Raw genomic sequence first — 57,671 nt, forward strand, 5'->3', positions numbered from 1 at the left:
TTCTCGCTCATCTTTGTCAGAAGTTCAAGCTTCTTCTGACTATCTTGATAGTTTCTTGCTCATCTTTGTCAGAAGTTCAAGCTTCTTCTGACTATCTTGATGGTTTCTCGCTCATCTTTGTCAGAAGTTCAAGCTTCTTCTGACTATCTTGATAGTTTCTTGCTCATCTTTGTCAGAAGTTCGGACTTCTTCTGACTATCTTGATGGTTTCTTACCCATCTTCGTCAGAAGTTCAGACTTCTTCTGACTATCTTGATAGTTTCACACTCTTCTTTGTCCGAATCCGTAACCCACTCAAATCTTCTTGTTTGTATGAGTAACCTTAATGTCCTTCACTACCTTAAATGCAACCGTTGGAACATCCTTCTCGCTCTCATTTTCTAGTTCAGCAGTCGGATATAATACGGTGGTTTCTTGATCTTCCGCTAATAACTCAGTCCCATAATCCAGAACCTCGGTCTCAGTTGTTAACACATCCGTTCGGGGCATTTGATCCTCTCTTTTTTCCGATAGCACTTCCGTTCGAGGTCTCAGCACCTCTCTCTCATCCGTCGAGACAGGCATTGCTTCTTTTGAATCCTTTTCAGCGCTATTCGAGACAACCCCTGTATTTTTTGACAAAATTTCCGTCAGCGATAAAAGTACCTCTTTCGGCACCTCAACGGATGCGGATGGTTTTTCTTGATTTGTAGTCAGAATTTCAGTCAATGATAAAAGAACCTCGCGTTCTTTTGATTTGGCTTCCATCGTCGCTTCTTTTTCATTAGAAAGCACTTCGGTTAAGGATAAAAGCAACTCTTTTCCTGCATCAACGGTAGGAGGCTCACCTTCTTTATAGTTACCTAGGATTTCAGTCAGAGATAACGGGACCACTCGATCAGAGGATGATCGCTTTCCCGTTGCCGCTATCCGTCCCTCAGAAGAAATTGCCTTTTTCTCATCGTTCAGTATGTCCGTTAACGCATAAAGCACCTCTTTTTCAAGCGGCTGCCCCTCCCGATAAGCGTTCAGTACATCTGTTAGCGCATATCGGTCCTTTTTTGAAAAAGGTTTTTCCTTCCGATCTTCATCCAGCACATCCGTTAACGAAAACCTCTCCTCTTTTGAAACAGGCAGCCTCTTCCCCTCATCAGACAGTACATCCGTTAGCGAGTACCGCTCTTCTTTTTCAAGCAATCTCTCTTCAAAACCATCGCTTAGTACATCCGTTAACGAATACTGCTCTTCTTTTTCAAGCGACCTCTCTTCACTACCATCGCTCAGTACGTCCGTTAACGAATACCTCTCCTCTTTTTCAACAAACTGACCGCCCTCAGCGTTCAGCACATCAGTAAATGCGTACCGCTCTTCTTTCTCACTAGCCTGCCCTTTCCAAACGTCCCTATCTTCAACCAGCACCTCGGTCCCCTCAGAACCCTCTTCTGAAAAAGCCTCCGGATACAAGTAGCGCTCTTGCTGGTCCGGATCTAAAACCTCGGTAGGCAAGCTACCCAGTACAGTTGGTCCGGAGTGATCCTCCGTCTCTCCCTTTGCCTCGAGCACGGTGCGATTAACCGGCTCCAACTCGTCAGAAACCACAGGCTCCCTTATTATCTCCGGGTCTACATCAAAGACATTCGGCTGATGGCGCTTATTGCCACGATGCTCACGGATTTCTTGAATCTGCCTGGCTGCCGTCCGGCCCGTGAACTCGCCGATAATCGCCGGAACCTTCATCTTAAAAAACAACACGATGGCCGTGATCAGGAGCGCGCCTGCCAGGGAATATCCGACAATGGAAATGATTTGCCACGTGGTTGCATCCATTCGAATCCCCCCTTATTCCTTTCGATACGCATGATCAATCGCTTGTTCGGCTGTAGCAAAACGACTAATCACCTCATTTTTGATTATTTCCGTTTTTTCTGTGGTGACAGCTACCTGATTCGCGCTCTGCTTAACCGCTTCGGCTACCGATCGGATGTCGCTTTCCCTCACTCCATCAAGCTTAAACTTCCTTGCATACGTTTCAATGGAATACATCGTTAATTTGTAGAGCTCGAGCTTCACAATCTCACTTTCGTCGGGATTCTGGTCGATCATCTGAATCAGATGCTTCATGTCCTCCCAATAGGGCTTGTACTTCCCTTTATCGGATGCCTCTTCAATGTTGAGCGTGATGTCCCGATTGAACCGGCCGATATCCCGGTAAATGGTAGCCATCTCGTAATAGTCGCGATTCTTTGAGCCATACCGAACTGCATCCTCAAACCACTGAATTGAGCTTTTCATTCTCGTCACTTGATTGTCATTCGTCTCAGTTTTTCCATAATTGTAGTAGTACCAATAGGTTTTGCCGATATCAAACGCCAAATCACCGTACTTAGGATTACTACGAATCTCACTGAGATGCGCGTTCACCTTTTTCTTCAGCTGCTCTTCTTCCCCTACCGTAAAAGCGGCATCCCCTTTAAAAGCGTCGAGTAAACCGACATAGGCTGGCTTCTCCGTTGGCTTAATCTCAATCGCCTTCAAATAATAGTCCACCTTCAGATCATCGGTGGCCGCTTTTTCTGCCATTTGGATGTTATTATCGTAGTCCGCATTATTGGTCTTCGTTTGCATTACTTGACCCAATACGCCCAAACCCAAACACAACACCGCGGCCCCAGCCACCAGGCCAAAATTGCGCAGCTTCCGTTTTTGCTTCGCCCGGTACAAGTCATCTACCTGCTCATAATGATTGAGCGCATATAACAGCTCGGCACAGGACTGATACCGGTCATCCGGATTAAGCTGGGTACATTTTTGAATAATTTTTTCCAAACCGCCCGATAAGTGCGGATTCCATTCGCGGATTGGATATAATTCGTAAGGGGGCTCACAAGGGTTCTGCCCCGTTACCAAATGATAAAGGGTCACACCCAAACAATAGACATCCGTTCTGGCATCGGTTTGTCCTTTGCCTCCGAACTGTTCCGGGGCGGCATACCCTTTCGTTCCAAGGCTGACCGTATCCGCTAGATTTTGTTCCTTAAACTCCCGCGCGATTCCGAAATCAATGAGCTTCAAATGCCCGTCCGGCTTCAGCATGACATTGGCCGGCTTCATATCGCGATAAATGATGGCAGGATCACAAGTATGTAAATAATCGAGCACCTCGCAAAGCTGCTTCGCCCAATCGATGACCAGTTCCTGAGGCTGCGCGCCATACTCATCTAAAATCTTGCTCAACGGCTCCCCTTCGATATAGTCCATGATGACAAAAATCACCTGGCCGTTATCGATGATGTCGACAATCCGCGGCAATGCCGGATGGTCCAGCCTCTTAATCATGTTGGCTTCAGCAATCGCACTCTGGATGATGACTTCGTTGTTCTTGTCTCTTCCTCTTTTTTCAATTTCTTTTACTGCCCACTGTTTATTGAGCCGTTTGTCCATGGCGAGGTATACCTTTGACATACCACCTTGTCCAATCAGCTTGAGTATTTCGTATTTACCGTCTATTACAGACCCAATAGCTGCCAAAGTTTTTCCCCATCCTTACTGAATTTTCACAAGCAAAACAGTGATATTATCTGTTTCATTCCGCTGTTTATTGAGCTCCACCAATTCTCTTGCCTTTTGTGTCATGACCCTTTCGTCCACGAGAACACGTGGCGATAAAGCACGATAGATTTCACCTTCAGTAATCACATGGCGAAATCCATCCGAACAAAGCATATAAACTTCCCCCCGAGTTGGCTTGCCATGGATGAATTCAGGTTCCACCAGTTTGGATGCCCCGATGCACTGCAGGAGGACATTTCTGCGCGGATCTCTCTTCGCTTGTTCCGGCGTGATTCGGCCTCGTTTCAGCTCTCTCCCTACGACCGTCTGATCGTCCGTCAGCACCTCGACATCCTGGTCGATTCGATAGACTCTCGAGTCGCCGACATGACCAATCAGCAGGTGGAAGGAATCAATGAGCAGTAAAGCGGTCAACGTGGTTCCCAGCTGAATCTTGATTTCACGTCCGTATTCGGCAATCCGCTGATTCTGCTCTTGAATAATTCGGCCCCATCGATACTGAATCTCGTTCCAATCCTGCAAGGCAAGCTGAACAGGCAACTCTTTGTCGAACCAATCGGAAAAAGCATGGATGACACTCGCGCTGGCGACTTCTCCCTGGGAAAGCCCGCCCATCCCATCACAGATGACGGCCAAGACGACCTTTCCCAGAGAGGTTTCTGCCATCTTTAGCAGGTAGCTGTCTTGATTGGTTTCTTTTTTCAATCCAATATCGGTGCATGCTGCAGTTAATACTTCCATCTCCAAACTCCTTGTTGGTTAGCTTTTTGTGCCATCTAGGTCAATCTGAACAGAAGCTCAAATATAAAAAATAAAGTCCTCGTTGGCAAGTCGTAATTTAGTTCTTGAGAAGATCTCCATCTCTTTTTCCACTGGAATCACTCGCCCATCGACGAAAGTCTTATTAGTAGAGCCGTTGTCGACAATATAATAGCGGCCATTCCTCGTGAGGATGTCTGCATGATTGCGGCTCACCGCGTTATTATCGGAAACCACATAGTCACATTGCTGACGTTCTTTTCCAATTCGAAAAGAGGTCCGGTTAATCGTGATTTTTTCCTGCGTTTTTTCTCTTACCACATACGGATAGCACGGTTCCTCGAACAGGTCCGCACCCAGCACCGTGGTCCCGCCGTCCACATCCAACAAGCCTAACACAGACGTCTCACTCACTTGTGGGAGCTCCTCCTTCTGGGTTCCCTCATGGCTCGCGAACGGATTATAGGCCACATTCCCACCGGTATTCCCTTTTTTCTCCTCCACTTTAGCGTCCTGCGGCTCCGGTCCCGTAGAACCAGACGGAATATGAGACTTGTTCTCTACAATTTTCCCCATCAGGCCAAAGATAAATTTTTCAAATTGATTAATAGAAAAAGGAACCTGGCTCTTGAAAAATTCAATATAGCTGGCTACATACCTAGCGTCTTCATGTTTGGAAAAAACAACGCAGAACGGCAGCTCCCGGAAAAATTCAGCTAGGACGACAGTCTGTTGATTATTCACAATTGGCCAGAACAGGCATTTCACCTTTTTCGTCCGCGGGTCTAGAAAAATATAGTCCCAGTCGAGCATCAAATTGTTCACATTCATCAAATTCTTTTCGCATGCCTTCACAATCGCCGCCAATTGAATCAGCGTATCCAGAAACATCTTCTTACTGACCACACTGCTAAAATAGGACTTCAAGGAGATCATATCCTCGACCGTACTTTGAATGAGAACACCCTTCTTGGTTTTCTCCGTCGTTACAGGAATGAGTCCATCGACTACGCCTCCAGCAATGGCGCGTAATTCCCGTTCATTGATGGCTTCAGGATACGCTAGCCGATTGACCACGGTATAATCATTTTTATTTTGTTCAACTGTTGTTCTTCCCATAAAAAATCACCCGAATATCAAAATCTACTCTTAAAGGCCGTTCGCGCGATTGACCGCTTTCGATTGCGCGTCCTTATATTGGCCCGCCGCATATCGTAAAAAGTCCGCATAATTTGTTAACGCCTTTGTCATGTTTCGTGAGGTTGAATCCGCCTCCGTCAACTGATTCCACTGATTTTGAAATTGCGAGCTGTCAGTACCCTGCCAAGTGGCAGAAAGGGTTTTTACCTCTTGCCCTGCCGCGTCCATGTTTTTATTATGGCTGGTTACATAGGTGTCAATGGCATCGGCAGCCGCTTCAAATTCTCGGTGGTTTACCTTTATAAAGTTACTCAATTCCGTCCCCCCTTAGGCTATGAAACTATCATTTAAACCGATCCGCTAACGAGACATTCGTATTCTCTGTTTGGGTATAGCCCGGATCCACCTGCTGGTGTAAAAAGGTCACATAGTTATTCATCACTTCATAGCGCGGTTCGTCATAGGCATGCTTCAAGTCATGAAATGCACTCAGTGCCTGACTAGAGGCCGTGCCGTCCCATACGTTATTTAATGCTCTCATCGCTGCTTCCACTGCAGAAAAATCCTCTCTGATTTTCCGGTTATACTGCGCGATTTGTTTTGCGGCAGCAGACACACGCTCTGTATCAACTTTAATCCTATCAGCCATCGTTACCCCTTCTTTCTGTCCTTATTTGGAAGTGGCAGCTCCACCATGACTTTTGGCGAACTCTTCGGTAACCTTGGAGGTATCGATATTGTTGAGTTTCCCCTTTATAAATCTGTATTGCTCTGCAATTCGGTTCACTTTTGAAGCGCATTTTTCATTACCGATTCCTTCAAAATCACTTTGGATACTCGCTGCAATACTCTCTAACTCGTTGATAATATTTTGAAGCTCTTGTTTGATTAAATAGAGCTCCTGCTGTCCACTTTCATTCATGCCCCCAGCCCCCCATTACAACTGTTGGATAATCTTCCGTTCCACCGTTTCAAAATCGTCGGCCGTTTCGTTTAGATAATAGATACACTTCTTGATATTCCAACTTTCTTCCGTAAATAAATCCGCCTGCAGCAGATTCCATAAATCTGAGAAGCCCGCTTTTAAATAGAGAGAATCCATCCTGCGGTCAATTTGGCTAATTCTTCTGTTTATGCTCTCTAATTGATCGGCATAGTTTCGTAGTTTATAGGTATCTACTTTTATCAAAGGATTGGCCGTTGCATATCGGTATCCTGCATTGAAGGCCAGTTTGAACAAGAGAGAAACGCCTTTGACAAGACTGCCGACGAACTGGATTAAGGCCGTTCTGGCTGCATTGGAAATCACTCGGAATCTATCAATTTCCTCTTTGAGGTAGTTCACAAACTTGTGGACCATGTCTGGCAGGTCATTGATCATGAAATTGCCGACGCGAACCACCGTATTAATGGCGAAGGAATACACCCTTAGATGGCTTTGAATATCACCCATAACGGCGGTCGCAATGGTGGAGGCTAGACCTTGCCAGGCATAGCCTGAAAAAGGATCCTTCTCAATTACGGCATAGCCCCGATTATCTAGTTTCATAGAATCAATCGAATGTGGACCAAAAAAGCCTGGCTGTGTGCCATTGTTTTCAACATATCGAACGGGATAAGGAGTTCGCCCTAACCAGGATACAAGGTCTCCGTTTACGACTACCGCATCAAACTTTTTCGACTGAAGGGCCGCTAATTGATCGGGACCGAGCTTATAGGGATTGATTGGCTGTGGGTTAATGATGTGAACCCCAAGAACATTGGTATAATTCGTTGCATACACCTCGGCCGCTAGTTCGCCGCCTTTCGAGTGACCAAATAGATAGTTTTTTCCGCTCTTCTCTTCATTTTTTTCAAAAAAAGCAATCGCCTCTAATGACTGTGGAGAGACCCCAATGGATGCAGTTAATGTATTATCCGCCATATCCTTTGGGTCGTGGAGCAGGTCATCCATGCCTTCCGTTCCCCTGAAGGACATGCCGACTTCCCCGGTCTTCGGGTCTTCGAACGCAATCGCGCAAAATCCAGAGTGGGCGTTCTTATTCACATAATCCTTGATGACCAGATGTTGTAGTCCGGCCGCTTTCAGTTCTACTGCCAAGTCGGTATCTACCTGGGCCACCAGTTTATATAAGGATTGTCCAGGCTTCCATTCATCAATGACGTTGGCATAGGCAAGTTTATTTAACACGGCATTTTGCTGATCCCTCAGCTCACTAAGTGGAACTTGTTCGGTTCCATCTTTTTGATTAGGCATCCATCCACCCCCCTACTTCAGTTGATTCTTAAATTCGTCAAAGGATAATCCGTTTTCGTTTACCTTCAATACGTGTTTCACCGATTTATCGTACTCTTCCCACTTTTGATTTCCATAAAGGAAGAAATTATTGACGTACGATTCTGCTTTGTCTTTGTCAGGCGAGAAGGCAACGATAAGGGCGGTGTCTGGATAGCCTAAGGATTGAAGTTGCTGATAAACATCGTATAATGCCTTGAGCGTTTTTTCATCGGCGTCGCTAGAAACGGACACGATACTAAACACCATAATGACATCGTCTTTTGCTAAGCTAGATACCCCATTTTTTACATCTTCGGGTTCAACTTCGGGAGTAAGAGTGATATAGGTTTTTGCTAGATGCAGGTTTTCAATGGACCCATAATTGATTTTGTCCTTAATGGATTTAGAAGCAAGGGCATTGCGATAATCATCAAAAAACTGACCTGGCTTAGACAATCTTTCACGAACATTGACTAGAATGCCGTCTTCTGATTTCGCCACTAAAATGTTCAGGTTCATGCTGTCATTGAAACCCCGCTTGGCCGGGATATAGTTGATCGCCGAAAAGTTCTGGTCGTACTTCTTATCCAAGTAAGAAAGCATCGCTGATTCACTCGTCTTCTTTTCCTCTTTCGTTGGTTGTTGGCTCATACATCCACTCACTCCTGCCACTAAAAGTACTAAAAAAATACTAACTATGAATTTTTTCATCAGCTACTTCTCCAATGTTTTTTTAATCTATATTTATATTATCCAAACGGTATTGTTTTCAAAGTTTAGGTGTGAGGGACAGTCCCCCAGGGTGGTAACGCATTACCATGACGGGGGACTGTCCCTCAGGTTAGTAACGCGTTACCATAGCAGGGGACTGTCCCCTATTTGAACGCGTCAGCTAAGTTGGTGTTGACGCTTTCTGTTTCGAAGTATCCTTGGTCGACGTTGATTCGTAGGAATTTCACGTAGTTATCAAGGATATCGTAGTAATTCTGGAAGAACTTCGCCGCGAACTCTTCATAGGAAGCAATCGTTGCTTGGGCTGCTTCACCATCCCAAGTGTTCGAAAGATTTTTAATCGTATTCTGACTAGTTTTCAATTCTTCTGCTAGTTGTCTATTTAAACGCTCAATTGTTGATGCAATGTCGGCCACTTGAGCCGTATTGACTTTAATATGTCCAGCCATTCCCTTCACTCCTTTGCGTGTATGTTAATTTATTAGTTTGTTAACTTTCTTACTTGAACCATATTATTTTCTTGTGTAGCCACATAATTGGCTCTTTGGGCTTCTAGCGCCTGACCAGCCGTTGCTAGTTTATCCGCCATATTCTTTAAATCTTCGTTGAAGCCATTGATTTGATCAACGAAGGCAAGATTATCCTCACCCTCCCAGGCTTCACCCATGGTTCCTGCAGCCTGCATTAACTGAGTGTAAATCCCTGTGTACGTTTCAGATAGCTCTGTTAGTTTCTTCGAAGCTGTTTCAAGTTCTTGTGGAGTGACTTTGATTCGTTTCCCCATTTTCTATACCCCTTTCTTCTTTTGAAAAATTTAGCTTTGGTAATGTGACTTGTTGATTTCCGCTCCAGTCGCTTCGCTTCAATCAACAAGTACTTTTACCTTGCTTAAAAAATTTATATCAGCATGAGCTTGGAACCGTTTTGAATGCCCAGTTCCGATACAGCCATGTTAATATTGAAAATAATTCCCGATGACGCGTCACACAAGACAGGATTGCCCATCGCTTTGTATTTGCCATCGGACAGGTCGCTTAAGAGCGTAGACACTAAGACCAAGACCTCACTCATTTTGCTTTCGAGCGGAAGGTATACATCAAAACTCTTATTGGCAGCAGGAAGAAAAATTTCAACAAGGACTTTATTCATTGGTGTCCTCCTCCTTTTCAGAGTTGACTAGTTTGACTTTGACACTCTTTCCTTTTTGTAAGGAGAAACCAAAGTCAGCGGTCATTTCCTCACGCAATTCAGACGTCGTCTTCGACGGCTTCAGCTGATATTGCTCGGTAATCCCGCTGCCAACCCAAATGCCATCCCCCTGATTCATATGGTGTTTATACCACTTATCATAGGAGACCCCTGACAGATTCTTCGCCTGCTCGGCAAAAATAATCGTGAGGTTATACTTCGCTTCACCCTTTTCCAGAATCAAAGCTAGCTTTTCAGCACTTTGACCAGATAGACCATTTTTCAAGGCTGCGATGCTATTGATGACAATAATTTTTTGGTCAAAGGACGGAATCTCCCTTCCCTGCTCTAACGCCTCTTTAAAGGTGTTATTTCGGTAGACTACTAGCTCAAACAGTTCATCCATCACCTGCTCAAACTCTTTAACCGTAGAATAGTAGGTAACGGCCTTGTTATTTTTATCAGCAAAGCTCTGCTGCGCATCAAGCATCGTTACATCCAATCCACATTTCTCTGCCATAAACACCGATACGTCATGCGTTAAGGACTGATGCTCGGTACCAGCAGATAGAATCATCGAGACATAGAACTGTCCGAATGGATAGTAGTGAACATTCAAGGAGTTCTTTTCAACCCCAATCGGGATGGTGAGACTCTTCTGTGGCCCCACGTAGTCTGCCAAGAATTCAAAATCCACATACTCTGGTAAAATAGGAATCTTTTTCGCAGCATGACCTTTCCAAACGACCTGCAGCTTTTGACATACCTGTTGAATAAACGTAAATAGAACCGGTGCATCGGTGACGCTTGCGATTTGGAATTCGTACACTGCGTCTTTTTTCACCAAGCCTCTGCCTTTGAACTTCGATGGGAACAACCCATCCGTTTTGCCCACGACTGTGGAATAGTCGGATTCATCATTTAACTGCAACGTAATCAATTGTTTGAAGTTTTGCAGCAACCTGAACCGGACCGCATTGGTGCCAAGCGCCGTTAAGACGAAATAGATGCCATACTTGGTCCCTTCGCGTGAAAGGAAGCTGACCGCTGTTTCTTTTTCCTCGTATATTTCTGTAAAAGCAGCAAAGTTATTAATCGCCACCACGATGGATGGCAGCTTCTCGCCAGTTGCCTTCACATAGGACGCATGATCGCCGCCATAATCAGCGAATAGCTTCTTCCGTTTTTCCACTTCGCTTTGCAGAAGCTTAAATAGGTTGCTAACTTTCTCACTTTCATAAGAGAGAATCACATCGCCCACATGCGGTGCTTTGGCAAAAGCCCGTAACGTTTCTGACGCAAAATCTAGTAAATAGATGTTGACTTCATCTGGCGTATGTTCTTGGATGAGCGAATACACCATCGTCGTGATGAAGGTGGTTTTTCCACTACCGGCCACCCCGTAGACAATCGTATTCCCTTCTTCCGAAAGCGGCAGACGCAGCAAGCATTGCTGCTGTCTAACCGGGTCATCATACTCACCAATGACGGGATTCAGCACGAATGACTGGTTGTTTCTAGCGTTGTATTTTCGCTTCACATCGTCTAGTAAAATCATAGAAGGAATCGGATCCAGCCACAGTGGGCGAATACGAATCCGTTCTTCCTCCGCAATCGTGTGCAGGTAGTCGGTAATGACATCGAGCTGCTTTTTCGGATTAGCAAACAGGCTTCTCTTTTTATCGATTTTTGCCTGTTTAATCGGGCGGCCATTTCGGTCAATGACCACGACACTGTTGTCCTTTTCGACCACCACTTTATCGGATGGATAATAAGGAGCACCTGCCCAGGCCGACTGACCCATCTCAAACAATTCGTTATAGCCCACTTGAAGATAGAATCGTCCGGTATCTGTCAGTTCCGCCGCATCCGGCCGCTTCAGCATATCCATACTGTCTGCCCGTTCTTGAACCTTTAAGCTGACCCTAAATTTACTGTTACTCCAAATTTGGTCGTCGACGACACCGCTTGGCTTTTGCGTTGCGAGGATCAAATGCACGCCCAAGCTTCGTCCAATCCGGGCGGCACTGACTAGCTGCGCCATAAACTCCGGCTGCTGTGTTTTTAATTCAGCAAACTCATCCGAGATGATGAATAAATGCTGTAGTGGTTCGGTCACGACGCCTTCACGAACCAGCTTTTGATAGCTGTAAATATCGATATTGCTCTCGCCAATCAGCTTACTTGCCTCTGCAAAAAGGGCCTGCCTACGCTTCAATTCGCTTTCAATCGAAACCAGCGAGCGTTTGATCATGGCACCGTCTAAGTTGGTGATGATGCCAGCCGTGTGTGGCAATTTTTCAAAGGATTTCGCCATGCCGCCGCCTTTATAATCGATTAAGATAAACGCCACTTCATTCGGATGATAGTTCACGGCCAGGGATAAGATGTAGGTCATGATAAACTCACTCTTACCGGAACCCGTCATCCCCGCAACCAATCCATGCGGTCCATGGAATTTCTCATGTAAATCAAGCTTGAATAGTTCCCCTAAAGTGTCCACACCGACAGGCGCTTCCAGTGACTTCGTGGGATCATTGTCCTGCCATCTGGTCAACGCATTGAGATGCTCCACTTTCCCTACCCCAAATAGCTCTAAAAAGGTAACCATTTGCGGGAGGTGGAACGAATGGCCGAGTGTATCCAGCGGAATGTTCGCGAGCTTCACACTCAGCTCATTTGGGTCTGATGTAACGTAAATGTCAGGAACAAAGGACGTCGATTGGCCCGTGAGATCATCTTTATCGAAGAGCTTCCCGCTGTGTTCTTCCACCTCCACCACCATCGTGCATTCTTTCGGGAGATTTTTCAGTTCATCATAAAAGGTAACAACACTGATATGGAGATTTTTTTTCTTGGCATAGACCTGCTTCAGCATCTCAGCCCGGATAGCCAGATTCTTACTCATCGCAAACACAATGTAATAAGGCGTCACATCGTCTAGCTCACTCTCATTGATTTGCGAGCGGAGGTCGATTTCTTTTTCAAGGAACGCGGAAACTTCCTTCACCTCATTGTGATTCGTGGCAATGAAACGGAACTTATTATCCTGGCTCCACACATGCGGTAGCCATTTGGTAAAACCAAACTCGGCTTCTTCCTCCTGCTCATAAATGAAGACCATCTTTACTTCGTCATAGCTATACAGTGCCGCCAATTGGAAAATCAACCCTTTGGCGAATTCCGTCGCTTGTTTGCGGTAGCCAATGATTCCAGTGATATATTCTTCAAATAACGATAGGGTGATGGGGATGTTTTTCAAAACCTTTGGCGATTCGCACAAGGTGTATAGCTCTTCCTGCAGGTTGTCGTCATCGATCGAGAATTTTTTCTCAGAGTAGTTGATGTCCGCGGATAACAGACCGTCTCCGATTCCTACTCTTAGCTTCAAGAAATCATTTTGTCCGGGTCCTCGTTCCCAAAGGTTGCGGTCAACCTGTTCAATCCGCTGGACCACATCTGTAATGGGAACATAATTTTCCCGTAAGATTTCCTCTTGCTTATGGGACTCTTCATTAAATAGGACGGCAAATTTATCTAGATACTCTTTGTATTTTTGCTGGCGGATTTTCTCTTTTTTCCTTCTTCGTCTCATATCATACTTTTTTGATAAAACAGGCCAGAGGATGGTTCCGAGCAGCATGCTTCCTGACATAATAATGGAAGGCATGGCCCGTGAGATATCGCCTGTTGCCATGGCGTTATTGATGGCGAAAATAGCTGTCGCCATGGAGGCCATCCCCATGGTCATCGATGGACCAATCACCAGCATCATCGGCATTTCTTCCCCAATAGCATTAGGCGGCGGTGAATCTATTTTAAAAACTGCCTTTTCGATGTCTCTTTTAAAGCGAGGGGATCGGTAAAAATAATCGACGGCTGGTGCCTCGAATTCATCCTCTTCTTCGTCGGGAGTTTCTACGACTTGAGGGATAAATGGCTTGAGTGCATGTTTCCGGAAGGATACCATCCCATCCGGATTATTGAAGGCCAAGAAGCAGCTGCCAATGATGATTTTCAATCCCATTATGTATATGATGTCACCCATCTTTAATTCGCTGTTTTTCACTCGGACGCCATTGACAAAGGTCCCGTTCGTGCTATCCATGTCAACGATGCGCCATTGGCCATTAAAAATAGTTAGTTTGGCATGGGAGGCGGATACAAATTGGTTCGATAGGACGATATGGTTTTTCTCGTTTCTTCCTATGTGAATGTCCATATCCTGGTCGACTATAAATTTGGTGAAGGTTTGGCGGTCTTCTGTGTTGGGCTCTGCGAAAACAAGTATTTTGTGTCCTTGGCCTTCGATGGCCAAATGGTAAATGCTTAATGGCTGTAAAACGGTATTTCGAATCGAGGTGCCTGAAGAATCAACAATCTTGGCATCTTTGTTGGACTTTAGAATCCACTCACCATTTGAGCCTTCGATCCCGACCAGTTTTTTGGAGTTGTTGGGATGGGTGTCATAGATCCAATACTGCCCCTGGATTTTTTCAGGTAAGGTGATGGAGTTGATGTTTTCTTTGTTTATTAACGTGACAATCATGTTTATTTCCCCTTGTGAACCATTCTCTAAAGGAAGTAAATCCTTCTCTATTACTCTTGGAATTTTTTTATTTTTTTAAAAAAACCGAGGTTAACGGAAAAAATTTTCGGTTTGTTTCGGATACAAGTGGTTGATTATGTAGAATTACGGGACTTTTTTCCTCGTTCGAAAGTTACATAATTTAGGTGATTTTGATGATTTATGGGACAATCATACTATATACAGCACAATTAGTTCTTTATAATGTTACGTTAAACTAGAGTTTATTTTACAACATCTTACAAAACCTGTCGACATAAAAAAAAGAGGGGGACAGTCCCCCGTTGCGCTAAAGCGCTGGGGGACTGTCCCCGAAAATTATAATTCTTTCACCATTTTCACAATCTCGTTTTCAAAGTTGAATTTTTTATAGAGATTGATCGCTCTTTCGTTCTGCCCAAAGACATTCAAGGTTAGTTGCTTGTATCCTTTACTTCTTGTCCACGCTTCGGCTTTCTCCATCAGCTTCCTTGCAATTCCTTTCCCCTCGCCCTCTTTCGCAACGGCAATGGAGGAAATATAACCTTGTTCTTCTCCGGAAAAGTAATCTACATTTTTTGTCATATGAAGGAAACCTAATAAGTTTTTCCCCTCATCTTCTACTACAAAAATATCAGAATCAGGATCGTTGCTATGGACCGCTTCTTGGGCCATCTTTAATTGAGCGTCTTTCATTACTTGAGGATCTCGCCACTCCATAAAATCAAACTCGGTAAATCGAGTCGATAATCCAATGATAAACTCTTTATCGGTCTCTTCCATTTTTCTAATATGTAAGCAATCCATGTATAATCTCCCCCATCAGATATTTTTACCTTTATTTTACTATTAGTAGGTAAGAGTGACTATTAAATTTTTAGGCTGTGTTAAAGAACAGTGTTGATTTATACACCCTGTTGATTGGAGCGGAAGGCGCGAAGACTCCTGTGGGAGTACGGTTCAGGAGAGACCCCGCAGGCGCAAGCGCCGAGGAGGCTCGCCGAAACGCCCACGGAAAGCGAAGCGACTGGAGCGGAAATCAACAGGCAAGTTTAACAGAGCCAATTTTTAAGTAAATGTAGGTACTGGTGACAAACATCGACCGATTTACTTATATGCTATACTATTCAAACGTTTGAGTAGAACGGGCTTGAACCGCTTTCTTATGCGGTTGCTTCCTAGTTTCTCATAAAAAGTTTGGTGAAAAACTATTTACAAAAGACCTCCTTGTTCAGCAATAAATGAGAAATTTCCCGGGTCATGACATCATTCTCTGAAAATCCCCTTATTCTGCTACTAATCAAACGATTAGTTAAATACGCCTTTATCCCTGATAAATGTAGGTTTTCACCTCGATATCCATAAAAAAATTGTAAAAGTTTAGGATTTATTTATTTTACTAAGGTAATATAATGAATATAAACAGACCCTAATGGAATAGTAGATTAGAGAATGCAGGTGAGGATAATCGCGACATCAGCACAACAAAAATCCCCGGTAGCTTTACTTTTAAAGGGAGAACTTATTCAAAAATTAAAAGTAACGAAGACTCAAATGAGTGCCTATATAGATGATGGCATGCCTCACTATTTGATTGGCAATGAATATCGATTTTTAGAAAGTGAAATAAGGACCTGGCTGAAGACCTACAAACCCTCACAAGAGCGGCTTGAGAGTGAGTTTCGAGATAAAAAGGGGCGTACACTAGAAAAATATGTCACGGAAGAAATCATAGTGGAAACACTAAGAATCACTAAAGAGAAATTGGTGGGCCTGTGTAAAAAGGAAATGCCCTTTGAGAAAGTCGGAGAAAAGAAGTTCTTTCACGTTCAGGATATTCTGGATTATTATCGGCAGGGTACAGTAACAAGAGAGGTAGAGAAGCAGGTCCAAAGTTCCAAGAAAGCTACGAAGGAGAAGAAAACGCAGAGTCCTAAGGCAACTTCAACTGAAAACTCCATAAAATCATTCTTAATGCCTCTTTGTCAGAAGATTCCTCAGGATGTACCATTTTTTATCGTTGATGGCTCCTACAGTTCCAAAAAGCACCAAGCAGGGACTGGGTTGGTACTGGTTGAAAATTGGGAAACAGTTACCGGTATATCATCTGTTTGGAATATAAAAACAGCCAAATCAAATGTAAGTGAATTCCTGGCCGTATTGGTCGCATTAAGAATGATAAAAAAGAAAAACATTAACCAAGCCGTAATTGTGACCGACCATGAACATTTGACAAAAGGAAAATCAATAGATAGTAATAAGTACGAAGTCGATACCAGACCTTACATAAAAGAACTAAATGAGCTACGAAAAGAATTACAAAGTAAAGTGGCTATCAAATTTGTTAACGAATTAAAGGAACGAAATAAGAATGCATTACATAAAAAGGCCCATAAATTAAGCCAACAATATAAAATAAGCACCTATAAAAAGTTGGAAATATAAAAATCAGGGACAGTCCCCCGTTGCGCTAAAGCGCTGGGGGACTGTCCCTTTTTTTGTTATTATACGTCTCTCCGACGCTGTCTTAAAAGAGCGCCTGCTCCAATAATGATGAAGAGGATTCCTGCGAGTAACCAGTTATACATGTTTGTTGCTGTTGCTGGGAGTTCTGAATCGTTGGAAGATGGTTCTTCTTTTGCGACCAAATCACTTGGTGCAAACACCGCATACGCCCTCTTGCTTCTTTAAAATACTAGAGTCCCCAGACCGAATAATCGTACAAGCTGTCCTAGACGGGCGGCTTTTTTTGACGCGAATTCCCTAGACGTGATTCGACAACAACAATCTATTATACTAAATAGAAAAAATGGACAAGTGAGGCTTCATTTCCTCACCATTCAAAAGTACACTTGTGGCTATTCACTCACACTGACAAAGGGGAAAACGGAATGATAACAATTAAGGAATATCTCGTTAATGCGGCTATCATTATTTCCATCATTTACTTATCGAGCTTTATCCATAAACATCTGCTGGTGGACATAAAAAAAGGACTCAAAGCCCTCTGTTACACAGTTGTCGCCATCTTCACAGGTTGGTGTTCGATGTTTTTTGGGATCCACTTAAACGATTCAGTCATTTTTGACCTACGATTCGTGCCCATTATTATTGCTGCCCTGCACTACCGAAATCCCCTTACCATACTGGTCATCGGTGTGGGAATTGGACTATTACGATTAACCTTTGGAATCACCCCTGCTGCAGTAGTGGGTTTTATGAACATGGTCGTTCTCTCTCTGTCTGCTGTACTCCTTACTTGGATTTCGAAAAACTGGGGCAATTATAAAAAGGTACTATTCACAGTTTTTATTCTAAACCTTCTCAACATTGTGGTTTCGATGATTTTTGGGGTACTTTCCGTTAAAAACTACCTCCTTCTCATTCTACCAACGGCACTGCCCATGAACATCCTTTTCAGCTTGTTGCTGCTTTGGATTGTAAAGGACTTAAAGAATGAGTATATACACAAAACTGAATTATGGAATCGTGCCAATAAAGACCCACTGACAAAGGCCTATAACAGAAGGGCCTTCAAGCATTTTTATCAGGAATATGTTTTCGAGAAAAAAGAGACGTATCCATTGTCTTTGGCATTTATTGATATCGACCATTTCAAAAAAGTAAACGATACGTACGGCCACCTTGTAGGGGATGTCATTCTAGAAAAGGTCAGTCGTCTTGTCTCTGATCACTTAAGAGATGTGGACATTTTTGCCAGATACGGCGGTGAAGAGTTTGTCGTGATTCTGCCCTCCTGCATGAAGGAACAAGCCACAAGTGTGATGGAAAATATCCGCCAAACAATTGAAAACTACCCGTTCCTGGTCAACGATCTGACCATATACATCACGCTTTCCATCGGCATCGCGAGCACAGAGACCACCGCTCCGAAACACCTGCTAAAAACCGCAGACGAAGCTGTATACCTAGCAAAGGAAAACGGCCGTAACATGATTCATTATGGGGACAGTCCCCCACTGCGCTAAAGCGCCGGGGGACTGTCCCCTTTTTTCGAATAAGAATGTTACCTCAGGCACATGCTAATGGTAAATAATTCATAAAAGGTGCCCACAATGGATAATTACACAAATCAGAATACGGCCAGGCGGTATAAAGCCCATGTGAGTATTTACGGAACAACCCAGCTGCATTTAAGGAATCCCTACATCATTGCTTGGTGGTCAGCCGCCTTTCCAGGGTTTGGACACATGCTTTTATCGAAGTACCTAAGAGGATATGTTCTATTTATTTGGGAAGTCCTCGTTAACATCAAAGCTCATGTGAATGATTCGATGATTCTCTCTTTCCAAGGGAAAACTGAATTGGCCACAGAGGTGTTAGACACGAGATGGCTCCTGATGTACATTCCTGTTTATTTATTTGGAATTTGGGACAGCTACCGAACGACCGTAGATATAAATAAGGTGTATCTTCTAGCGGAAAATGAGGGGCATCGTTACAATTCATTTGCTTTAGGTGCATTAGAAATCAACTACCTAGACAAAAGAAAACCGCTCCTAGCCGTTATGTGGTCACTCTTTACCCCCGGTTTAGGACAGCTTTATATTCATAGGATCTTGACGGCATTCTTTATCATCTTCTGGTTGGTCGTGTTCTTTTATTTCTCCCATATTCAAGAGGCCATTTCTCTTTTGTTTTTAGGGAAAATAAAGGAAGCTACCGCTGTTATTAAACCAGAGTGGTTTCTTTTTATCCCCTCGCACTATGGGTTTGCGATCTATGATTCGTATATGAATTCGGTTGAAAATAATAAGCTCTTTGAAAAAGATCTTAGAAGTTATTTAAAGGAAAATTACCAAAATGAAAACTTTCGTATACTAAAGGGCCAAAAGGTGAAGTGATAACTTGCAAGTATTTTCAACATTTGAGACGACCGGTTATTTAGAATTGGCTATTTCCACATTGGAGAAAAAAGGGATTAAAAGAGAAAGCATATATGTCGTCCCATTAGATAATCGCACAGCGGACCGAAGATTATTTGATTCCATCCATCGCTCAGATGGAACCACTCTGATTGATATTGGGATGGCACTAGCTACAGCCTTTTCAGTTATTGGTGCAAGTATTGGTTTTAAACTATCTTGGGGGCCTATTTATTGGGGGCTAATCGGAGCAGTTGTCGGCTTTGTTGTTGGTCTTGCTATCCGGCTTTTTATTGAAATGGTCCTGAAAAAGCGGAAAAGAGTCTTAAAAGGGAAGCATTCCGATATCATTGTCATTATTGACTGTGAAGAACCACAAGCCGAGACCATCGAATCCATCCTTTGGGACAACTTCGCCATCGGAGTAGCAAAAGTAAAATAAATATCGGGGACAGTCCCCCACCGCGCTAAAACGCCGGGGGACTGTCCCCAAAATTATTCCTCTTCCTCGACTTCCTCTGTCTCCTCCTGCAACCGTTGAATCTCCTCGGTTAGCTGCTCAAATGCATGGATTCGAAACTTGGCGCTAGCGATCAGATCATCAATAATCTGTACAAAGCTGTCATATTCAACGCCGTTTTCACTGCATTCTTTGATCAACTTTAAAAAATCATCTTCATATAAATGATATCTCTCTTTAAACGTCTCATCCTTCATAGTTAAAAAGTATTCTTCATCCACTACAAATTCATTGAATACCTTCTTTGTTAACCGTTTCTTCGTCACTTCTATTTCTTCTTGGTCCTTTTTATCTTTGTAATGCTGAGCATCCTCATACTCAGAGCAAAGCGTGGCATAGATCTTCTCAAGCAGCTCAGTCGGTTCTAAATACTTCAAGTCCGCCATAAAAAGCCTCCAAAAAACCTCTTTTCTCTATTTATTGCCAAACGGCAGACTTTCAACCCCCAAAGTGGGGACAGTCCCCCGTCGCGTTAAAGCACTGGGGGACTGTCCCTCCAGCTTGTTCCACACAAAGTCACAATAGCGTTCACGACAAGGTTCTGGGAAGTAGGATAAAATTCTCCCTGTTGTCACAAGTGGATGTTGGGATTTTTCTAGAAAAACGGAATAACTGCTCCATGGATATTCTTCAGGGATTTGGACCATCTCGGCTTCCACTGGATTCCAATGAATGTAGCGGCTGGCTTCGAGAAAATAATTAAGCGAATCAATGATCTTAGCATCATAGCGCCCCTGAAAGAGATGGCCTACCAGTTCGTGACGCCTATTAAAATACATAGCATAACAGGTATTAAGCATTTTCATGATATCTTTTGGGTGATGGTCGATGGTTTCTAATAGAAGATGAATGTGGTTGGGCATGAGGCAATAGGCATGGAGGTTGAAGGGAAATTTACACCGGACTTTTTCAAGCAATTCCATATAGGTGAGACGATCGTCATCATCCATAAAGATCAGCTCTTTCCGATTACCGCGATTCGTAATATGATACGTGGCACCAGGGATCCAAACACGTGGCTTTCTAGACAAAACAATAAACACCTCTTCTTTCTAAATAGTTTGGTGTAACAATTACACAATTCGACACATCCCTCCTCATTCCTTCACTATATGATAAAAAATTTCATAAAAAATAGGGACAGTCCCCCGATGCGCTAAAGCGCTGGGGGACTGTCCCCAAACATCACAATGGTGGCAAATCAATTTTCCCTTGTTCAAACAACACTTTCAACATGTGTTTCGTGTAGCCTGCAGCTTGAGCGAAGGTAATATTGGCTGGCATTGGCGCTTCATCCGCATCAACGACCACATCAATGATACAAGGCTTCCGCTGTTTCACTGCTTCTTGGAAGGCTGGAAGCAACTCCTCCGGACGCTCTACACGGTAACCAACCCCACCGCACGCCTCAGCATACTTAGCAAAGTTCGGATTCTGCAAATCCGTTCCATATTCAATATTCCCCATAACCTCTTGTTCAAACTTTATCATCGCAATCTTATGGTTGTTTAACACCACAACGACAATTGGAAGCTGATACTTTACAGCCGTGACGAAATCATTCATCGTCATTCCAAATCCACCATCACCGCAAATGGCGAACACCTGCTTATCAGGATAGGCAATCTGTCCGGCAAGAGCCCCCGGAAGTCCGCAGCCAAGTGTCGCGAGCCAGCTTGAGATAATCATTTTTTGATGGGTCATATGAAAATGACGAGCCATCCATACCGTTACATTCCCCACATCCACCGACAACACCGCATCCTCTTCTGCAACCTCTTGTAAGGCACGGATCACACGCTGCGGCTTGATCGGAACAGAGTCTACCTCTTCCTGTTTTTCCAATCGGCTCCACCAATTTTGCATCGTCTCCTGGCACGCTTCTAAAAATTCACGGCTCTCATTCACACGGACATTCTCCATCAGCCAATCGATCGTTAAGCCCGCTTCACCAGCCAATCCCACATCAACCGGATACCGTTTCCCTATTTGATATGGGTCGATATCAATTTGAATCGTCTTCGCATGCTCAGGCAAGAATCCCGTAAACGGAAACGATGTCCCGATCATTAAAAGCAAATCCGTATCCTGCATCGCTTCATAGGCAGCCTTTGTTCCAATCAACCCCAGCCCGCCTAAACAGTAGGGATGTTTATCCGGAATGGCCCCCTTACCCGGTAAGGTCAACACAATCGGGGCCGCCATCTTTTCTGCAAACCCAAGCAACGTCTCCCGTATTCCATGTGTCCCTCTTCCCGCAAGAATCACTGGCCTCTCAGCAGCATTAAGTAATTCCTTCGCTTGCTGTAAATCTTCCTTCAACGGAAGGATTTCCTGCTGCGCTGTAAAACTTGAGGTCACCCGCGCTTCCTTCCCTACCTCAAACCGTGGAATATCATCCGGAATAGTCAGGACTGCTACCCCTTTGCGGGCATAGGCTGTGCGAATGGCCTGATTCACGACCGCTGGAAGCTGTTCAGCTGACATGATCCGCTGATTATAGACTGCCACATCATCAAACAACCGTTCAAGGTTCACCTCTTGAAAGGAATCTGTCCCTAGTAAATCCGATTCTACTTGTCCAGTCAGTGCCAGCACTGGTACCTTATCAAGCTTTGCATCATATAATCCGTTTAAAAGATGAATCGCACCAGGGCCGGCAATCGCGGTACAAACACCAATCTTCCCAGTCAACTTGGCATAAGCCGCAGCAGCAAGCGCCCCCGCTTCTTCATGCCGAACCTGAATAAACTTAATCTTGTCCTGCGCTTTCCGGAGTGGTTCAACAATCGAGTTGATCGAATCACCCGGCATCCCATAAATATGATCCACACCCCACTCAATCAATAACTCAACCAACTTCTCCCCAGCAGTAGGCTTAAACATGTTTGAAACCCCCTTTAATTTGGGGACAGTCCCCCACTACGTTAAAGCAGTGGGGGACTGTCCTCTCACCTTATTGACGAAGCTCTTGCATTTTCCGTAAGACGAGAGGATAGAAGTTCGTTCTGGCACTCTCAGTGGAGTTCCCTCCGAAGAAGCCTGTTCCAGGGCATGTTTTCACTGAGTGTCCGGAACTGTTATCTAACACTCGTTCCCCCGTGTTCATATCCCACCAGTGATGATAGGTAATCGTGTCAACTGAAGGGGCTAACCCGAACTTCATACTCAGCACGGCTGCGACAGTCACAATTGTTTCCCTCTGTGCTTCCGTCATCCCATCGCCCCCTTGATCAAAGTTCCCCACATTTTCAATGGTCAGTGAGTCACTTTCAATCTCATCTCGGACGGCTGGATTTTGGAACGCAAAAGAACCTTCGGGAGCCATGTTAATCGGACGGCAAACTGCTACTTTTCCATCTGGGAAAGTCGTTAAGTTTTGACTAATTGTCTTCCATTTCATCTCCTGGACATGGTACTCCTCCATGCCCTTCAACAAGCCAAAATGATTGGAGCCATTAAAGCTCTTGTAAGAAGGCTGATAGGTATGATGTTCCTGGATCTTTCCTATTTTTCTGGTAAATCGATTGTGAAACAACCAATCCTTAAACTCATCTCTTGTCATCAAAATATATTGTCCCTGCATGGCAAATCTCTTTTGTGGAATCTTCAATTTTTGGCCCACCATAATTAAATCGGACGAAAGACCATTGGTTGTAACAATTAGCGGGACAGTCGAATTATAAGCAGCAGCAATTTTCCATAATGTATCCCCCGCTACGACTTCATACATTGGTGGAACCCACAACCTCTGACCAACTAACAATAAATCTGATACCAAGCCATTGCTCGCTTTTAGTTCTTCCACCGTCGTACCATACTTGACGGATACTCCCCATAACGTGTCTCCTGCTTTCACATCATAAATATTGCGAAAATCACCGCCAGCAGCAGAAACAGCGGCAGGAGCTACATTCATAGCTAGTAAAAGAATGGAACAAAATAAAGACACCCAGAATTTTCTCATTTCATGATCCTTTCATTTATCATTTATTACTATTTAATAGTCTGAAAAACAGCATGAAAAATTATGCGAACGATATAAAAAAGAATGGGGACAGTCCCCCACCGCGCTAAAGCGCCGGGGGACTGTCCCCAAAGTTTTTTTGAAGCCATAAGAATACATTTGTAATCAACTTTGCCATAAGTAATGGGATTACATAGATGACCAAACGGTAGGCATAATTAGTATGACTATAAAATCTTATCAATCCCATTTTCACGAATATGGGGTCAACAATAAAGGCCAATAATACAGCAACGATTAGTGCCGTTTTATAATAATTTTTTTTATGATGTAATGTCCATTGATAGACTAACATGAAAGTTACCGGCACAAAACTTGAATCAAACGCGAAACTTGGCATGGTAGGTATTAATTGAAAAGGGTAGCTCCAAAGCCCCCTATTCACGCCAAGTAAATTAATATAAAAAGATAACATATGAACACTGTATCCATAAAAACCAATCAAAAATATTTTACTTTTATCGATTTTTAGGAGGATAACAATTAGTGGTACGAAAAACAACGCAACTATGCACCAAAACTCAAAAGTAGTAAAAATGGAATAACGTGACCAATAATCTAGAAGAATGTCTGCAGACTCTTTCCTCAATTTCACAGCTTTATCTAACTGATCCAAGCGGGAATCGAACAATACGATCATTCCTAACACGGTAATTCCCCTTAACTTTCCCTATTAGGAAGAACATATGCTACTGATTAGTTACTCAAATACACAATCCCATCACTTCTCTCTACCTTAAAGGTCAAATCATCCTCCGCCCGAAGCAAGCTAGCCGCATCTTTATACTGATCCGATTGAATGGATAGGCTATACCCCTTATTCTCCGGATACCCATAAATATAGCAAACTACTTTTCCATCCTTCATAAACACTATTTGATCCATTCCTTCATTGACCGTCTCACTGATTCGATCCCATTTATACCCTACCGTTTTGTAGATATCTTCTTTGGGAGTATACGGTGGAAAGCTATAAGCCACATCCCATTTAAATGGAGTGATCTCTCGCAAATTGACGGTATCAACGGAAGCTGCAAGCGACAGGACTTCCTCTTTCAACAAATCTTCATTTTGATCCCAAACATCCTTATGAAAGATAACCCTCGCAGCACCCCCTATCAGAACCAAAGCCACTACCACTATCAGAATCTTAAATTTCTTCATGACCTGCTCCTCCATGTCCTATTTCATCTCATTACAGTTGCCTACGTTCCCCATCAGACCGAATAATGATATTAACTCCGTAAATTTCCCCGCCATCCATACGGGTGCCTTGCGTGGAAATATCAATAGTAGTCTCAATTTTCACGACCTTCCGTTCCTTTCCTTTTAACCTGACCATATAGGGAGCATGGCTATTCATCAGCTCTTTATTCGGAAAGGAATCAAAAGCGTTAAATTCAACAGTGAACTCGACGGCCTCGTCATTGTAGTTTTCAAGTGGAAGCTCACAAACCATGTGCAAGGTTGTCTCATTCCTTTTTTCAAAATGACATTTGCTTTTGTCTACATCATACGAAACCGCGTAAATACCTGTAGCGAAAGTTTTTTGAATCGATGTGGCCACCAATGGTGGGGTAAGCACGAAAGCTAAAATCACAAGGATGACAAATCGAACATGGAATTTTTTTAATGATTTAACCAACAAATACAGACTGAAAATTAATAATAATAAAGTGAAGATACCTATATAATTGATTCCACTTTTGGTTCGAAGTGGAATGTTAAAAATCGTTACAAAAAGATGATCATCTGGGACTACATCTGGAAAAGGAAAATTAAGCGCCATTGACAGAATAAAAGGGATGAACGCAAAATAGAGAAATTTCTTATTTTTAATCATAAGGACCACACCCGTTTATCAAAATAATTCTAAACACTTCTCATTACTAAATCTTCATCTGAAAATGATGACAAGTAATATCTAACCCACCTTTAAGATAAAAACGGTGCGCATCATACCTATGTACGCCTGAATCGAGATGGAACTGTTCACACCCATTGCCCTTGGCCTGATCAATGAGCCATTCCCATAAAGTTTTCGCATACCCCTTACGCCGGCTTCCCTCATCAGTAATCAAATCATCCACATAAAAATACTTTCCCCACGCGAGCGATTCCGTCACCCGATACCCCGCTGCCGCTTTCACTTCATCATCTTCTATGACAGCAACTAAGTGATATCCATATGTTGCTTGCATTCGTTTGATTTTTTCTAAAAAGTCATCCTCAATTAAGTGAGGCCGCAGCTGTTTAATCGTCCTGAACGTCGACATTATTTCTTCATCTGTTTGCATAAGCTTTACAATTGAACCCATTCTCAACACCCTATCTCTATAATAATTTCTACCAAATTCCACCATCTAACAAATTCAACAATGGGTATGGTATTTCCTTTATTTGATAAAAGAGGGACAGTCCGCCATTGCGTTAAAGCGCCGGGGGACTGTCCCCAAAATAGAACTATGTTATTTACTTTTTAATAGTAGATATATAGTGTTTCACGACTTCATAGACATATTCCTGGTTGGCTGCTGCCGTATTCGGGTTGTAGGCTCCGCCATTTGTTTTATTATTGGAAAGAATTCGAATCCCCAAAAAGGCTACATTATAAGCATCAGCGATCTGTGCGGCTGCTGCACCTTCCATTTCTTCTACAGATGTACCATAGTTCGTATGGAACCATTTAATTCGATCCACTTCATTGTTCCAAACATCCGCTGATCCAATCGTTCCCTCTACCACTTTCCCCTTTGTGTATGTATCCTTCACCGCATTCGCAGCTGCGAGTAAATCCTTATCGCCCTCGTAGTAACGGATTTTTTCAGCATTGGGATCCGAACCACTTCCTTCAGAAGCCATCAGGTCCATCGGAATCCATTGGGAAGGATCCATTCCCTCGTTTTCAGCCTTACTTTCTGTTTTTAAAGAACCGATGTTTGTCGTTCTTTTTCCTAAAACAATATCAAATACATTTAACTTCGGATCATGTCCACCAGATGTACCTTGGTTGATGATGGCGATCGGATTATATTTTTCAATTGCAATGGCCGTTGCTGCTGCTGTATTTTCCATTCCCTTGCCTGTTTTCGCCACAATGACAGGATAATTATCTAGCTTTCCTTTATAAAAAACAAACGTTCCTGATTTTTCTACTTTCACTTTATCTAATCTCTGAGCAAATTTTTCAGCCTCTATTGGCATCGGGCCCTCAATGAGAATGGGCCTTTGGGCAGCCTCTACTTTTGTTTCCTTTATAATAGTGGAGCGGTACCCCACAAACATCAATAATAATAGGGCACCAATAGTGACCAAGGAAGTAAATTTCTTACCCTTTTTGTTTTTCATCCATCATTTCCCCTTTTCTCATGTTGTTTGATCTACTCGATTGTTTTCAAAACAAAAAGGCCTAGAATGGCAGAATGTTTTCTACCTTCTAGACCTACAAAGTCAAAGTATACATAATGAGGCATATCTAAAAAATGCCCATTACAATATGGCATCGGCTAAAAACCAAATAATACCAAATACTTCAACTCGTAGTCTGGTTCTTTCAATGGGAACCAGGTAGAAACGCTCAGACCATATTACCGAGTATATACGAGTATAATTTTTTTAAACGATTACTATGATAATATAGCAAAATAATCAAAGACCATCAACCGAAACATGAACATTTAATCCAAAATACCCATATAATGTACGCGTTTAGAGAGAAGAGGGACAGTCCCCCGCTGCGTTAAAGCGCCGGGGGACTGTCCCCGTATTTCAAATGAATCTATTCACTTGCCCCACATTTTCTTCTTTTAGTCTATACAAGTTAACCGGACGTCCAATCCCGTAGGTTTGTGATTCTTTGAGGACGCCGATATGGGCTAGGAATTTTAGATACTTCCGGACGGACACCCTTGATATGAGCGTGATTTCGGAAATCTCATCGGTTGAGAACTGGCCCTCTCCTTTTGATTTAATCACATGCATAATCGCCTGCAGGGTGCTGCTCGTTAATCCTTTCGGCAGCTCATCAAGTGACTCACCCACTTGCTTAAGATCCACACTCAAAATCCGTTCATCGAGCTCCTCCTGCCCGATGACTTGATGATTAGCAAAAAAGTGATACTTCTCCTTATACTGAAGCAACGCTTGCTGAAAGCGATCAAATTCAAAGGGCTTGATTAAATAATCGACCGCACCAAACCTTAATGCGGATTGAATTTTTTCCTTGTCTGCAGCAGCCGTGATGAGAATAACATCGGCCGCCATATTTTTCTCTCTTATACATCCAAGCAATTCCAATCCGTTCGCACCCGGCATATAGACATCCAGCAATATCAGGTCAACTTGCTCATTTTCCAGAAACTCCATCGCCGTCTTTACCGTTTGAACCATCCCTGCCAAGCGGAAGCCCTTCACCTCCTGAAGATAGCGCTTATTTAGGGCTGCCACCATGGGGTCATCCTCCACAATAAGAACCTGAATCATCCTCTCACCTCTCTCGCTTCATAAGGAATACGTATTTGAATATTCGTTCCTAACCGCGGCTTTGAATCAATCATCAATTCTCCACCCAAATCCTCCACGCTTTTTGCAACTAAATATAAACCGTACCCACGGTTTACACCCTTGGTCGAGAACCCTTTTTCAAAAATCCTCTTTTGCATGTCATCGGGGATCCCCGGCCCCGAATCAAAGACCTCGATCGTTAACCAGTGATCCTCATAGGTAAAATTGACCTCTAGGGTTCTTTCTACTGAATCCGCCATGGCCTCAACGGCATTATCAATCAAATTGCCGAGAATGGTGATCAGTTCATGGGTTGTCCTACTCACCGCAGGCTCAGGAATAACCGTGTCGCTTTCAATGGAAAGGTCAACATTCTCCTCCCGTGCATAACTCATTTTCCCCATAATAAATCCAGCCAAAGCAGGATCCTTGATATGCTGAGTGATGCTTCCAAACTCCTGGTTCCGATAATTAACCAACGTCCGAATGAACCCCGATAGCTCATCGTATGCTTTCATTTGGACCATTCCAAGAATGACATGAAGCCGGTTCATAAACTCATGGGACTGCGCGCGAAGGGCTTCCGCATACGTTCGTACCCCAGTAAGTTGTTCCGCTAACTGGTTCACCTCGGTTTTGTCCCGAAAGGTGGAAATGGCGCCAACCACCTGACCATCCACGACCAATGGCACCCTGTTGACAAGGATTGACACACCGTTAATCGTTTGTTCCTCATCAAGTTCCTGCTGCCCTGTTTCCAAAACATGATCCAAACGGGTAGACGGCATATACTGATAAATTTTCATACCGACAGGGTTCTGTGAGAGCCCGGCCTTTTTAAAAATTTGTAATGCGGACTTGTTGACCAAAGTAATCGTGGACGATTGATCAACGGCGATAATCCCTTCGTGAACCGATTGGAGCATGGTACTCCTTTCCTCTAGAATCTTGGCAATGGCAAAAGGCTCTAGCCCCAGCAGAATTTTCTTTATATATCTTGCAAGCAAAACGGCACCGATCACTCCAATGATAATCCCTAAAGCGGTTACAATCAGGATGTTTTGATGGCTGCGACCCAGCGCAGTTTTCACGCTCTTAAGCGAGATCCCCACTGCAACAGCACCCATTTGTTCATGTTTTTTATTATAAATAGGGGTAAACGCACGAACCGATCTACCCAAGGTTCCCTTCGAAGTCGACACATACTCTTTCCCTTTGAGTGCTTCTTTTTCATCGCCACCCACAAACCGTTTTCCTATCAGCTCCACGTTCGGATGCGTCTTGCGGATTCCGTTCATATCCATAACAACAATAAATAGCACACCGGTTGCCGTTTGAATTTCTGAAGCATATTGCTGAAGGTCATTCAAGTTTTGCCCGTCTTGCAGCCCATTGATGACAATGTGGGATTTCGCCACCGTCCTCGCAACAATCTGCGCCTTCTCCTCCTGGCCTTTTCTGATATTCTCACTGACCGTATGGCTAATTAATAAATCTGTAATCATAAGGGACAAAAGTACAACTAAGCAAACGAAGAAAATGATAATCGTACTTAATTTAAACCTGAATCTATGATTTTGCATAAGAAAGCCCCCATTAAGTGCTGAAACTATTATTAATCACTATAAACTGTAACCGTTTTAAAAGGAAGTTACTATTATCCACTTACTTTAATTACAAAAAGATTTATAAAGTTTAAATAACTATTCTTATTTTTCGCAAAATTGTAACATGTTATTAATCTAAGAAAATGAAATCGTTTTCAAGTCTACTAAACAGGAGGCAAGGTGTATGAAAATTAAGTTTAAAAGTCTTACCACGCAAGTCATCCTTGGTATTATTCTCGGTATTGCAGTCGGTTTTGTATTACCTGATTTTGGTTCACAGCTAAAGGTTCTTGCAGACATATTTATTAAACTCGTAAAAATGGTCATCGCTCCAATCATCTTCCTAACCATTGTAATTGGAATTGCGGGAATGGGAGATTTAAAGAAGGTTGGAAAAATTGGCGGTAAAGCGCTGCTCTACTTTGAGATTGTCTCCACGATCGCTTTAGCCATCGGAGTCCTGGTTGCCAACATCTTGAAGGCTGGTAAAGGCATTGATGCTCACGGAGGAAAAGGGGATGTGTCTCAGTATACAAAGGCTGCAGCCGAAACAAGCCATGGCTTCATGGACTTTATCCTTTCCATCATACCTGATAGCTTCATGGGCGCGTTCACGGGCGGACAGCTCCTGCCGGTTCTTTTACTAGCTGTATTGTTTGGGATGTCTCTTGCCCACTTAGGCAAGAAAGGCAAACCAATCATCGAATTTTTTGAAAAAGTAACAGAAGTCTTCTTCGGAATTGTTAATCTCATTATGAAGGTCTCTCCACTTGCCGCATTCGGTGCCATGGCATACACAATCGGCGAATTTGGAATCGATTCACTGTTCTATCTTGGAAAACTGATGGGTTCTGTTTATATTACGATGGCTCTGTTCATTTTCCTTGTACTGGGCGGTATCGCAAAATTATTTGGCTTCAGCATCTTCAAATTCATTGCTTATATTAAAGAAGAAATCCTTCTTGTAATCGGAACATCATCTTCGGAAGCAGCCCTTCCGAAGATGATGGAAAAGCTTGAAAAATACGGCTGCTCTAAGCCTGTGGTCGGACTTGTGCTTCCAACTGGATACTCCTTCAACCTTGACGGAACGTCGATCTATCTCTCCATGGCCTCATTATTTATCGCTCAGGCCTATGGTGTCGACCTTAGCATCTGGCAGCAGATTACCCTTCTTGGTGTATTGATGCTCACTTCAAAAGGTGCCGCTGGTGTAACAGGTTCAGGCTTTGTCACACTTGCAGCCACACTTGCAGTGTTCCCATCCATCCCGGTAGAAGGAATGGCGCTCATCCTTGGTGTAGACCGCTTCATGTCAGAAGCGCGTGCCATTACAAACCTGATTGGGAATGGGGTTGCAACAGTAATCATTTCTAAGACAGAAGGGGAGTTTAACCCTTCACAGGAGCCAGTTGTAGGAAAAATCTCTGCTTAGCAGCAGTAAATGTCCACACCCAAATGAGCAGGCAGCCACTAGTGGCGCCTGCTTTTCATAAGTTTACTAGATGAAGAGAAAGTAGGAACGATCATGACAGCATCCATGAATACAAAAGTAATACAGACCACTTTAAAGGGTAAAGAGATTCTATCGAATCCATTTTTAAACAAAGGGGTTGCTTTTTCAAAAAAGGAACGGGAAGAGTTGGGCCTAGAGGGATTATTACCTCCCCATGTTCTGAGCTTAGAGGAACAGGCGAAGAGGGCTTATGAGCAATATTCCGCACGCACCACCAATTTGTTTAAAAATGGGCTCCTCTACGATTTATATAACCGAAATGTAGTTCTTTTTTACCGATTGTTAAAGGATCACTTGAGCGAAATGCTTCCGATTATCTACACGCCTACCGTAGGAGAAGCCATCGAACAATACTCTCACTCCTATCGTCGTCCTGGCGGCATGTATTTATCCATTGAAGACCCAGAGGGAATGGAAGCTGCCTTTCGGAACCTTGAGCAGCCGAAAAGCGGGATTGATCTAATCGTTGTGACGGATTCAGAAAGCATCCTCGGAATCGGTGACCAAGGTGTCGGAGGCATTAATATCGCAATCGGAAAATTGGCTGTTTATACGGCGGCGGCGGGTATCGATCCAAGCCGAGTGCTTCCGGTCGTACTTGATGTGGGCACGAACAACCAGTCATTAATGGACGATCCTTTTTATATCGGAAACAAATTCCCGCGCGTCCGTGGGGAACGGTATGACGAGTTCATCGATTTATTTGTTTCAACGGTTAGAAAGTTCTTCCCTGAAGTGCTGCTTCACTGGGAGGATCTTGGCAATGTCAATGCACGGAATATCATAGAAAAATACGGAGAAAAAATCCTTACTTTTAACGATGATATCCAGGGAACAGGCGCGGTCTCCCTTGCAGCCGTTATGTCTGCCCTAAAGGTAACAGGACAGCCTTTGAAAGAGCAGCGGATTGTGGTGTTTGGACCAGGTGCCGCTGGCATTGGAAATGCTGATCAAATGGCAGAGGCGATGATCGTCGACGGCCTATCCAAGGAGGAGGCGTATGAACGCTTCTGGGCTGTAGACTACCGCGGATTATTGACAGATGACATTCCAGATGTCCTCAAATTCCAACAGCCATACACACGGCGAGCTGAAGAGGTCCATGAGTGGGAGCGAAATGAAGACGGTATTATACCATTGTTGGAAGTGGTAAAAAGAGTGAAGCCGACGATTTTGATTGGTACCTCTGGACAAGCGGGTGCCTTCTCGGAGGAAATTGTCAAGGAGATGGCCAAACACGTCGAGCGCCCGATTATTATGCCGATGTCCAATCCAACAGCATTGGCCGAAGCCGTACCAGCCGATTTAATTCACTGGACGGATGGCAAGGTGTTAATGGCAACCGGCAGTCCATTTGAAAATGTTGAATACAACGGGATCAGCTATGAAATCGGGCAGTCCAATAATGCCTTTGTTTTCCCAGGATTAGGTCTCGGTGCTATCGTGGCCAAAGCAGAAATCATCTCAAAAGGTATGTTCGCTGCTGCCGCAAACGCTGTTGCAAAAATGTCCGATAGCAATGAGCCAGGCGCACCCCTGCTGCCGTCCATTACTAAATTGCAAGAGGTATCAGAATATGTAGCCGTCGAAGTAGCCAAGGCCGCCATCGCAGAAGGAATAGCCAAGGCCAACATAGCCGACGTAGAAAAAGCAGTCGCCAACGCCATGTGGAAACCGGAATACAAAGAAGTGAAGGGCTTAGCTGTATAAAGAATTGGGGACAGTCCCCCGTTGCGTTAAAGCGCCGGGGGACTGTCCCTAGTTAAAGAATTTATACTAATTTAATTCTAGTTTAGGTTCAAGCTCAGCTTCAAAGATTCGTGGCCAAGGTAATTTTACATGGACACTTTCTAATGAAGAAATCTTTTTATAAAAATCTTTAGTTCCTCTTGAACCAATGTATACCTGCTTACCATCAAAATATTGATACCAGTTTTCTGTTTCCTTTGTCAGTTTTTCTTTAACAAAATTGTTTACTAAGTCATAGTTATCTCCAAGGGACCATTCACTTGCTCCTATTTGTTGAATGTAAGCTCTTGCCGCTGGATGGACTACATTTTTGTATCCTTGATCTTTAGCAAACCTGTGGAGTAAAAATTCATAATGGGCCTTTGCTGTTTGTACATATAGAGGAACTCCAAACCCAGATGTTTGATTTAAAAAGGCAAGCCGTGCTGCTGCATGACCCACAGTAATTCCAAGTGCATTCCCAGCAGTATTCCAACCGCTATAGGAAAGGATTTTGGTAAGGTCTACCGAATGAGCAAGCTTCATTACAAATTCTTCATCTGCTTTATTGACCAATAGAACATCACCAATAGCAACCTGCTTACCCTGTGCAATTAATTCTTTTGTTCTATTAACCAACCAGTCTATATCTTCTACTCTTGTTGAATCATTAGCGGAAGGTGTATTTAACAAGAGATGAATATCAGCTTGTTCTTCGTTATCTACAATAGTGCCACCGGCTGAGATAATATGTTTTTGAACATTGTAATCAAAAGTAGTATCTTCAAAAGGAGCAATCCATTCTTTTCCATGGATACCTCCATATTCTACAAAGAACTTTGGTGAAGTATGAAAGAAATGGTTAACGAAACGAGATACAAATACCACACCTACTTCATCTGCGCCAGGGAAAACGGATACTTGATCCTGAACCTGAAGCTCATTGACCTTAGCCAGTAACTGTTCTCTCTCCGCACGGTGAAGCCCATAAGGAGCAGCATCATCCTGTGCTAGAATTAAATTATCTATATAACCCTGGTCAACCCAATCAATCATTAGTTGGTTAATAGTGTGATTTCTTGCTCTTGCTTTCTTGTAATCATCTAAAACAGATTCAGGAATTTTTGACTCAAGTTCTTCAAGTCTTTCTTTACCGTCCATACCCAAGTTAACAACCTTGTCATACAAAATCGCCCATTCGCTAATAAGAGAATAATATTTTACATACTCATCGCTAATAGCTGTAACTGCCAGCCTTTGAATCGTATCATATACATATACAGGCTTCTCTGGATATAATTGCTTCAACTTTTTAATCACTTGAATATCCCTAATGGAATCTTCTAGGGATTTAACACCTGTTCTCGAAGCAACCAGGCCTCCATAGGCAAGCATACTAGTTGAAATGACAAATCCATCCGCCTTGTCTGCGTTGTTCAATACCCATTTGCTAATTTCATCACCATTACCTGGTTCAGTGAAGTAACCAATCATTTCTTTTGGCGGAACAACAACATTTACACCAGCTGAATGTCCCACTTGCTGAGGAAAGTAAGTATTGGCTGGTCGATCATCTAGTGGAACCAATAGAAGAGTAGCTAACTCCTTCTTTTCCTCCGCAGCTTGAATCATACCCGCAGAACTAAAAAGTAAAAGGACAGCAAGGCTTATAGAAAATAATCCTCTCAAACGTTTCACCATATTCCTCCTTTAAATGACCTAACTTGAGACACGCTTAAAGAACTACTCCATTATCTGCTAATTGTTTTTTTAGCTTGGTAATATTAACGTCCTTTGGTGCAACATGATCATTAATGGAAAGAGCTGCGGCTGTTCCGGCAGCTTGGCCTGTTGCCATTGCGCTCGGTGTAAGTCTAGTTGTTGCTAATGCCTCATGACTAGTTGAAATGCACCTCCCTGCTACCAATAAATTATCAATTTGTTTTGGTATGAGGCATCGATAAGGGATGCCGTAGCTACCATCACCTTCGATGTCCTTAGCTTGAACTCCTTTACCACTTGGATCATGTATATCAATTGGGTAGCCGCTAAGCGCAATGGTATCTTCAAATTTCTTGCCTTCCACTACATCCTCAATGGTCAGTGCATATTGTCCATCAATACGGCGTGTTTCTCGGATACCTATTTGAGAACCAACTGCTGAGATCGATGCTTTTTCAAAGCCTGGAATTTTCTCTTGTAAAAACTCCGCCATCATCAGTACTTGTTTTCTTCCTTCTCTTTCCCCCGTTGATAACTCAAACACATTTGTTCCGTCTAAGCCCTGTACGCGGGTGCAATTAACAAGGACCTCATCCTCCTCCGGTCCTGCAAAAAAGAGGACTTGGTCCCGATTAATCGGTACCCCCGATTCATTCCATTCCTTATAATAGCCCTGAACGCCTGTTAATGGTATTTCATCTAAAAGATCAATTGGAGTTTTCTTGTAAAAATTAGTTGGATTGGCCTTCATCGATTCCCTTACCTTTTCAAGGTCTACTCCCCGCATTCGGAATTTCATCGTCATAGGCTGTGTTTTGTGATCTTGGTCCCTGCCCTTTAAACAAGGAGCACCAGAAAGGTAAGCGACGTCCGCATCCCCTGTTGTATCAATAAATCTCTTTGCAAAGATACGAATGGGACCGGACTTTGTGGCCAGATGAAGCGAGGTAATCAGATTTCCTTCGATCTCAACATTATCTACAAAACTATGAACGAGTACTTCCACACCAGCTTCTTCAAGCATGTCTAATGCCAAAAGCTTATATTTTTCCGGATGATAGGGAGTAACGGAATAGGTGAATCCCACCGTATCACGTAAATGACCTGGTGAACCGTTTATTCCCATTAACCGATCGACAATTTCTTGAGCAATTCCTTTAATTACTTGTTTCCCCGAATAAGTGTGAAAGGTCATCCACGGATAGACCAGTGCGATAGTAGACATACCTCCTAAAAATCCATACCGTTCAATAAGCAGTGTTTTTGCTCCTGCTCTGCCTGAAGCAATGGCTGCATTAATGCCGGCAGGACCTCCGCCTGCCACCACCACATCAAAAGTTAGTTCAGTCTTCAAACTAGACACATCCTTTTCTACTAAAATCGATTATTTCCCACCGGTCATCGTAACTCCTTCAATAAACTGCTTTTGCGCAAAGAAGAAGATAACTAACAATGGCACGGTTGCCATGACAGATGCGCTCATCAGTAACTCCCATCTTGTACCTACTTCATCTGTAAATAGCGCCAAAGCTAATGGTAAGGTCATCAGCTCTTTCGAATTAATGTAAATGAGAGGCTCATAAAATTCATTCCAGCTTGTTAAAAAGGTGAAGATCGTTAGCGTGGCAATCGCTGGTTTAGCAAGAGGGAGCATAATATTCCAATAGATTCGAAAGTAGGAGCATCCATCTAACTTAGCAGCCTCTTCCAATTCTTTAGGTACCAATAAGAAAAATTGCCTCATAACGAACACCCCAAACACCCCCGCTGGACCTAAAATAGGAATGGCGATTAATGGAACATGGGTATTGATAAATCCTAAATCTCTCATAAACAGGAAAAGGGGAATGGTAATTACTTCTACAGGAATCATCATCGTACTTAATAAACATAAAAACAGTAATGAACTTCCTTTAAACTTTAATTTTGCGAAGGCATAGCCGGCTAATGAGCCGAAAAAAATCGTACCAATCGTTACTAATACGGCAATGTAAAAACTATTAAAATAAAATAGATGAAACGGTGTAGATTGTAGTACCTCAAGATAGTTCTCCCACCTAAACGGTTTAGGGAATAATTGGAATGTGAATATTTTCGTTGAATCCTTAAATGATGTGTTGATCATCCATAAAAATGGCACAAGCATAATCAAGGAAATGATAGTTAAAATTCCGTAAAAGGATATTTTCGTAAAAATTCCGTTTCTCTTCTTATTGTTCATGGAAAACCCACCTTTTTCTCACAATCCATTGGATAAGTGTAAAGAATAAGATTATGATAAATAAAACAATGGCAATGGCAGAAGCATATCCAAAATCAAATAGTTTAAAGGCGTTTTCCCAAATATAATAAACAAGTACCTTTGTGTGATTTCCAGGACCGCCACCCGTCATCACATAAATCTGCCCGAAAACCTTCATTGATCCAATGACGGTTAAAATTAATGTTAAAAAAACCGTTGGTGTAATCATGGGAAGGGTAACATGCCAAAATTGCTTTAATTTATTTGCTCCGTCGAGATAGGAGGCTTCATAAAGATTTTTATCAACTTGTTGCAGAGCGGCTAAGAATAAAACCATATTTAATCCAACATTCTTTAAAGCACTAACAAAAATAACAGCACCCATTGCAAGGTCTGGGTCATACAGCCATGCAGGTCCATCAATTCCTATAGCAGCGAGAATTTGGTTGATAAACCCCTCCTCTGTCCCAAACATGTATTTCCAAATAATCGACCATACAACAATAGATGTCATAACCGGAATAAAAATCGCCGTTCGGAATAATCCGATACCTGGTAAATTACGTTGCAACAGCAGTGCCAGTAATAAAGCAATCACAATATTGATAGGAACGAGCCCACCAGAAAATAGGAGCGTATTTTTTAAGACTTCCCAAAAGTCAGGGTCATTTACTAGACGTTGATAATTTTCGCTGCCTATAAAATTAGGATCACCAAGTAGCTGCCAATCTGTTAAACTCATATAAACGGAATAAACAAATGGAATGAACATGACTATGAAAAATCCAAGGACCATTGGGCTTATAAATAAATAGCCGTAAAAAGCTTCACTTCTATAAAAACCCCTTCGCCTTTTCTTCATAGGCAGTTCTTTTGTTATCTTTAGATTTGCTTCCATCTCCCCTGCCTCCTTTACAATGAATCAATAGCCTCTCTAAAAGAGGAAATGGCTCTTTTCATACTATCTTCCGTATTTCCAACCACTATCGCCCCTAACATAATGGCTTTTATCCCCGTCCTATACAGTAACGGAATATCAAATTTCTCGATCTTTCTTTGAGACGGAACCAGTACAGGTACATCGACTCTTTTAACAAGTGCATTATAAGCAAGGACATCTTTAAAGGTCAGAGGACTCCCATATTCTTCTCCCGGAACAATGGAAGCTTCGAGAGCAGATACTCCTAGATGCTTGACCTTATCTAATTGGCTAAAACTATATTCATTTGAAATAGCAAATGTTTTTTCAATATGGTTGAGCTGAATCATCCAACTCGGCTGATGATGGGCATAGACGGAATAGAAATTAAAACCTAATTCAATTAACCGATCCATTTCACTCCGTTTTATATCTTCAAATGAGCCACCAGGAACAATTCCAAGAGGCCCAGAAAATTCCCCTCTAATACTGCGGAAAACCTCCTCATAGGAGTGAACGGAACCAAAGTGGTTTCCCGATGCTCGATGATCTACATTCACATGCAATTTAATAGCATCAACACCAGAATCAATGGCTACTTTTGCGAGATCCAATCTGTTTTCTGGCAAGCTCACGATTAAGGTTAATTTGTTTTTTTCTAATAATTGTTTTAATGAAGAACTCAAATTTTTACACCCCTAGTAAAAGGGATGCGGTTAATCCTTTAAAGGGTTAACCGCACCTCAAATTATTTCTTCAATAATGGATTAATTTTTGCTTCCATATCTTTTAAAATGTCTTCTGGCTTTTTCAGTTGACCAAACAATTCATCAAAACCAAATTGAATCGCATTATCAATTTTTTGCCACTCTACATGCCCGGCTTGCAATCTGGCATTGTCCATTTCATCTATAACAGCTCTTTGAATGCTTTCTACTGGTGGATTATTTGGCTGATTAACAAAGTCATCTGAACTAATAACAGATTCACGCGGTGGTACAAAGTAAGTAGATGTCGCTTTAATACCCTCTTTGCTAGTAAAGAATTTTAGAAGTTCTTTTGCTTCTTCAGGATGCTTCGAACCTTTAAATAATCCATATCCTGCTTGCCCTAGCATTGGAAATCTTCCTTCAGGTCCTTCAGGAAGTGGAGCGATATCCCATGCAAAATCTTTCACTTCACGAGCACGAGAAACATAACTATATACATCAAAGAACATACCAATTTTTCCTGATTCAAAGCTTACTTGCTCTCCTGCTTTTGGATGTGATGCATCTTTAAACATCATGCGATCCAGCATTTTAAGTGTGTCTACACCTTCTGGACTATTCCATGCAAACTTAGTTTGATCTTTATTAAATAAGTCGCCGCCATAACCCCAAGTGCGCGATAATAAGGCAATCCACGTATTCCAGTCACGGAAGAAGTTGGCCCCGTAAACACCGTTTGATGAAATGGCTTTGGCAGATTTCTCAAATTGCTCCCAATTCCATGTTCCAGCTTGCACATGTTCGTTTGGCGTTTTTTCTCCCGCCTTTACGAACAAATCCTTGTTATAAAATAAAACCATTGGCGGTGTTGAGAAAGGAATGCCATATAATTTTTTATCTTTCTCAAATAAATCCAAAGTTGACGGGAAGAAGTCTTTCATGTCATAATCCTTATCCTTTTTAAAAGAAGAAACATCTTCTAAAATTCCATTTGCCATGAATTGCGGAACCATACGCTCCGCTACCCATCCCACATCAGGTAATTCCTTGCCAGCAGCTAATACGGTGATTTTTTGTTGATAATCTGGGAATGGAACACTTTCCATTTTCACTTTGATATTTGGATGAGTTTCATTAAATTTTGTGATTAACTGGTTATAAACCTCTTGGTGGGCTTCATTTCCCCACATCATAAAGGTCAATTCTACCGGCTCATCCTTAGTCTTTGATCCTCCAGCATTTGAAGAAGTCTTTTCAGTATCCTTATTACACGCAGTTGACAGCGCTACCAAAAGAATGGCTAAAAAAATAATTCTAAGCTTTTTTATCATTGCATTACCTCCCTTTGTTTTTCATTTTAAAGATGAAACCATTTAAAAAATATCCTCTCAGAAATAGAAATAGTTCGCTAATCTTATACTTTTGAAATATTAAGAAAATTTACGAAACTCTACTGGTGTCATTCCAGTTTCCATCTTAAATACTGTCATAAAGTGTTTTGGGCTTTTATAGCCTGAAAGCTGAGCAACCTCATATACTTTTAAATTGGTTCCTTTTAATAACTTTTTTGCCCTTTTTAAGCGCTCTTCCGTAATGTATTCTGTAAAGGTTGTTCCTAACTCTGATTTAAATAAGTGGCCAACATATTGTGGATTCAAGTACACATGTTCCGCAATATGCTTTAATGTAATTTCTCCACCTAAATGGTCGTCGATAAATTGAAGAATCTCTTGAAATTGTTTGGAAACATTTGTACTTTCTTCCTTGGTCTCTCTAAAGATTTTCGAAATGGCTTCAGATAGTTCAACCCGATTTATCGGTTTTAAAAGATAATCAGTTATTCCATAACGCATCGCTGTTCTTGCATACTCAAAATCACTATGGCCGCTTAAAATAATTATTGGAATATCCTTGGATATTTTTCTTACTTTTGAAATAAAGGTGAGGCCATCCATACCCCCCATACGGATATCCGTCACAATTAAATGGGGAATTCGCTGGTGGAAAATTAAAATTCCTTCTTCACCGCTTTTCGCTTCGATTACTTGAAACCCTCCAATCACTTGTTCAAGTAATACTCTTAGACCTTGTCTTATAATCGCTTCATCTTCAATTATTAATATCTCTTTCAATGGTCTCTATCCCCCTTCGTTGAATAGGCATTTTTAGAGTAACAGAACATCCTTTTTGTTCTTGACTCTCTACCTCTATTCCGTACTGCTTTCCATATAACAACTGTATTCTTTCATGAACATTTGGCATAGCTATCCCATTATGGTTCTTTGTTGGCTTAGATTCTCCTGTTTCCAATGTTTTCTTTAGATCCTCTAACTTTTCAGCAGTTACTCCCCTTCCATTATCCTTTATTACGATCACTAGAAGGTGATTTTCAATAGATGCTTTAATAACAATTCGTCCTCCTTTTCCAAAAAGCCCATGTATGATGGCATTCTCAACAAAAGGCTGTAAAACTAGTTTTGGAATGAGTACATCACGTAAGGGTGATTCAATTTCTTCATCATATTGAAGTTCGTCCCCCATTCTAACTCTCTGAATCGCTATATATGAATGAATAAAAGACAATTCCTCATTTAAGGTTACAATTTTAGAAGAATTATCAACGGTATATCTTAATAATCTGCCCAGAGATGAGACCATATCTGAAACTTCTAAATTTCCCTTTGTTATAGCAAGCATATTGATGGTCTCTAATGTGTTGTATAGGAAATGAGGATTCATTTGACTTTGCAATGCCTTGATCTCAGCTTCCCTCTCGCGTAAACCAGTTTTATATACCTCTGAAACAAGACGGTCAATTTCGTTAATCATATGATTGAAACCTTTTCCAAGCTGGCCTATTTCATCATACGATAGGATATTAACTCTTTGATTCAGATTGCCTTTTTCAACATTTTCCATAGCCCTTCTTAATTTATGGATGGATCCTACCAAAGGCTTCGATAAAATAAAACCTAATAGAAAAGAGATTAAAATGCCTATTAAAACGACCATAAAAACCACTTTACGAAGGTGGTTCACTTCACTTAATATCGCTGCACTTGGAGTTAACATAATCGTCTTAACTCCTGAATAGGGGGATTCGTTAAAAACTACCAAATAGTTAATTCCATCAATGGGAATTTTCATATGATTGTTTTCTTTGAACATTTTAATTTCAGATAAGATAGAGTTTCCAAGGAGTTTATCTTTTTTAGTTGGATAAATGAATTGGTTTTCTTTGTTCAAAATAAAAATGCGACTTGATTTATTGGTCTTACTTAAAATTTCTTGTATTAACTCTTGTTTTAAATCAATTTTTATAATGCCAAGGGGTTTATAGGATGCCGGGTCCCTAATAAGCCTAGCAACAGAAAAAACCGTGACATCTTTTCGTAGATAATAATTAGGTTTATGGAGGGGAAGTAACACCCATTCTCCATCAGCCTCTTCAATTTTCCCTACCCATTCATTATTCGTTTCAAATACCTTTAACATAACAGTATTTGAATCTAGATTACTAAAAATGGTCCCATCATTGGCCATGATATGTATTCCTTTAATCTCATCTCTCATATGGATAAAACTAGAGATATATCGCCATAACGTGATTCTTTCATTTGCCGGTGGAAACATGGTCTTATTACTCGGTGTTTGATGATTTTTTAAAGTATCCATGACATCTTGATTGTAAAGGGGAGATAATGAAATGATTTGCATTTCTTTTAGATATCGATCTAAATTTCTATTTATTTGATCAGCTAATTGGATTTGATATTCCTCTGTACGTTCCTGGCTTGATTTCGCAACCTGATAATAAGTAATACTTCCAAGAAGGGTTCCAGTAATCAAAATTAGTAGTGAGAAAACGAGAACTAATTTAACCCGATACGGTAGTGATAGTAAAGACCTTTTAATATTTTGTTTAATAGCTATTAATTCCATCAGAATCCCCTTCATCCTAAATACATGCTTTTTATTGCATTCTACATATTTCGAGGAAATTCCTTTTTGGATATCGGAAAAGAGAAACTGATGACAAAAAAAAAGTGGGGACAGTCCCCCGCTGCGTTAAAGCGCCGGGGGACTGTCCCCAAAAACCTTTCTAATCCTTAACAACCAATCCCATCAATGCAGCAAACTGTATGGCCTGGTGAGAGGATACCTTGCAGCCAACTAGTTTTTCCATGGAAACTGTGAGTGTATCAAAGGTGGAGGAACTAATATCGATTCCTTTTAGTGATGTTTGATCAAAGTTTGCTCCATCCAACTGACAGAATTGATAGTCAACTTTCTTAAGCTTACAATCATAAAAATCGGTATTTCTTAAAGATACATCCTGAAATACAACCTTCTCCAGCTTCGAATTTCCGAAGGTCGCCAAGTTTAACACCGAATTCGTAAATCCAACATTACCAAAGCTGGACTCGGTAAAATTCACACCGACCAGCTTACAATTTTTAAACTCTACTCGATGTATAGAAGCTTTACTCAAGTTGACATTCGAAAAATCACAGTTTTCAAAACACACATCCGTAAAATCGCCACTACCAAAATCCGTTTGGTTGAACCTGCAATTCTTCACCACTGCATTCGATATTCGCACGCGATCAACCACTTCATTTTCAAACTCAGAATCTACAATGGTGCACATTTCTAAGATGGAATCCTCTTCATAAAAGATATCATGGAACTTCTTAGTCGATAGATTAAGTGAAATTCTGGGTGAATCGATTTTCATACAAGCACCTCTCTATTAAAAACTATTTAGTAAATTGAATGGACTTAGCCAGTTTTATCACATCGTCACTACTTTTTCCACCCGAAATAGAATAGATATATCCCTCACTGACTAAAATTAACTGATGGCGCCCATCTGCTTTAACAGGGTCTATCAAGATGGCCTGGTGACCTCCAATGGTTAACAAAGAGCTAAAACCGGAATACCTTTTTACTAACGAATCATAAGCCCGTTTCGCAGAACCATGTTGATTAATAGCCGTTTCAATCGATAAGGATTTTCCGTCTTTAACAGGATAAGTGACTCTCGCTAGAACCCGGCCCTGATCCTTCGTTGCAGCGATCTCTAGTTTTCCTGCAATCGAAGGAAGGATAACCGTAGACGGAATAACAGCTTCTTCTGTTAAAAAGCGTTCCTGATTGCTGTTACCTTTTTCGATCAAATCTTGCTCTTCACTTGAAAAAGTAACGGATACATCTTTATTTTGTGTCGGTTGCTCGAACGTGTTTATCCCTTCTGGGTACGAGCTGCGTGATGAATGATCACCACTGAAATCTTCCTGTTTGACAAGAACAAAGGCTATAACTAGCACGGCTGCCGCTACACACATCCTTACAGGAAATGCAAAAACCTTATTTCGCCTGGCTTTTTGGGAAAGCTTATGTAAATCCGTAATCAATCTCTCTTTCATCTCATCACTTTGGCCGTTTTTCCATACGATATCTGTCTCTAAATGAGCTAACTCGCTATCCAATATACTCCCCTTATATGGTTTCTTCAAGCAGATATCCCTCCTTTAGCAGCTGCTTCTCCAATGCAGGAATCGCTCGATAAAGAGTAGATTTCACCTTATTTTCAGACCAGCCTAAAACCTCCGCTGTTTCCTCAATCGAAAACTCTTTAATTTTCCGCAAGATAATCACTTCCCGATAGGAATCTTTAATGGCCCCTAATGCTTTATAAAGTTCATATGCGCTCTCTTTTATTTCTATCTTTTCTTCAGGTAACGGATTCGGATCCCTCTTAAACAAAAACGCTTCTTTTAAAAGCAAGATTGGCTTCCGCTTTCGAATAAAATCAATGGTTAGATTATGCGCGATACTATAAAGCCATGTTTTTGGGTTGGATTGACGCCGAAAGGAATCATAATGAATATAGGCCTTCAAAAAGACTTCGTGCCGTAAATCTTCCGCTTGCTGGTAATCTTGTATCATCATAAAAATATACTTAAAAAGAGGTTCGTTAAACTCCTCATACCAACTCAATATGTCTCTATCTCGTAGATCCGACACCTTCATCCCCCTTTTAAAGAGCTTTGATGTTTAGACGTATATCTCTAAGAAAAGTTTTACAGGATTGAAAAATAAAGTGGGGACAGTCCCCCACTGCGCTAAAGCGCCGGGGGACTGTCCCCAAACCAACTTATTTTCCACAACACTTCTTATATTTCTTCCCACTTCCACAAGGGCACGGGTCATTACGGCCTACTTTTTTGTTTTCATCATCAGATGGTAGTGGAAGCAAGTCCTTCTTTTCTTCTTTAGCCAGCTCTGAAGGCGCATATCCTTTTAGTGCCCACATGCGAGTCTGGTTATATAACTCCATTACCAACGCTGTGATCTCCTGTACGAATTCAAAAGTTGGGAACTCCAAGCGGGTGCTTAAGTACTTAATGATTATCGACGGATGTTCATCCAAATTGATGATATTAATTAGCTCTAAGGCTATATCTTCTGTCTCTGAATGGGTTAGATCATAATGTTCGAATAGAAAGTCTAAGAACTTTACCATGGAAGGAGTTCGCTCAATAAAACCAGGTTCTCCCGCTTTTGACAGCTGTTCTTTTGTAAACGGATAATAATCAATAGCCGCTTTCTTGTTCTGTTCGTCCATTAATTCCTTAGCATCCTGTACGCGATAGTCTTCTAATCCATGTATCATATAAGAAAATTTCACTTGCTTATAATAGGTACTTGCAGCAGAGAAAACCCTCAGGTAATCTAAAGAATCTACTTCTTGCTGAGTTAGCTGGCTCACTCTGTCTAAAACAAGAGAAGTATCCATTACCCCATAATAATAAAGCATTCCATGAGTCAGGCGAATCCACTCGGTATTCCGAAGAATAATATTCTTCAGCTCAGGCCCATCCATTTTTGTAAAAAGAGCGATTAGCTCCGAAGGCATAGTCAGAAACTTTTGGTCCTGATCAACACCTGGAAAAATAATCCCCCACTCCATGAGTGATTCAATCTTTGAGATAGGAAATCCACCACTTGAAATAGTATATCTAGAACTCTTAACAATTTCACGAATCAGATCGTATCTCTCTTGATCTAACATATGTAGGAACTTTTTGAAATGGACCGGAATCAATCGTTCAAGCTCGACAGTCAACGCACCCTTATTAAGGGAACTAAGACCTTTAAGGTCAAGTCTTTTACGGATACTATCCAATTCATTCTTCTTTAATAAACTTAATACATCATTGAGGCGGCATGGAGTATTAATCTCCTTCCAAAGCTGCTTCTCTCTTTTTATTTGCATTTGTCGGCTATATGCCTTAGCATTATGTAACGCACGCAGTAAAGCGCCCTCTGTTTTTTTATCAATCTGTGTATCCCTCATTATATATCCTTCTTCTTGCTATATTGCTTTCTTGTTTGCTATGGTTCTAAATAAACTTTTATTAAAAAAACGGATAGACCCAACTTTGAAAAAGCTGGGTCTACCCATCCACAGGAACAGTTCTCGTAGTTCATAAAAAACACCTCAAAGGTCAAAAACTACCAGAACCGCCTCTATGAAACATCCGTTTAAGTTATTATAACACATTTCCTGTTTTAAGGGGGACAGTCCCCAACCTGAAACCTTTTACCAAAGTAATTCGTAATAATAGTTAGAGAAAACACAAACGGCTTTTATAACTTATTAAAATTACAGGGGAGGTGTTAGAAGGTTGAACATTGGAGACATTATTTTTCAGTTATTTGCACTTTTATTTCCTATCGCAATCATAGTAGCAATAATATTTATCGTTCGTTCTTCTAAGAAAAGAAAAGAACAATTAGATAGAATCGAAGAAAAATTAGATAGATCTTTAGGAAACGCTCCAATTAATAAGTGATAGTAGATCGAAGTTGCATTTGTATGAATGGGAGATGGATGTTTTATGAAAGAATATGAAGAAATAAAAGTAACAAAAACAAAAAAAGTTGCTACCGGTATAACGTGCAACAAATGTGGAATGTCGAGAAAAATATCTGAAGATGGCTGGGAATACGGAGAATTCCAATCCTTCTCTTTGTCCTTTGGGTATGGTTCAATGTATGATGAACAACTATGGAAATTTGACATCTGCGAAACTTGCCTCGTTGACTTTGTAAATACTTTCAAATATTCGCCCAACATCAATGAAGCCTAGCATTTGCTAGGCTTTTATTTTTTGACAAGTTTACAATACTCGTTATGATTCCCTATGTGCTATACTATTCAAACGATTGATTAAAATTGCTAGAAACCTCATTACAGAGGGATATCCCCCCAAATTAACCTCAAAAATTCGTCGTGTATCTGATTAAATCCCCTTATATTATTCTCCAAAATAAGATAGATTTCTTGGGAAATGACCTATTTCACTGTTTTTCTATCCTTTTCGATACTAATCGGACGTTTGAATAGTATCGAGCTGCATCCCTGTATATAAAGGATTTTTACTGTTAATTCACCAAAAAGAATGTCGAGAATTTGAAGTATATTTTAAAAAATAGGGACTGTCTGCAATTGAGCACCTATTTACTTGCATTCTTAGCATCCTTTACTTTTGCTAAGTAAATATACAGGTGTTCCTTATGTTCTAGATTTCCTGGTGCATCAATTAGCCCTTCCAAAAGATCATACTTCTCTACATAGTAAAAAAACTTCTCTCCGTGCTTACTTAACAACACATTATAAAGAATAATAATTTCTTCGAACTTAGATAACTGAGCTCTTATCAGATCTGAATAATCATTCGTTTCATCATCAGTTAATTCTTTATTACTATCAAGAAACTTATAAATCCGATTAAGGGGTCTAAAATAATGACCTAGTTTATCTTCATACCATCTTTTATTTGTTTCATTTGTACTAGAAAAGTAGCAACTAAAATGATAAGGCTAGCAAAGGTAAAAAAAGGAGGAGATGAACCTCCTAACCAATCTCCTAACTGCCCAAGATCAGAATAATGTTGGTAAGAATTCCTACCTAAAAATTTCAATTGTAAAAGAACTGATAGATGAAGATAGTTGGATAACCCTTGGTGATTTTCAACTCTTATGTTTACCTCCTACATATTCCATTTGCTGCAAAATGTACAAAATTAAGTTGTTTTAAAAATTAGTAATATCCTTTGGTTTTTTGCAAGAATATAACTAGTTTTGTCGTAAAATATTCTAAATATTTACAATATTAAATCTAAGGATTATTATAATATTTGCTAGAGATACGAAATTCTTCCTATTATTTGTATCTTTAAAACTAGACTATAGAAGGAGGATAGGTACATAGACTTCCTTCTCTTTGTAACGGAAGAATGCAGAGGGATTTAATAAAAATTATTAGGAGGAACTTATGAAGAAAAAGAAAATTCTTTCCACAGCACTTACTTTGTCCCTAGGTCTAGGACTGTTCAACGTTGTAGCTGCCACACCCAGTGTGAAGGCTAATTCCTCAAAAAAATTTGCTCCATACCACACAACTTCTGACCTTGCTATCGCTAATGATGAGAGACTAATAGAAATGCTAAAACGCGAAGGAAAAATAGCAAAAAACGCTAGTCAAAGTGAAGCGGAAAAAGCATTGCAAAACTACTTAAAATTGAAAACCAAAGGAAATAAATCAAAAGACAAATTACCGAAACCTATTGCTGATCTTGCTAATACTAATAAGCTTGAAAATAACAGCCTTAAAAATGGAAACGGCAACAAACTAGGACAAACTAAGAAAGATACCGTAGATTCTGTTCAAAAGGAAAATTATGATGGCAGTCAACGCAGTGATAAAGTCTTGGTCTTAAAAATAGATTTTCCTGACTATACACACAACTCCATTACAAAAGATGAAACTGGTATGTTCTATGAAGACTATTCAAATGAACACTTCCAAAATATGCTCTTTGGGGAAAACGGCTATGAAGGTCCAAACGGAAAGAATCTTATTTCCATGAAGCAATACTACGAGGAGCAATCCGGCGGAAGTTACACGGTGGAAGGAACTGTTGCAGGGTGGTATACAGCCAATCATGAAGCAGCGTATTATGGTGGTAACTATCCTACCCCAGATGGAAGTGATAGCAGACCAAGGACACTTGTTAGGGAAGCTCTTGCAAAAGCAGCACAAGATCCTAACATCGATTTAAGTGATTACGATGCTTGGGACCGCGATGATTACGATGGAGATGGCATCTATCATGAACCAGATGGTATTATTGACCACTTAATGGTGATTCATGCCGGTGTCGGTGAAGAAGCAGGCGGTGGAAAATTAGGCGGAGATGCCATTTGGTCACACCGTTCCAAGCTTTCTACCGGACCAGTTGCTGTTCCAGGTGCAACCTCCGATAGTGATCGATGGGGTGGTGTGTTAGGCGCTTGGGATTACACCATCGAGCCTGAAGACGGAGCAGCCGGTGTGTTTTCACATGAGTATGGGCATGACTTAGGTCTTCCTGATGAATACGACACGATGTATAGCGGTGCCGGTGAACCAATTGGATATTGGTCCATTATGTCTAGTGGCAGCTGGGCAGGGGATGTTCCTGGAACAGAACCGCCAGGCTTTAGTCCATATGCTAAACAAATGCTACAAAGCCTACATGGCGGGAATTGGTTAAGTGGAACAACCGTAAACCAGGCTGCCATCACAAAGGCAGGTTCCACTTTCCTACTTGATGAAGCAGCAACAAAGGGTACAAATAACGATGCTGTTCGTATCGATTTACCTGACAAGAAAACGGTAGTTAACACCCCTGCAAGCGGAACCTATGAATACTTTAGCGGCAGCGGTGATGAACTGGATAATTCAATGGTCACCTCTCTAGACCTCACAAGTGCAACAACTGCGGAATTAAAATTTAAAACTTGGTATAACATTGAAGAAGATTGGGATTATGGTTCTGTCCAAGTAAAAGAAGAAGGTTCTGAGATATGGACTTCTATTCCAGGAAACATCACAACAGACACAAATCCTAATAGCCAAAACCCTGGATACGGCATCACTGGTTCTTCAAACGGTTGGGTAGATGCGACATTTGATTTATCTGCATATAAGGGCAAAAAGGTTGAACTCAAATTTAACTATTGGACAGATGTTGCTGCTGCTATGCCTGGTTTTTATGTGGATGATATTTCTGTAACAACAGATAAGGGTAGTCTTATTTCTGATGATGCAGAAGGAGTTTCCTCTTTTACAATGGCTGGATTTACAAAGGATGAAGGTAAGTTCTCATCTCCTCAGTACTACCTATTGGAATGGAGATCTCACAACGGAGTAGATGCGGGATTAGCTCATCTTCGCCGCGGGGCAAGCTTAATGTCTTATGACCAAGGCTTAGTAGTTTGGTATGTCGATGAATCTCTTGATAATAACTGGACAGGAATTCATCCTGGAGATGGCTTCCTAGGAGTAGTCGATGCCGATCAGCATGCGTTATCTTGGAGCGACAAAACTGTTGGTGGGAATCGCTACCAAATGCATGATGCTGCATTTGGTTTAAGCAAAACAGAAAAAATGTTCGTAAACTACCCTGGACAATTTACAATGAAAGATAACTTTACTCAGCGCAACCCACTATTTGATGACAGCGCTGATTTCTCAAACCCTGGATTAGTTGACGTTGGCCGTAACATCCCTACTTTCGGATTAAAATTCCGTGTTGTTGGTGAAAGTTCCGATGGGACCGTTGGAAAAGTATTAGTGTTTAAATAAGCATAGGAAAAAGGGTGTTCCTGTCAAACGGAACACCCTTTTTCTGTATAATTCAAAGTCCCTTGTATAAATAGAAAGCTGATATTATCTATATAATCATCACAATAATGTAAAACATCATCCATGTACCTTTATCAAATCGCAGTTAAATATTGGGTTTCCCACACCTTCATTCAAGTTGAATCCCCAAAAATTATTTATTCCTCTCTTCTAAATGTTTTAATTCTCCTAACCCCTTGCTTGTCGTGTAACTAACTTGATAGATATTGTCCTTACTTTCTACCCGATAACCATAGATAACTTCGGGTTCACTATCAAAAACAACACTAATAATATAGGGGTTTAGATATTTAAAACCATCATTACGATGAGGGACCGTGGAAATAACCCATTCCTCGTCAGGGTAATACTCCTTCAAATAGGGCTTCAATAGTTTCACTTTATGGTCAATTTGTGCATCAATCCAGTAAGGACGAGCTACAAAAAATAGGCAATAGGCTACTAATACAACAACCGCTGCCAACCAACCTATTTTTCTCCATTTGCCTCTTAAGAAGTGTGAGATGATTAAAATGGACGCAATCACACTACCAACAATCAGAATCTCTATAAACTCTGTTGGATGAATAATAATCCCCCCTCAGGGGACAGTCCCCCACTGCGCTAAAGCGCCGGGGGACTGTCCCCAAAACAAAAACTATTCCTTAAATCTTCCCATCGTATAAGTGTTATAGTATTTTCCATCTGAAAGGATTCGGTCGTTTTTCATTAGACCTTCAATTTCAAAGCCGAGCCTTTTATACAGTTCAATCGCTTTTTCATTCGTTTCCACAACACCATTTAACACTATTTTTTTAATGCCGTTGGCGTCAGCCCACGAAATAGTTTCTTTCATTAGATTCTTTCCAATCCCATATCCCCAGAAATCCTTCAAAACACCTAAACCAAACTCCACTTTATGTAAGAACCTTTTTAAATCATGGCCTTCACATCTTGAATAACCTACGATTCGCCCGTCCACTTCTGCAACTAAAAATAAACGTCTTAGATGGTTAGTATCCGTTTCAATAATCTTTTCAAAACCGGCCTGGTCTATGAACGCCTCTCCCTTTTCTCTGTCCATATTTTCGGTCTCTCCATCAATCTCAACTCTTAATTCTGACAAATCTCTTGCGTCACTTTCCACAGCAGACCTAATCACGTAGTCTAAACCTTTAACATTGAAATCTCGTTGATTAATAATCATGAAAATCACTCCAATCCTATTTGCATTTAGCCATAATTCAGTTGATGAGGAAAACTATTATACTTCTAATCACAATAATAAAAAAGAAAATAATTACATATTTTGATTTATTTGTTTTTTTTAGTAGAAATATTTCATATTAAAAGGATGAAACCGCAGCGATCTCATCCCTCATCTTTTTAACCATATGTACAAATCTGCATAATCCCCTGACATACTATTCTGGGACTGTCCCCTTTTTTCGAAAGCTGTTTTACACAAGGAAGAGAAAGGGCGACCCTTCATGAAGAATCGCCTAGTTCAATAAAATTAACTTTAATCAATACATTCTATGTTATTTTCCCGGCACCATTCCATCGCTATTTCCTTAAAACACTCCGAACGATTGGAATACCATTGATCTTCTAGGCCTAAATCAATTATATTGTCTTTAAACCTTCTAAAAGCACCCTTTCCCTTAATTGCTCTAAGTAAGCGATCCTGCTTTCGTGGGTCCCGGACTGTAAAACAGAAGTTTTCCATTATGTCATATTCATTCACATCGTATTTCGTAGGTAACTCTAAATAATTATCATAGTTCTCAACCACACCCATTGCCATCATTCTATTTTCTTGTTGCCACTCTGGTAAATGCTCAAAGGGTTCTTCATCTTCAGCAGCATTCAAATCATCCGACGTAAGCAAGACGATTTCACCTGTTTTAGTATTTAGTAATGAACGTGACTCTTCAAACGCTAATTCCATTTCCTCAATGATAGCTTCAAGTTTGACTTTTATTTTCATAAAAAAATCACCTTTTTCCTACAACGTATTTTGTAAAAGAAAGAGCTTGTCAGTTTTCAACAATTGAAGTAATGATTTTTAACAAAAATTCTCCCAAAATAAATGCTTTATATCTTCCAGCTTTTTTACTTCTTTTCTGAACCATTCCATATTTCCAGCAAATCTTTCCGAACATGGGAATTCAACTTTTGCCACTCGATTTCCTTGGATACATCTAATTACTCCATTGAAATATGGTTGACTGTTTGGTCTTTCCTGGTAAGTAGAAACATAGGGGAGAATCTCATATCGGTTGTCTATGGCCAGTGAATCAAAATGTTTTTTAGATACAACTTCCTGAATATTTTTATAAGTCATCTCATCTAAATCCCAACGAATTATACAATCTCCATCTGGAAGCTGAACGTCCAGTTTAATGTAGCTTCCAATTTTATCTTTAGATACTTCGACGATTCTAAAGTTATTTAAATTCATTTCATATCCCGCCCCGCTAGTTTAAAACTAAATGAAATAATGCGTTTCTTTAATAAAAATGACTTCAATTTCCGAACAATAAAAGTGAAGAGTACTCTCTTCATAATCAATAACTTCGTACTTCTTCTCTTCCCAGCCTCTATCTCTAATATCGTGAATATCAAGGTCAATTTGGTGAAATGGCCCTCCACTTTCAAACTTGATACTCTCAGGATTATAGAAGCGTATGCGGGTAACATATTGCCTTTCTTCCACTTCAATAAGAAACTCGATATCAAGTACAGAAGAACCTTCAGAAAATTCACTTTGAAAACTCAAAAAGAATCCAACAATAAACTTAATATCAGAATGCATTGAAAAACTCTTCGTCTTATCCGTTATAATGTCTAGATTTTTAATCAATGTAATCGCCCCTAAATTATGATGTTACTTCTTTAATGAATAACTGCTCAATTAAGAAGAGAGAAATGAAAGGAATAAATAGTTTTGCACCTTTTAATGGCGAACCACACAATAAATGAACCTCTTCCCCTGTTTCAATGGTTAATTTATATACTTCACTTTTCACCCAATCAACTTGTACAAAAATCTGATAACTGCCTTTCTCAACTGGTAACACGATTTCTTCCCCGTTACCAATATCTCCGGCGTATTCATTGTTTAAATAGACTTTAAATTTCCTCAATCTATTAACATATTGTGATGTTCTTTTTAAGTGAATGACATACTTGTTTTTGCTATCCGAATTGCACATTTATTTTCTCCTCTAAGTAGGATACTTCATTGACTGGTTGAATTCCTTATTTTCTAACTTCCCCGTATCAACAAAAGCCACCTTTCCTTGACTTTCATATACCTCCTTGCAGTAAGGTAGTTACTTGATAAGCTCCACTTCAAAATCTAAACTATTTAAGTCCCAAGAGTCATTACCATAATCACTTATTACTTTGACTTTTACTTGTTGACCCAATAAGTATTTTTTAGGATTTGATACTAAGATATGCTGCACTTCAGATCCAAGTTTCACTCCGACTCTCTCTGGATTTCTAGGTGACATTGTTACTACCATAGTACCTTTTATATCTATTTCTCCAGTTTTTTCATTTATTTTTATTATTGTTCCTTCGATCAAGTATTCTCTTTGGTCTTGTGAACAAGATAATAATATAAGGAAAAGAAAAAGGACAGTTGGTACGTGTTTTTTCATTGATAATCCCCTTCCAAAAATAAACATCCTGTTATTAAATTCAACAAAAAAAGCACTTCTCCTTTTTGAGAAATGCTTCCGTTAGTTTATGTAGATTTCTAGATTTGCATGATTCATTCCGCAATAAACGGTTAATTTCCTGCTTCTACTTCGAGCCATGAGATCGCAGGATATTAATATTTAACGAATGTCGTAACACTTCGTTTGGATGCAATGATACGTCTAGAAAGCTCTTCTTTCCATTTTTTTGAGTCTAATTGGTATTCACCGAATTGGTCTATGTAAGTCTTTTTTAAAAGAGACTCTTCTGGATAATTATGTGATAAGGGATAGCCCTGACGTCCTTCTTCAAAAATATATAGATCGACTTCTTAATCAAAACGTTCTGTATCAAATCCATCCAAAATATCCTCTAATTCTGTAAGAAAATTAAGTTGTACAGGAGCAGGGATTTTCTCCATCCACTTTTTAATTTCAGGTAATTCCTCAGCCTCATCTAGATTCGTTGGCTTTGGCTGAAGAGTGGCCCACCATTTCTTCAATTCATCGATAAATTCATAAAAGTAGCGTTCAAATCTTTCTGCCCATTCTGCTCCTTCATCATCAGAAGTCTTTTGCATCATACTCCAGGCTTCCATCGCTGTTTCGAAGTACTCATCGATAATCCTCATGTGATGCTCCTTCCTGTCCCGTTCTTGAATGCCATAGGGACGGTTCTCGTGGTTTTTTTGCCAAAAGAACCGTCTTTTTCGCCATAAAATGATGATTTTCCGTATTTGATATACTATTTAATCGTTTAGTTAAAACGGGTATAAACCCATTTATAAAGCTATTTATTTCACAAATCGCATAAAAAGATTGTCGGCCAACCTTCCGCAGAATTCTCCTCTTATTCTACAAAATAATCCATATTTCTCTCAAATCGACTTCTATCTCTTTTATTCCTCCACATTCGAATGTAAACAAACGTTTAATTAAAAGAAGGGTGAATACTTTACATCAGTGGCGTAAGGCAAAAAAAATTGTCGAGAGTTGGCTACATCCTCATAAAAAAGTGCCACCAGAACCGTCCCCTTGGCACTTGCATCAATTTAGACCCTTAGCGCGCCACGGAAACCTCTTGCAGCATAATAGGATTCTGCTCCATTATGGTACACAAAGACAGTGTCGTAGCGACGATCACAAAAAAGGGCCCCACCAAGTTTTCTAATAGCAGCAGGTGTTTGCACCCAGCTTGACGTTTTCAAATCGAAGTTTCCTAGTTTCTGTAGCTCCCGGTATTGTTCTTCCGTTAAAAGCTCAATGCCCATGGCCGTTGCCATATCCATCACGCTATTTTCTGGTTTGTGTTGTTTCCTTGACTCCAACGCTTCACGGTCGAAACAAACACTCCTGCGACCTTTAGGACTTTCCGTTGAACAATCATAAAAAATATATTCGCCCGTTTCTTGATCATAGCCAACAACATCTGGTTCACCGCCAGTAGCCTCCATTTCATTGAGCGACCACAGTTTTTCCGTATTGGCTTCGAGCTTAGCTTGAACTTTATCCCATTCAAGACCTTCATGTCGGTTCATGTTTTTCTCAAAACGGGCTTTCAATGTACTGAGTAGTTCTTCGCGTTGTTCTAGTGACAACTCCATTTTTATCTTTGTCATATTTATTTCCCCCTTGTTTTTACTCATAATTGTATAAGGTCTAACCTTATTGAAAACACATGTGTCATTATCTAAATTCTCCAAGCCTTTTTTAATAACTTAATTCCTGTAATGATTTCACTTTCCGTTAGTCCCCCAAATCCTAGTAAGATTCTAGAACCTACGTTAGTTGTTCCACTGTAATATATTGATAATGGATAAACTTTTACACCAACATTCATAGCTGTGTTAATTAACTCTTCTTCCTCCATATTGTTTTTTACTTCCAATACAATATGAAGTCCTGATTTTTCACCGATTATGTTTACATTTTGTCCAAGATAATTGTTAAGGGCTAACATTAAGGTACTTTGCTTTTTACGATAAAGCGTTCTCATTTTATTTAAATGACTTTGCCAAAATCCTTCCTTCATAAAACGAAATAGAGTATCCTGGTGAAGCCGCGAAACGGTCTGCTTATAAATCGTGAAGTGCTCTTGATACTTTATCAGCAGCGGGGATGGTAACACCATATAGCTAATACGGATTGATGGAATCAATGACTTCGAAAATGTTCCTAAATACACGACACTTTCTTTTGTACTTAGCCCTTGTAAGGACGGAATAGGCTTACCTTTATATCGATATTCACCGTCATAGTCATCTTCAATAATATATCCGTTTCTTTCTTCTGCCCATTTTAACAAATCCATTCTTCTTGAAATAGGCATAATCATCCCATAAGGAAATTGATGAGACGGTGTCACATAAACAACATGGGCATCCGAATTTTTTAACTCGTTTATAATAATCCCATCTTTGTCGAGAGGTATAGGAACCGTATTGACTCCTAGATCTTGTAATGTAATTCTCGTTCTATGGAAGCCAGGATTCTCAAGAGCAACGATATGCTCTTTACCGATTAACATACATAATAATCCAATAAGTACCTGGGTACCCGCACCAATTATGATTTGTTCGGCAGAGCATCTAACGCCCCTAGACGCATAAAGATGGGCTGCAATTTCTTCACGCAGAAGCAGTTCACCTTGAGGACTTCCATTATAAAATAATTCTCCCTGATCTTGGTACAATGATTGAATGGTTAATTTTCTCCAAGTAGAGTATGGAAAGTGTTCTAAATCAACCTTACCCGAATTGAAATCTACCTTGGCATTGACTTCTACTTGCTGGCTTTTTGAATCCATTTTTCCAAGATTTTTTTGGTTAAAGATTATGTCGTTATCAAAGGTTGCAACAAATAGACCCTTTCGAGGGCGACTTTCTACATACCCTTCCGCACATAACTGGTCGTATGCAGACTGAATAGTATTTAAGCTTAGTGCAAGGTAATTCGATAATTTTCGTTTTGAAGGCAACTTTTCTTTTGGTTTGATCCTTCCGGATAAAATTTCTTGTTTAATATAATTGGCTAGTTGCAAGTACAGTGGTTCCCCGTTTTCACTATTCAAAACAGGTGTTATTTCAATCATATTTCTTCTCTCCCACAACGAAACTGGCACCATTAAAATGATTCTATCTGACACTTTAGATTATACCAGATTTTGATTTAATAATATGTAAGAACCTTATAAGGAGATGAACATAAATGCTAAATCAAACAGGAATTATCATAAAGGATTTGGAAACCGAGAAGGACTGGAAGGAAGCCTATCCAGTGATGAAACAATTGAGGACCCATTTGGATGAAGAGCAATTCCTTCAATTGGTCCAAGAAGCTAAACAAAAGAACGATTATAAAATGGCTGCTTTATATGATAATGAAAAATTGGTAGCAGTGACCGGTTTTATGCCTATGATCACCTTGTACAACGGAAGGTTCATTTGGGTTTGTGATTTAGTTACAGATTCAGATTGTCGTTCAAAAGGATATGGCGAAGCCCTCCTAGACTATGTACACAATTGGTCAAAGGAAAATGGCTATGATATTGTCTCGCTCTCATCAGGTTTGCAACGAATTGAAGCCCATCGCTTTTATGAAAATAAAATGGAATATGACAAAGTTAGCT

At 40.9% G+C, this 57,671-nt stretch carries 58 protein-coding genes, 1 pseudogene and 1 riboswitch (1 of these 60 only partly in view); of the genes and pseudogenes, 10 read left to right on the forward strand and 49 right to left on the reverse strand.

Translation table 11 applies throughout. The annotated features are described in order from the left end of the window. Positions 1 to 294: 294 nt before the first annotated feature. The 14 genes from AC3A54_RS16800 to AC3A54_RS16865 form a co-directional block, all read right to left on the reverse strand. Positions 295 to 1,806 carry a hypothetical protein gene (locus AC3A54_RS16800; RefSeq protein ID WP_487655332.1) on the reverse strand — a complete coding sequence of 504 codons (1,512 nt, stop codon included), beginning with the start codon at positions 1,804 to 1,806 and terminating at the stop codon, positions 295 to 297. A 12-nt stretch (positions 1,807 to 1,818) separates the two neighbouring features. Further along, entirely contained in the window at positions 1,819 to 3,507 is a 1,689-nt protein-coding gene (locus AC3A54_RS16805) for a serine/threonine protein kinase (protein WP_487655333.1), read from the reverse strand. Between the two features lie 15 nt (positions 3,508 to 3,522). Continuing rightward, positions 3,523 to 4,290: a PP2C family protein-serine/threonine phosphatase gene (locus tag AC3A54_RS16810; protein ID WP_335544290.1), complete on the reverse strand. Its 768-nt coding sequence runs from the start codon at positions 4,288 to 4,290 to the stop codon at positions 3,523 to 3,525. A gap of 57 nt (positions 4,291 to 4,347) precedes the next feature. Beyond that, entirely contained in the window at positions 4,348 to 5,427 is a 1,080-nt protein-coding gene (locus AC3A54_RS16815) for an FHA domain-containing protein (RefSeq protein WP_487655334.1), read from the reverse strand. A gap of 30 nt (positions 5,428 to 5,457) precedes the next feature. Next, positions 5,458 to 5,763, reverse strand: a complete 306-nt coding sequence (locus AC3A54_RS16820; protein ID WP_335544292.1) for a WXG100 family type VII secretion target — start codon at positions 5,761 to 5,763, stop codon at positions 5,458 to 5,460. A gap of 28 nt (positions 5,764 to 5,791) precedes the next feature. Beyond that, positions 5,792 to 6,097 (reverse strand): WXG100 family type VII secretion target, encoded by a 306-nt coding sequence (locus AC3A54_RS16825; RefSeq protein WP_335544293.1) that lies wholly within the window; start codon positions 6,095 to 6,097, stop codon positions 5,792 to 5,794. Between the two features lie 21 nt (positions 6,098 to 6,118). Continuing rightward, the gene (locus tag AC3A54_RS16830) at positions 6,119 to 6,370 is read right to left on the reverse strand and encodes a hypothetical protein (RefSeq protein WP_487655335.1); all 252 of its coding nucleotides are present in this window, start codon (positions 6,368 to 6,370) and stop codon (positions 6,119 to 6,121) included. Positions 6,371 to 6,385: 15 nt separating this feature from the next. Next, the gene (locus AC3A54_RS16835) at positions 6,386 to 7,705 is read right to left on the reverse strand and encodes a hypothetical protein (protein ID WP_487655336.1); all 1,320 of its coding nucleotides are present in this window, start codon (positions 7,703 to 7,705) and stop codon (positions 6,386 to 6,388) included. A gap of 12 nt (positions 7,706 to 7,717) precedes the next feature. Further along, a complete protein-coding gene (locus AC3A54_RS16840; protein ID WP_335544296.1) occupies positions 7,718 to 8,437 on the reverse strand; it encodes a hypothetical protein in 720 nt (239 codons plus the stop codon). Positions 8,438 to 8,601: 164 nt separating this feature from the next. After that, a complete protein-coding gene (locus AC3A54_RS16845) occupies positions 8,602 to 8,907 on the reverse strand; it encodes a WXG100 family type VII secretion target (RefSeq protein WP_308082244.1) in 306 nt (101 codons plus the stop codon). 32 nt (positions 8,908 to 8,939) lie between these two features. Next, the gene (locus tag AC3A54_RS16850; protein WP_335528177.1) at positions 8,940 to 9,242 is read right to left on the reverse strand and encodes a WXG100 family type VII secretion target; all 303 of its coding nucleotides are present in this window, start codon (positions 9,240 to 9,242) and stop codon (positions 8,940 to 8,942) included. Positions 9,243 to 9,355: 113 nt separating this feature from the next. Further along, complete coding sequence (locus tag AC3A54_RS16855) at positions 9,356 to 9,607, reverse strand: ubiquitin family protein (RefSeq protein WP_487655337.1); 252 nt, start codon at positions 9,605 to 9,607, stop codon at positions 9,356 to 9,358. Next, on the reverse strand, positions 9,600 to 14,195 hold the full coding sequence (gene essC, locus AC3A54_RS16860) for a type VII secretion protein EssC (RefSeq protein ID WP_487655338.1): 4,596 nt from the start codon (positions 14,193 to 14,195) through the stop codon (positions 9,600 to 9,602). The genes AC3A54_RS16855 and essC overlap by 8 nt, the downstream gene beginning before the upstream one ends. 357 nt (positions 14,196 to 14,552) lie before the next feature. Beyond that, positions 14,553 to 15,020, reverse strand: coding sequence for an N-acetyltransferase family protein (locus tag AC3A54_RS16865; RefSeq protein ID WP_487655339.1), 468 nt, complete (start codon positions 15,018 to 15,020; stop codon positions 14,553 to 14,555). A gap of 645 nt (positions 15,021 to 15,665) precedes the next feature. Between AC3A54_RS16865 and AC3A54_RS16870 the strand changes: the two genes are divergently transcribed. After that, entirely contained in the window at positions 15,666 to 16,658 is a 993-nt protein-coding gene (locus AC3A54_RS16870; RefSeq protein WP_487655340.1) for a reverse transcriptase-like protein, read from the forward strand. Positions 16,659 to 16,717: 59 nt separating this feature from the next. Here AC3A54_RS16870 and AC3A54_RS16875 read toward each other — a convergent pair whose 3' ends face one another. Next, positions 16,718 to 16,879: an LPXTG cell wall anchor domain-containing protein gene (locus AC3A54_RS16875; protein WP_487655341.1), complete on the reverse strand. Its 162-nt coding sequence runs from the start codon at positions 16,877 to 16,879 to the stop codon at positions 16,718 to 16,720. A 225-nt stretch (positions 16,880 to 17,104) separates the two neighbouring features. On the opposite strand from AC3A54_RS16875, the gene AC3A54_RS16880 reads away from it, so the two are divergent. The 3 genes from AC3A54_RS16880 to AC3A54_RS16890 all read left to right on the forward strand — a co-directional run bounded on the left by AC3A54_RS16880 (position 17,105) and on the right by AC3A54_RS16890 (position 19,541). After that, the gene (locus AC3A54_RS16880; protein ID WP_487655342.1) at positions 17,105 to 18,202 is read left to right on the forward strand and encodes a GGDEF domain-containing protein; all 1,098 of its coding nucleotides are present in this window, start codon (positions 17,105 to 17,107) and stop codon (positions 18,200 to 18,202) included. Between the two features lie 87 nt (positions 18,203 to 18,289). Continuing rightward, positions 18,290 to 19,078: a hypothetical protein gene (locus AC3A54_RS16885; protein WP_487655343.1), complete on the forward strand. Its 789-nt coding sequence runs from the start codon at positions 18,290 to 18,292 to the stop codon at positions 19,076 to 19,078. A 4-nt stretch (positions 19,079 to 19,082) separates the two neighbouring features. Then, entirely contained in the window at positions 19,083 to 19,541 is a 459-nt protein-coding gene (locus AC3A54_RS16890) for a hypothetical protein (protein ID WP_487655344.1), read from the forward strand. 53 nt (positions 19,542 to 19,594) lie between these two features. On the opposite strand, the gene AC3A54_RS16895 is transcribed toward AC3A54_RS16890, so the two are convergent. From AC3A54_RS16895 to dcuS, 11 genes are all read right to left on the reverse strand, one after another. Then, a complete protein-coding gene (locus tag AC3A54_RS16895; RefSeq protein ID WP_487655345.1) occupies positions 19,595 to 20,005 on the reverse strand; it encodes a hypothetical protein in 411 nt (136 codons plus the stop codon). Positions 20,006 to 20,032: 27 nt separating this feature from the next. Next, the gene (locus AC3A54_RS16900) at positions 20,033 to 20,662 is read right to left on the reverse strand and encodes a transposase (RefSeq protein WP_487655346.1); all 630 of its coding nucleotides are present in this window, start codon (positions 20,660 to 20,662) and stop codon (positions 20,033 to 20,035) included. A 142-nt stretch (positions 20,663 to 20,804) separates the two neighbouring features. Then, on the reverse strand, positions 20,805 to 22,505 hold the full coding sequence (locus tag AC3A54_RS16905) for a pyruvate oxidase (protein WP_487655347.1): 1,701 nt from the start codon (positions 22,503 to 22,505) through the stop codon (positions 20,805 to 20,807). 70 nt (positions 22,506 to 22,575) lie between these two features. After that, positions 22,576 to 23,586 carry a LysM peptidoglycan-binding domain-containing protein gene (locus AC3A54_RS16910; RefSeq protein ID WP_487655348.1) on the reverse strand — a complete coding sequence of 337 codons (1,011 nt, stop codon included), beginning with the start codon at positions 23,584 to 23,586 and terminating at the stop codon, positions 22,576 to 22,578. A gap of 106 nt (positions 23,587 to 23,692) precedes the next feature. Continuing rightward, positions 23,693 to 24,286, reverse strand: a complete 594-nt coding sequence (locus AC3A54_RS16915; RefSeq protein WP_487655452.1) for a CBO0543 family protein — start codon at positions 24,284 to 24,286, stop codon at positions 23,693 to 23,695. A gap of 56 nt (positions 24,287 to 24,342) precedes the next feature. Then, positions 24,343 to 24,810, reverse strand: a complete 468-nt coding sequence (locus AC3A54_RS16920) for a hypothetical protein (RefSeq protein ID WP_487655349.1) — start codon at positions 24,808 to 24,810, stop codon at positions 24,343 to 24,345. A 31-nt stretch (positions 24,811 to 24,841) separates the two neighbouring features. Next, the gene (locus tag AC3A54_RS16925; protein ID WP_487655350.1) at positions 24,842 to 25,489 is read right to left on the reverse strand and encodes a hypothetical protein; all 648 of its coding nucleotides are present in this window, start codon (positions 25,487 to 25,489) and stop codon (positions 24,842 to 24,844) included. A 46-nt stretch (positions 25,490 to 25,535) separates the two neighbouring features. Continuing rightward, positions 25,536 to 25,964 (reverse strand): GNAT family N-acetyltransferase, encoded by a 429-nt coding sequence (locus AC3A54_RS16930; protein WP_487655351.1) that lies wholly within the window; start codon positions 25,962 to 25,964, stop codon positions 25,536 to 25,538. A 154-nt stretch (positions 25,965 to 26,118) separates the two neighbouring features. After that, positions 26,119 to 26,994, reverse strand: coding sequence for a 5'-methylthioadenosine/S-adenosylhomocysteine nucleosidase (locus AC3A54_RS16935; RefSeq protein ID WP_487655352.1), 876 nt, complete (start codon positions 26,992 to 26,994; stop codon positions 26,119 to 26,121). Positions 26,995 to 27,166: 172 nt separating this feature from the next. Further along, positions 27,167 to 27,270: riboswitch (purine riboswitch) on the reverse strand. A 144-nt stretch (positions 27,271 to 27,414) separates the two neighbouring features. Continuing rightward, positions 27,415 to 28,128 carry a response regulator gene (locus AC3A54_RS16940; RefSeq protein WP_487655353.1) on the reverse strand — a complete coding sequence of 238 codons (714 nt, stop codon included), beginning with the start codon at positions 28,126 to 28,128 and terminating at the stop codon, positions 27,415 to 27,417. Then, positions 28,125 to 29,732 (reverse strand): DcuS/MalK family sensor histidine kinase, encoded by a 1,608-nt coding sequence (gene dcuS / locus AC3A54_RS16945; protein ID WP_487655354.1) that lies wholly within the window; start codon positions 29,730 to 29,732, stop codon positions 28,125 to 28,127. Before dcuS ends, AC3A54_RS16940 begins: the two co-directional genes overlap by 4 nt. Before the next feature lie 208 nt (positions 29,733 to 29,940). Between dcuS and AC3A54_RS16950 the strand changes: the two genes are divergently transcribed. Together AC3A54_RS16950 and AC3A54_RS16955 are read left to right on the forward strand one after the other, a co-directional pair. Then, entirely contained in the window at positions 29,941 to 31,191 is a 1,251-nt protein-coding gene (locus AC3A54_RS16950) for a dicarboxylate/amino acid:cation symporter (RefSeq protein WP_487655355.1), read from the forward strand. Between the two features lie 93 nt (positions 31,192 to 31,284). Further along, entirely contained in the window at positions 31,285 to 32,982 is a 1,698-nt protein-coding gene (locus AC3A54_RS16955; RefSeq protein WP_487655356.1) for an NAD-dependent malic enzyme, read from the forward strand. Between the two features lie 66 nt (positions 32,983 to 33,048). On the opposite strand, the gene AC3A54_RS16960 is transcribed toward AC3A54_RS16955, so the two are convergent. From AC3A54_RS16960 to AC3A54_RS17015, 12 genes are all read right to left on the reverse strand, one after another. After that, positions 33,049 to 34,698 carry a DUF4127 family protein gene (locus AC3A54_RS16960; RefSeq protein ID WP_487655357.1) on the reverse strand — a complete coding sequence of 550 codons (1,650 nt, stop codon included), beginning with the start codon at positions 34,696 to 34,698 and terminating at the stop codon, positions 33,049 to 33,051. Positions 34,699 to 34,735: 37 nt separating this feature from the next. Beyond that, on the reverse strand, positions 34,736 to 36,076 hold the full coding sequence (locus tag AC3A54_RS16965) for an FAD-dependent oxidoreductase (RefSeq protein WP_487655358.1): 1,341 nt from the start codon (positions 36,074 to 36,076) through the stop codon (positions 34,736 to 34,738). Positions 36,077 to 36,106: 30 nt separating this feature from the next. Continuing rightward, positions 36,107 to 36,943, reverse strand: a complete 837-nt coding sequence (locus tag AC3A54_RS16970; protein ID WP_487655359.1) for a carbohydrate ABC transporter permease — start codon at positions 36,941 to 36,943, stop codon at positions 36,107 to 36,109. Continuing rightward, entirely contained in the window at positions 36,933 to 37,862 is a 930-nt protein-coding gene (locus AC3A54_RS16975) for a carbohydrate ABC transporter permease (RefSeq protein ID WP_487655360.1), read from the reverse strand. Before AC3A54_RS16975 ends, AC3A54_RS16970 begins: the two co-directional genes overlap by 11 nt. A 14-nt stretch (positions 37,863 to 37,876) precedes the next feature. After that, positions 37,877 to 38,569, reverse strand: a complete 693-nt coding sequence (locus AC3A54_RS16980; protein ID WP_487655361.1) for a hypothetical protein — start codon at positions 38,567 to 38,569, stop codon at positions 37,877 to 37,879. A gap of 62 nt (positions 38,570 to 38,631) precedes the next feature. Next, the gene (locus tag AC3A54_RS16985; RefSeq protein WP_487655362.1) at positions 38,632 to 39,924 is read right to left on the reverse strand and encodes an ABC transporter substrate-binding protein; all 1,293 of its coding nucleotides are present in this window, start codon (positions 39,922 to 39,924) and stop codon (positions 38,632 to 38,634) included. 99 nt (positions 39,925 to 40,023) lie between these two features. Further along, positions 40,024 to 40,725 carry a response regulator transcription factor gene (locus AC3A54_RS16990; RefSeq protein ID WP_487655363.1) on the reverse strand — a complete coding sequence of 234 codons (702 nt, stop codon included), beginning with the start codon at positions 40,723 to 40,725 and terminating at the stop codon, positions 40,024 to 40,026. Next, positions 40,703 to 42,535: a sensor histidine kinase gene (locus AC3A54_RS16995; RefSeq protein ID WP_487655364.1), complete on the reverse strand. Its 1,833-nt coding sequence runs from the start codon at positions 42,533 to 42,535 to the stop codon at positions 40,703 to 40,705. The genes AC3A54_RS16990 and AC3A54_RS16995 overlap by 23 nt, the downstream gene beginning before the upstream one ends. A gap of 160 nt (positions 42,536 to 42,695) precedes the next feature. Further along, complete coding sequence (locus AC3A54_RS17000) at positions 42,696 to 43,331, reverse strand: pentapeptide repeat-containing protein (RefSeq protein WP_487655365.1); 636 nt, start codon at positions 43,329 to 43,331, stop codon at positions 42,696 to 42,698. A gap of 22 nt (positions 43,332 to 43,353) precedes the next feature. Further along, the gene (locus AC3A54_RS17005) at positions 43,354 to 44,112 is read right to left on the reverse strand and encodes a hypothetical protein (RefSeq protein WP_487655366.1); all 759 of its coding nucleotides are present in this window, start codon (positions 44,110 to 44,112) and stop codon (positions 43,354 to 43,356) included. Continuing rightward, on the reverse strand, positions 44,096 to 44,623 hold the full coding sequence (locus AC3A54_RS17010) for an RNA polymerase sigma factor (protein WP_487655367.1): 528 nt from the start codon (positions 44,621 to 44,623) through the stop codon (positions 44,096 to 44,098). The genes AC3A54_RS17005 and AC3A54_RS17010 overlap by 17 nt, the downstream gene beginning before the upstream one ends. A gap of 130 nt (positions 44,624 to 44,753) precedes the next feature. Continuing rightward, positions 44,754 to 45,956 (reverse strand): YecA family protein, encoded by a 1,203-nt coding sequence (locus AC3A54_RS17015; RefSeq protein ID WP_487655368.1) that lies wholly within the window; start codon positions 45,954 to 45,956, stop codon positions 44,754 to 44,756. Positions 45,957 to 46,287: 331 nt separating this feature from the next. Here AC3A54_RS17015 and AC3A54_RS17020 point away from each other — a divergent pair, with 331 nt between their 5' ends. Both AC3A54_RS17020 and AC3A54_RS17025 read left to right on the forward strand, forming a co-directional pair. Continuing rightward, a complete protein-coding gene (locus tag AC3A54_RS17020; protein WP_487655369.1) occupies positions 46,288 to 46,455 on the forward strand; it encodes a DUF4083 family protein in 168 nt (55 codons plus the stop codon). A 45-nt stretch (positions 46,456 to 46,500) separates the two neighbouring features. Next, the gene (locus AC3A54_RS17025) at positions 46,501 to 46,752 is read left to right on the forward strand and encodes a hypothetical protein (RefSeq protein ID WP_487655370.1); all 252 of its coding nucleotides are present in this window, start codon (positions 46,501 to 46,503) and stop codon (positions 46,750 to 46,752) included. Positions 46,753 to 47,119: 367 nt separating this feature from the next. On the opposite strand, the pseudogene AC3A54_RS17030 reads toward AC3A54_RS17025, so the two are convergent. Continuing rightward, positions 47,120 to 47,419 (reverse strand): annotated as a pseudogene (locus tag AC3A54_RS17030) (putative phage abortive infection protein); the annotation flags it as partial. Between the two features lie 520 nt (positions 47,420 to 47,939). Here AC3A54_RS17030 and AC3A54_RS17035 point away from each other — a divergent pair. Continuing rightward, positions 47,940 to 50,294: an immune inhibitor A domain-containing protein gene (locus AC3A54_RS17035; protein WP_487655371.1), complete on the forward strand. Its 2,355-nt coding sequence runs from the start codon at positions 47,940 to 47,942 to the stop codon at positions 50,292 to 50,294. A gap of 193 nt (positions 50,295 to 50,487) precedes the next feature. Here the strand turns inward: AC3A54_RS17035 and AC3A54_RS17040 are convergent, their stop codons facing one another. The 10 genes from AC3A54_RS17040 to pdxR all read right to left on the reverse strand — a co-directional run bounded on the left by AC3A54_RS17040 (position 50,488) and on the right by pdxR (position 57,134). Then, positions 50,488 to 50,880: a hypothetical protein gene (locus AC3A54_RS17040; protein WP_487655372.1), complete on the reverse strand. Its 393-nt coding sequence runs from the start codon at positions 50,878 to 50,880 to the stop codon at positions 50,488 to 50,490. A gap of 111 nt (positions 50,881 to 50,991) precedes the next feature. Next, positions 50,992 to 51,540 (reverse strand): N-acetyltransferase family protein, encoded by a 549-nt coding sequence (locus tag AC3A54_RS17045; protein WP_487655373.1) that lies wholly within the window; start codon positions 51,538 to 51,540, stop codon positions 50,992 to 50,994. A gap of 315 nt (positions 51,541 to 51,855) precedes the next feature. After that, positions 51,856 to 52,323, reverse strand: a complete 468-nt coding sequence (locus AC3A54_RS17050) for a UPF0158 family protein (protein WP_487655374.1) — start codon at positions 52,321 to 52,323, stop codon at positions 51,856 to 51,858. Positions 52,324 to 52,401: 78 nt separating this feature from the next. Then, positions 52,402 to 52,797 carry a hypothetical protein gene (locus tag AC3A54_RS17055; protein ID WP_487655375.1) on the reverse strand — a complete coding sequence of 132 codons (396 nt, stop codon included), beginning with the start codon at positions 52,795 to 52,797 and terminating at the stop codon, positions 52,402 to 52,404. Between the two features lie 27 nt (positions 52,798 to 52,824). Then, positions 52,825 to 53,199, reverse strand: coding sequence for a hypothetical protein (locus tag AC3A54_RS17060; RefSeq protein WP_487655376.1), 375 nt, complete (start codon positions 53,197 to 53,199; stop codon positions 52,825 to 52,827). 16 nt (positions 53,200 to 53,215) lie between these two features. Continuing rightward, entirely contained in the window at positions 53,216 to 53,551 is a 336-nt protein-coding gene (locus AC3A54_RS17065) for a hypothetical protein (protein ID WP_487655377.1), read from the reverse strand. 120 nt (positions 53,552 to 53,671) lie between these two features. After that, on the reverse strand, positions 53,672 to 54,004 hold the full coding sequence (locus AC3A54_RS17070) for a hypothetical protein (protein WP_487655378.1): 333 nt from the start codon (positions 54,002 to 54,004) through the stop codon (positions 53,672 to 53,674). Positions 54,005 to 54,375: 371 nt separating this feature from the next. After that, a complete protein-coding gene (locus AC3A54_RS17075; RefSeq protein ID WP_487655379.1) occupies positions 54,376 to 54,675 on the reverse strand; it encodes a hypothetical protein in 300 nt (99 codons plus the stop codon). A gap of 420 nt (positions 54,676 to 55,095) precedes the next feature. After that, complete coding sequence (locus AC3A54_RS17080) at positions 55,096 to 55,662, reverse strand: DUF4256 domain-containing protein (protein ID WP_487655380.1); 567 nt, start codon at positions 55,660 to 55,662, stop codon at positions 55,096 to 55,098. 71 nt (positions 55,663 to 55,733) lie between these two features. After that, positions 55,734 to 57,134 (reverse strand): MocR-like pyridoxine biosynthesis transcription factor PdxR, encoded by a 1,401-nt coding sequence (gene pdxR, locus AC3A54_RS17085; protein WP_487655381.1) that lies wholly within the window; start codon positions 57,132 to 57,134, stop codon positions 55,734 to 55,736. A gap of 116 nt (positions 57,135 to 57,250) precedes the next feature. Between pdxR and AC3A54_RS17090 the strand changes: the two genes are divergently transcribed. Continuing rightward, on the forward strand, positions 57,251 to 57,671 hold the 5' portion of the coding sequence (locus AC3A54_RS17090) for a GNAT family N-acetyltransferase (RefSeq protein WP_487655382.1). Its footprint extends 23 nt past the window's final position; 421 of the gene's 444 nt are visible here — the first part of the coding sequence; the start codon lies at positions 57,251 to 57,253; its stop codon lies beyond the right edge, outside the window.

Source organism: Neobacillus sp. Soil_C_43, assembly GCF_057656715.1.

Excerpts from the sequence above, each read along its gene's own strand:
- AC3A54_RS16800 (WP_487655332.1), bottom strand. The coding sequence starts at position 1,806 with ATGGATGCAACCACGTGGCAAATCATTTCCATTGTCGGATATTCCCTG.
- AC3A54_RS16810 (WP_335544290.1), bottom strand. The coding sequence starts at position 4,290 with ATGGAAGTATTAACTGCAGCATGCACCGATATTGGATTGAAAAAAGAA.
- AC3A54_RS16815 (WP_487655334.1), bottom strand. The coding sequence starts at position 5,427 with ATGGGAAGAACAACAGTTGAACAAAATAAAAATGATTATACCGTGGTC.
- AC3A54_RS16825 (WP_335544293.1), bottom strand. The coding sequence starts at position 6,097 with ATGGCTGATAGGATTAAAGTTGATACAGAGCGTGTGTCTGCTGCCGCA.
- AC3A54_RS16830 (WP_487655335.1), bottom strand. The coding sequence starts at position 6,370 with ATGAATGAAAGTGGACAGCAGGAGCTCTATTTAATCAAACAAGAGCTT.
- AC3A54_RS16835 (WP_487655336.1), bottom strand. The coding sequence starts at position 7,705 with ATGCCTAATCAAAAAGATGGAACCGAACAAGTTCCACTTAGTGAGCTG.
- AC3A54_RS16840 (WP_335544296.1), bottom strand. The coding sequence starts at position 8,437 with ATGAAAAAATTCATAGTTAGTATTTTTTTAGTACTTTTAGTGGCAGGA.
- AC3A54_RS16845 (WP_308082244.1), bottom strand. The coding sequence starts at position 8,907 with ATGGCTGGACATATTAAAGTCAATACGGCTCAAGTGGCCGACATTGCA.
- AC3A54_RS16850 (WP_335528177.1), bottom strand. The coding sequence starts at position 9,242 with ATGGGGAAACGAATCAAAGTCACTCCACAAGAACTTGAAACAGCTTCG.
- AC3A54_RS16855 (WP_487655337.1), bottom strand. The coding sequence starts at position 9,607 with ATGAATAAAGTCCTTGTTGAAATTTTTCTTCCTGCTGCCAATAAGAGT.
- essC (WP_487655338.1), bottom strand. The coding sequence starts at position 14,195 with ATGATTGTCACGTTAATAAACAAAGAAAACATCAACTCCATCACCTTA.
- AC3A54_RS16865 (WP_487655339.1), bottom strand. The coding sequence starts at position 15,020 with ATGGATTGCTTACATATTAGAAAAATGGAAGAGACCGATAAAGAGTTT.
- AC3A54_RS16870 (WP_487655340.1), top strand. The coding sequence starts at position 15,666 with ATGCAGGTGAGGATAATCGCGACATCAGCACAACAAAAATCCCCGGTA.
- AC3A54_RS16880 (WP_487655342.1), top strand. The coding sequence starts at position 17,105 with ATGATAACAATTAAGGAATATCTCGTTAATGCGGCTATCATTATTTCC.
- AC3A54_RS16885 (WP_487655343.1), top strand. The coding sequence starts at position 18,290 with ATGGATAATTACACAAATCAGAATACGGCCAGGCGGTATAAAGCCCAT.
- AC3A54_RS16895 (WP_487655345.1), bottom strand. The coding sequence starts at position 20,005 with ATGGCGGACTTGAAGTATTTAGAACCGACTGAGCTGCTTGAGAAGATC.
- AC3A54_RS16905 (WP_487655347.1), bottom strand. The coding sequence starts at position 22,505 with ATGTTTAAGCCTACTGCTGGGGAGAAGTTGGTTGAGTTATTGATTGAG.
- AC3A54_RS16910 (WP_487655348.1), bottom strand. The coding sequence starts at position 23,586 with ATGAGAAAATTCTGGGTGTCTTTATTTTGTTCCATTCTTTTACTAGCT.
- AC3A54_RS16915 (WP_487655452.1), bottom strand. The coding sequence starts at position 24,286 with ATGATCGTATTGTTCGATTCCCGCTTGGATCAGTTAGATAAAGCTGTG.
- AC3A54_RS16920 (WP_487655349.1), bottom strand. The coding sequence starts at position 24,810 with ATGAAGAAATTTAAGATTCTGATAGTGGTAGTGGCTTTGGTTCTGATA.
- AC3A54_RS16925 (WP_487655350.1), bottom strand. The coding sequence starts at position 25,489 with ATGATTAAAAATAAGAAATTTCTCTATTTTGCGTTCATCCCTTTTATT.
- AC3A54_RS16930 (WP_487655351.1), bottom strand. The coding sequence starts at position 25,964 with ATGGGTTCAATTGTAAAGCTTATGCAAACAGATGAAGAAATAATGTCG.
- AC3A54_RS16935 (WP_487655352.1), bottom strand. The coding sequence starts at position 26,994 with ATGAAAAACAAAAAGGGTAAGAAATTTACTTCCTTGGTCACTATTGGT.
- AC3A54_RS16940 (WP_487655353.1), bottom strand. The coding sequence starts at position 28,128 with ATGATTCAGGTTCTTATTGTGGAGGATGACCCCATGGTGGCAGCCCTA.
- dcuS (WP_487655354.1), bottom strand. The coding sequence starts at position 29,732 with ATGCAAAATCATAGATTCAGGTTTAAATTAAGTACGATTATCATTTTC.
- AC3A54_RS16950 (WP_487655355.1), top strand. The coding sequence starts at position 29,941 with ATGAAAATTAAGTTTAAAAGTCTTACCACGCAAGTCATCCTTGGTATT.
- AC3A54_RS16955 (WP_487655356.1), top strand. The coding sequence starts at position 31,285 with ATGACAGCATCCATGAATACAAAAGTAATACAGACCACTTTAAAGGGT.
- AC3A54_RS16970 (WP_487655359.1), bottom strand. The coding sequence starts at position 36,943 with ATGAACAATAAGAAGAGAAACGGAATTTTTACGAAAATATCCTTTTAC.
- AC3A54_RS16975 (WP_487655360.1), bottom strand. The coding sequence starts at position 37,862 with ATGGAAGCAAATCTAAAGATAACAAAAGAACTGCCTATGAAGAAAAGG.
- AC3A54_RS16985 (WP_487655362.1), bottom strand. The coding sequence starts at position 39,924 with ATGATAAAAAAGCTTAGAATTATTTTTTTAGCCATTCTTTTGGTAGCG.
- AC3A54_RS16995 (WP_487655364.1), bottom strand. The coding sequence starts at position 42,535 with ATGGAATTAATAGCTATTAAACAAAATATTAAAAGGTCTTTACTATCA.
- AC3A54_RS17000 (WP_487655365.1), bottom strand. The coding sequence starts at position 43,331 with ATGAAAATCGATTCACCCAGAATTTCACTTAATCTATCGACTAAGAAG.
- AC3A54_RS17015 (WP_487655368.1), bottom strand. The coding sequence starts at position 45,956 with ATGAGGGATACACAGATTGATAAAAAAACAGAGGGCGCTTTACTGCGT.
- AC3A54_RS17025 (WP_487655370.1), top strand. The coding sequence starts at position 46,501 with ATGAAAGAATATGAAGAAATAAAAGTAACAAAAACAAAAAAAGTTGCT.
- AC3A54_RS17035 (WP_487655371.1), top strand. The coding sequence starts at position 47,940 with ATGAAGAAAAAGAAAATTCTTTCCACAGCACTTACTTTGTCCCTAGGT.
- AC3A54_RS17045 (WP_487655373.1), bottom strand. The coding sequence starts at position 51,540 with ATGATTATTAATCAACGAGATTTCAATGTTAAAGGTTTAGACTACGTG.
- AC3A54_RS17050 (WP_487655374.1), bottom strand. The coding sequence starts at position 52,323 with ATGAAAATAAAAGTCAAACTTGAAGCTATCATTGAGGAAATGGAATTA.
- AC3A54_RS17055 (WP_487655375.1), bottom strand. The coding sequence starts at position 52,797 with ATGAATTTAAATAACTTTAGAATCGTCGAAGTATCTAAAGATAAAATT.
- AC3A54_RS17065 (WP_487655377.1), bottom strand. The coding sequence starts at position 53,551 with ATGTGCAATTCGGATAGCAAAAACAAGTATGTCATTCACTTAAAAAGA.
- AC3A54_RS17070 (WP_487655378.1), bottom strand. The coding sequence starts at position 54,004 with ATGAAAAAACACGTACCAACTGTCCTTTTTCTTTTCCTTATATTATTA.
- AC3A54_RS17075 (WP_487655379.1), bottom strand. The coding sequence starts at position 54,675 with ATGAGGATTATCGATGAGTACTTCGAAACAGCGATGGAAGCCTGGAGT.
- AC3A54_RS17080 (WP_487655380.1), bottom strand. The coding sequence starts at position 55,662 with ATGACAAAGATAAAAATGGAGTTGTCACTAGAACAACGCGAAGAACTA.
- pdxR (WP_487655381.1), bottom strand. The coding sequence starts at position 57,134 with ATGATTGAAATAACACCTGTTTTGAATAGTGAAAACGGGGAACCACTG.